The organism is Mycobacterium sp. (assembly GCF_008709575.1).
Taxonomy (GTDB): domain Bacteria; phylum Actinomycetota; class Actinomycetes; order Mycobacteriales; family Mycobacteriaceae; genus Mycobacterium.
Genome location: NZ_VYIK01000028.1, coordinates 1 through 44,765, shown reverse-complemented (window position 1 = coordinate 44,765; position 44,765 = coordinate 1). Strand labels below are relative to the sequence as shown.

At 66.4% G+C, this 44,765-nt stretch carries 41 protein-coding genes and 1 tRNA gene; 13 read left to right on the top strand and 29 right to left on the bottom strand.

Annotated elements, in window-relative coordinates; translation table 11 throughout:
- Positions 1–150 precede the first annotated feature (150 nt).
- Complete coding sequence (murA, locus tag F6Q13_RS08515; RefSeq protein ID WP_293055084.1) at positions 151–1,404, bottom strand: UDP-N-acetylglucosamine 1-carboxyvinyltransferase; 1,254 nt, start codon at positions 1,402–1,404, stop codon at positions 151–153.
- 71 nt (positions 1,405–1,475) lie between these two features.
- Between murA and F6Q13_RS08510 the strand changes: the two genes are divergently transcribed.
- Positions 1,476–2,066, top strand: a complete 591-nt coding sequence (locus F6Q13_RS08510) for a cob(I)yrinic acid a,c-diamide adenosyltransferase (RefSeq protein WP_293055082.1) — start codon at positions 1,476–1,478, stop codon at positions 2,064–2,066.
- A gap of 122 nt (positions 2,067–2,188) precedes the next feature.
- Here F6Q13_RS08510 and F6Q13_RS08505 read toward each other — a convergent pair whose 3' ends face one another.
- From F6Q13_RS08505 to argS, 21 genes are all read right to left on the bottom strand, one after another.
- A complete protein-coding gene (locus F6Q13_RS08505; RefSeq protein WP_293055080.1) occupies positions 2,189–2,632 on the bottom strand; it encodes a DUF2550 domain-containing protein in 444 nt (147 codons plus the stop codon).
- Between the two features lie 14 nt (positions 2,633–2,646).
- A complete protein-coding gene (locus F6Q13_RS08500) occupies positions 2,647–3,012 on the bottom strand; it encodes a F0F1 ATP synthase subunit epsilon (RefSeq protein WP_293055092.1) in 366 nt (121 codons plus the stop codon).
- A 35-nt stretch (positions 3,013–3,047) separates the two neighbouring features.
- Entirely contained in the window at positions 3,048–4,499 is a 1,452-nt protein-coding gene (gene atpD / locus F6Q13_RS08495) for a F0F1 ATP synthase subunit beta (protein ID WP_293055078.1), read from the bottom strand.
- A gap of 23 nt (positions 4,500–4,522) precedes the next feature.
- Entirely contained in the window at positions 4,523–5,443 is a 921-nt protein-coding gene (locus tag F6Q13_RS08490; protein WP_293055076.1) for a F0F1 ATP synthase subunit gamma, read from the bottom strand.
- Positions 5,444–5,449: 6 nt separating this feature from the next.
- The gene (atpA, locus tag F6Q13_RS08485; RefSeq protein WP_293055074.1) at positions 5,450–7,099 is read right to left on the bottom strand and encodes a F0F1 ATP synthase subunit alpha; all 1,650 of its coding nucleotides are present in this window, start codon (positions 7,097–7,099) and stop codon (positions 5,450–5,452) included.
- Positions 7,100–7,146: 47 nt separating this feature from the next.
- Positions 7,147–8,499 (bottom strand): F0F1 ATP synthase subunit B/delta, encoded by a 1,353-nt coding sequence (locus F6Q13_RS08480; protein ID WP_293055072.1) that lies wholly within the window; start codon positions 8,497–8,499, stop codon positions 7,147–7,149.
- Between the two features lie 5 nt (positions 8,500–8,504).
- Positions 8,505–9,008, bottom strand: a complete 504-nt coding sequence (locus tag F6Q13_RS08475) for a F0F1 ATP synthase subunit B (protein ID WP_293055070.1) — start codon at positions 9,006–9,008, stop codon at positions 8,505–8,507.
- Positions 9,009–9,016: 8 nt separating this feature from the next.
- Positions 9,017–9,262, bottom strand: coding sequence for a F0F1 ATP synthase subunit C (locus F6Q13_RS08470; RefSeq protein ID WP_293055068.1), 246 nt, complete (start codon positions 9,260–9,262; stop codon positions 9,017–9,019).
- A gap of 55 nt (positions 9,263–9,317) precedes the next feature.
- A complete protein-coding gene (atpB, locus tag F6Q13_RS08465; protein ID WP_293055066.1) occupies positions 9,318–10,073 on the bottom strand; it encodes a F0F1 ATP synthase subunit A in 756 nt (251 codons plus the stop codon).
- Positions 10,066–10,533, bottom strand: coding sequence for an ATP synthase subunit I (locus tag F6Q13_RS08460; protein ID WP_293055064.1), 468 nt, complete (start codon positions 10,531–10,533; stop codon positions 10,066–10,068). The genes atpB and F6Q13_RS08460 overlap by 8 nt, the downstream gene beginning before the upstream one ends.
- Positions 10,534–10,760: 227 nt before the next feature.
- The gene (locus F6Q13_RS08455) at positions 10,761–11,963 is read right to left on the bottom strand and encodes a glycosyltransferase family 4 protein (protein ID WP_293055062.1); all 1,203 of its coding nucleotides are present in this window, start codon (positions 11,961–11,963) and stop codon (positions 10,761–10,763) included.
- Positions 11,964–11,981: 18 nt separating this feature from the next.
- Entirely contained in the window at positions 11,982–12,635 is a 654-nt protein-coding gene (locus F6Q13_RS08450) for an L-threonylcarbamoyladenylate synthase (protein WP_293055061.1), read from the bottom strand.
- Positions 12,632–13,492, bottom strand: a complete 861-nt coding sequence (locus F6Q13_RS08445; RefSeq protein WP_367141264.1) for a class I SAM-dependent methyltransferase — start codon at positions 13,490–13,492, stop codon at positions 12,632–12,634. Before F6Q13_RS08445 ends, F6Q13_RS08450 begins: the two co-directional genes overlap by 4 nt.
- 2 nt (positions 13,493–13,494) lie before the next feature.
- Positions 13,495–14,577 carry a peptide chain release factor 1 gene (gene prfA, locus F6Q13_RS08440; protein WP_293055058.1) on the bottom strand — a complete coding sequence of 361 codons (1,083 nt, stop codon included), beginning with the start codon at positions 14,575–14,577 and terminating at the stop codon, positions 13,495–13,497.
- A gap of 81 nt (positions 14,578–14,658) precedes the next feature.
- Positions 14,659–14,925, bottom strand: a complete 267-nt coding sequence (gene rpmE, locus F6Q13_RS08435; RefSeq protein WP_293055056.1) for a 50S ribosomal protein L31 — start codon at positions 14,923–14,925, stop codon at positions 14,659–14,661.
- Positions 14,926–15,112: 187 nt separating this feature from the next.
- On the bottom strand, positions 15,113–16,936 hold the full coding sequence (rho, locus tag F6Q13_RS08430) for a transcription termination factor Rho (RefSeq protein WP_293055054.1): 1,824 nt from the start codon (positions 16,934–16,936) through the stop codon (positions 15,113–15,115).
- Positions 16,937–17,196: 260 nt separating this feature from the next.
- Positions 17,197–18,141: a homoserine kinase gene (gene thrB, locus F6Q13_RS08425; protein ID WP_293055052.1), complete on the bottom strand. Its 945-nt coding sequence runs from the start codon at positions 18,139–18,141 to the stop codon at positions 17,197–17,199.
- Between the two features lie 23 nt (positions 18,142–18,164).
- Positions 18,165–19,256 carry a threonine synthase gene (gene thrC, locus F6Q13_RS08420; protein ID WP_293055050.1) on the bottom strand — a complete coding sequence of 364 codons (1,092 nt, stop codon included), beginning with the start codon at positions 19,254–19,256 and terminating at the stop codon, positions 18,165–18,167.
- Positions 19,253–20,575 (bottom strand): homoserine dehydrogenase, encoded by a 1,323-nt coding sequence (locus F6Q13_RS08415; RefSeq protein WP_293055048.1) that lies wholly within the window; start codon positions 20,573–20,575, stop codon positions 19,253–19,255. The genes thrC and F6Q13_RS08415 overlap by 4 nt, the downstream gene beginning before the upstream one ends.
- Positions 20,572–21,972, bottom strand: a complete 1,401-nt coding sequence (lysA, locus tag F6Q13_RS08410) for a diaminopimelate decarboxylase (RefSeq protein ID WP_293055090.1) — start codon at positions 21,970–21,972, stop codon at positions 20,572–20,574. The genes F6Q13_RS08415 and lysA overlap by 4 nt, the downstream gene beginning before the upstream one ends.
- A gap of 35 nt (positions 21,973–22,007) precedes the next feature.
- The gene (gene argS, locus F6Q13_RS08405; protein ID WP_293055047.1) at positions 22,008–23,660 is read right to left on the bottom strand and encodes an arginine--tRNA ligase; all 1,653 of its coding nucleotides are present in this window, start codon (positions 23,658–23,660) and stop codon (positions 22,008–22,010) included.
- 112 nt (positions 23,661–23,772) lie between these two features.
- Between argS and F6Q13_RS08400 the strand changes: the two genes are divergently transcribed.
- Positions 23,773–23,845: transfer RNA gene (locus tag F6Q13_RS08400), tRNA-Arg, on the top strand.
- Between the two features lie 297 nt (positions 23,846–24,142).
- Here F6Q13_RS08400 and F6Q13_RS08395 read toward each other — a convergent pair.
- Positions 24,143–24,610 (bottom strand): BLUF domain-containing protein, encoded by a 468-nt coding sequence (locus F6Q13_RS08395; protein WP_293055046.1) that lies wholly within the window; start codon positions 24,608–24,610, stop codon positions 24,143–24,145.
- Between the two features lie 436 nt (positions 24,611–25,046).
- Between F6Q13_RS08395 and F6Q13_RS08390 the strand changes: the two genes are divergently transcribed.
- From F6Q13_RS08390 to F6Q13_RS08355, 8 genes are all read left to right on the top strand, one after another.
- Entirely contained in the window at positions 25,047–25,397 is a 351-nt protein-coding gene (locus F6Q13_RS08390; RefSeq protein WP_293055044.1) for a hypothetical protein, read from the top strand.
- The gene (locus tag F6Q13_RS08385; protein ID WP_293055042.1) at positions 25,384–25,986 is read left to right on the top strand and encodes a macro domain-containing protein; all 603 of its coding nucleotides are present in this window, start codon (positions 25,384–25,386) and stop codon (positions 25,984–25,986) included. The genes F6Q13_RS08390 and F6Q13_RS08385 overlap by 14 nt, the downstream gene beginning before the upstream one ends.
- Before the next feature lie 106 nt (positions 25,987–26,092).
- Positions 26,093–26,506: a VOC family protein gene (locus F6Q13_RS08380; protein WP_293055040.1), complete on the top strand. Its 414-nt coding sequence runs from the start codon at positions 26,093–26,095 to the stop codon at positions 26,504–26,506.
- Between the two features lie 4 nt (positions 26,507–26,510).
- A complete protein-coding gene (locus F6Q13_RS08375; RefSeq protein ID WP_293055039.1) occupies positions 26,511–26,900 on the top strand; it encodes a VOC family protein in 390 nt (129 codons plus the stop codon).
- Positions 26,901–26,962: 62 nt separating this feature from the next.
- The gene (locus tag F6Q13_RS08370) at positions 26,963–27,940 is read left to right on the top strand and encodes an ABC transporter permease (protein WP_293055037.1); all 978 of its coding nucleotides are present in this window, start codon (positions 26,963–26,965) and stop codon (positions 27,938–27,940) included.
- On the top strand, positions 27,937–28,872 hold the full coding sequence (locus F6Q13_RS08365; protein ID WP_293055035.1) for an ABC transporter permease: 936 nt from the start codon (positions 27,937–27,939) through the stop codon (positions 28,870–28,872). The genes F6Q13_RS08370 and F6Q13_RS08365 overlap by 4 nt, the downstream gene beginning before the upstream one ends.
- Entirely contained in the window at positions 28,869–30,719 is a 1,851-nt protein-coding gene (locus tag F6Q13_RS08360; RefSeq protein ID WP_293055033.1) for an ABC transporter ATP-binding protein, read from the top strand. Before F6Q13_RS08365 ends, F6Q13_RS08360 begins: the two co-directional genes overlap by 4 nt.
- A 64-nt stretch (positions 30,720–30,783) precedes the next feature.
- Positions 30,784–32,400 (top strand): ABC transporter family substrate-binding protein, encoded by a 1,617-nt coding sequence (locus tag F6Q13_RS08355; RefSeq protein ID WP_293055088.1) that lies wholly within the window; start codon positions 30,784–30,786, stop codon positions 32,398–32,400.
- 44 nt (positions 32,401–32,444) lie between these two features.
- Here the strand turns inward: F6Q13_RS08355 and F6Q13_RS08350 are convergent, their stop codons facing one another.
- Together F6Q13_RS08350 and F6Q13_RS08345 are read right to left on the bottom strand one after the other, a co-directional pair.
- Positions 32,445–35,021, bottom strand: coding sequence for an AAA family ATPase (locus F6Q13_RS08350; protein WP_293055031.1), 2,577 nt, complete (start codon positions 35,019–35,021; stop codon positions 32,445–32,447).
- Entirely contained in the window at positions 35,018–36,169 is a 1,152-nt protein-coding gene (locus F6Q13_RS08345) for an exonuclease SbcCD subunit D (RefSeq protein WP_293055029.1), read from the bottom strand. The genes F6Q13_RS08350 and F6Q13_RS08345 overlap by 4 nt, the downstream gene beginning before the upstream one ends.
- A 146-nt stretch (positions 36,170–36,315) precedes the next feature.
- On the opposite strand from F6Q13_RS08345, the gene F6Q13_RS08340 reads away from it, so the two are divergent.
- Positions 36,316–36,834: a histidine phosphatase family protein gene (locus tag F6Q13_RS08340; RefSeq protein WP_293055027.1), complete on the top strand. Its 519-nt coding sequence runs from the start codon at positions 36,316–36,318 to the stop codon at positions 36,832–36,834.
- Positions 36,835–36,836: 2 nt separating this feature from the next.
- On the opposite strand, the gene F6Q13_RS08335 is transcribed toward F6Q13_RS08340, so the two are convergent.
- The 3 genes from F6Q13_RS08335 to F6Q13_RS08325 all read right to left on the bottom strand — a co-directional run bounded on the left by F6Q13_RS08335 (position 36,837) and on the right by F6Q13_RS08325 (position 39,933).
- On the bottom strand, positions 36,837–38,798 hold the full coding sequence (locus F6Q13_RS08335; protein WP_293055025.1) for a sulfotransferase: 1,962 nt from the start codon (positions 38,796–38,798) through the stop codon (positions 36,837–36,839).
- 89 nt (positions 38,799–38,887) lie between these two features.
- The gene (locus tag F6Q13_RS08330; protein ID WP_293055023.1) at positions 38,888–39,442 is read right to left on the bottom strand and encodes a DUF3558 domain-containing protein; all 555 of its coding nucleotides are present in this window, start codon (positions 39,440–39,442) and stop codon (positions 38,888–38,890) included.
- Positions 39,439–39,933: a DUF3558 domain-containing protein gene (locus F6Q13_RS08325; RefSeq protein WP_293055086.1), complete on the bottom strand. Its 495-nt coding sequence runs from the start codon at positions 39,931–39,933 to the stop codon at positions 39,439–39,441. Before F6Q13_RS08325 ends, F6Q13_RS08330 begins: the two co-directional genes overlap by 4 nt.
- Positions 39,934–40,168: 235 nt before the next feature.
- Here F6Q13_RS08325 and F6Q13_RS08320 point away from each other — a divergent pair, with 235 nt between their 5' ends.
- The gene (locus F6Q13_RS08320) at positions 40,169–41,917 is read left to right on the top strand and encodes an ABC transporter ATP-binding protein (RefSeq protein ID WP_293055021.1); all 1,749 of its coding nucleotides are present in this window, start codon (positions 40,169–40,171) and stop codon (positions 41,915–41,917) included.
- Positions 41,914–43,782 (top strand): ABC transporter ATP-binding protein, encoded by a 1,869-nt coding sequence (locus F6Q13_RS08315; protein ID WP_293055020.1) that lies wholly within the window; start codon positions 41,914–41,916, stop codon positions 43,780–43,782. Before F6Q13_RS08320 ends, F6Q13_RS08315 begins: the two co-directional genes overlap by 4 nt.
- A gap of 222 nt (positions 43,783–44,004) precedes the next feature.
- Here the strand turns inward: F6Q13_RS08315 and F6Q13_RS08310 are convergent, their stop codons facing one another.
- On the bottom strand, positions 44,005–44,571 hold the full coding sequence (locus F6Q13_RS08310) for a hypothetical protein (protein ID WP_293055018.1): 567 nt from the start codon (positions 44,569–44,571) through the stop codon (positions 44,005–44,007).
- Between the last annotated feature and the right edge of the window lie 194 nt (positions 44,572–44,765).

Sequence of the window (44,765 nt, the reverse complement as noted above, 5' to 3'; positions counted from 1 at the left end):
ACAACAACAAACAAAAACCACCAAACACACTATTGAGTTCTCAAACAACACCTGCGGACAGGCAACCCTGTCACTATACTCCGGGGCTTAATCCCGGTCAACCGTCATCACCGGTCCGGTCTGGACCGGCCGGAAACCGGCGAGTGCTGCCTAGTCTACCCGTTGGATCTCCGCCCCGAGACTGACCAGGTTTTCCACGAACAACGGGTAACCGCGGTCGATGTGGAAGACATCGTGGACTTCGGTATCACCGTCGGCGACCAGTCCGGCGAGCACCAGGCCGGCCCCCGCCCGGATGTCCGAACACCACACCGGGGCGCTGGAAAGTTGCGGCAGGCCCCGCACCACGGCATGGTGCCCGTCGGTGCGGGCGTCGGCACCGAGGCGGATCATCTCTTCGACGAAGCGGAACCGTGCCTCGAACACGTTCTCGGTGATCATCGAGGTCCCGTCGGCAATCGACGCCAGGGCGATCGCCATCGGCTGCAGGTCGGTCGGGAACCCGGGGAACGGCAGTGTCGCGACGTTGACTGCCTTGGGGCGCTCGTACTGCGTGACCCGGAAACTGTCGTCGGTCTGGGTGACGGTGGCACCGGCGTCGTGCAGTTTGTGCAGCACCACCTGCAAATACGCGGGATCGACCCCGGTCACCGTGATGTCGCCGCGCGTCATTGCCGCGGCGATACCCCAGGTGGCGGCGACGATCCGGTCCCCGACCACGCGGTGCTCGGTAGGATAGAGCCGCGCAACACCGGTGATCGTCATTGTCGGCGAACCCGCACCTTCGACCCGCGCCCCCATCTGGTTCAGCATCGTGCACAGGTCAACCACCTCGGGTTCGCGCGCTGCATTGTGAATCGTGGTCACGCCCTCGGCCAACACTGCCGCCATCAGAATGTTTTCGGTCGCGCCCACCGATGGGAACTCGAGTTGAATCTCGGCACCCCGCAAGCTGTCGGCTTGCGCGACCACGCATCCGTGCTCGATATTGCACCGTGCCCCCAGCTGCCGCAGGCCGGCTTGGTGCATGTCCAGCGGCCGTGATCCGATGGCGTCTCCCCCCGGCAGGGCAACCTTGGCGCGCTTGCACCGCCCGACCAGCGGTCCCAACACGCAGACCGAGGCGCGGAACTGGCGCACGGCGGCGAAGTCGGCGTCGTACTTGGGCTCGTCCGGCGAGGTCACGCGCACGGTCGATCCGGCCAGTTCGACGGTGGCGCCCAGACCGCGCAACACCTCGGCCATCAGCGGAACGTCGAGGATGTCGGGACAGTTCGTGATCGTACTGGTGCCCTCGGCCAGCAGGGCCGCCGCCATCAGCTTGAGCACGCTGTTCTTGGCGCCCCCCACAGCAACCTCGCCCGACAACCGGTTGCCGCCGGTGACCACGAAACACTCTGGCACCCTGGCAAGTTTAGTGAAGCCTTATCGACCTGTCAGTCGACCAGGTCGTGGGCGCGGTACGGTTTTAATTCATGGCGGTACACCTGACCCGCATCTATACCCGCACCGGCGACGACGGGACCACCGGGTTGAGCGATTTCTCCCGGGTCTCGAAGACCGACGCACGTCTGACGGCCTACGCCGACTGTGATGAGGCGAATGCCGCGATCGGAGTCGCGATCGCGGTGGGTCGACCACAGCAGCGGATCGCTGAGGTGCTGCGGCAGATCCAAAACGATCTGTTCGACGCGGGCGCAGACCTGTCAACCCCGGTAGTCGAGAACCCGAAGTATCCCCCGCTGCGCATCACCCAGCCCTACATCGACCGGCTGGAGAAATGGTGCGACGATTTCAACGACAGCCTGCAACCATTGAATTCGTTTGTGCTGCCAGGAGGTTCGCCGCTGTCAGCTCTGCTGCACGTCGCCCGCACCGTGGTGCGGCGCGCCGAGCGTTCAGCGTGGGCGGCCGTCGAACAGCACGCCTCCGATGTCAGCGCGCTGCCCGCGAAGTACCTGAACCGCCTGTCGGACTTGCTGTTCATCTTGTCCCGGCTGGCCAACCCGGACGGCGACGTGCTGTGGCAGCCCGGCGGCAGTCAGCCGCAAAAGCCCGCGACTTAGCAGCGTCGGTACCACGCCGGCTGAGGCGGTCGGTTGCGGTCGCACCGGTTGAGCGGGTAGACCGGCCCGGTTCAGCCGAGCAGCTCACCCACCCGCCAGATCACGGCGCTGCGGACAGCGATTCAGGTACTGCGACGCCGGGCACGCGGCGACGGACGCGATTCCAACCACGATAGAAACGCGGTCAGCGCGCCGCGGTCCAGCGCGATTTCGTAACGGCCCCGCCGCTCCGAAGACGCGTCACACAACTCGACGACGACCACTTCATCGCTCATGATGTCGACCTCGTCACCCCGCGGAGACCGACGCGAGACGATTTCGGTACCGCGCCTACTGAGTCGGCGATCGGGCCAGAGCCGCACACTGGAGAGGCGGTAGAACGCGGCTTCTCCACCCCGATAGCGGATTACGCCGTGCCGCCACCCATGGCCCCCGGTCGCAGGGATATCGCGCATGATGGCCGCCGTACCGCCCTGACCCAGCTTCCACAGCCGATAGCTCAACGCGACAACCGCGAGCCCCAATACGGCGATCAGCGCGGCCATGCCGATCGTGGGCGAGCTCATCAGCCGCGTGCCGGTCAGTCGATCGCGCCGACAGCGCGCAACCTGGCACGACCCCTGGCGGCAATGCGGGGATCGTCGGACTCCGCATCCTGTCTGGCGGCCACCTCGTCGATCTCCGATTCAAATGCCGCGGATTCGGCCAAAATACTGACCCCTTCCTCGGTCACCGACAGGAAGCCGCCGTCCACCGCGATGCGCAGGTCCTTCTCGCCCTCGCGCTCCACACGCACCATCGCATCGTCGACCAACTGGGCCACCAACGGGATATGCCGCGGCAGGATGCCGATCTCCCCGACCGTGGTACGGGTGAACAGAAACGTCGCCTTGCCCGACCAGATCTTCCGGTCGACGGCGACGATCTCGACATTCAGCTCAGTTATGTCACACTCACCTTTCGCCTTTTACCACCGCTGGATCAGATTTTGACACCGAGGCTTTCGGCTTTCTTAGCCAGGTCATCGAGGCCGCCGATCAAGAAGAACGCCTGCTCCGGCAAGTGGTCGAACTCGCCCTTGGCCAGCTTGTCGAAGGCTTCGATCGTCTCCTTCAGCGGAACCGTCGAACCCGGTTGACCGGTGAACTGCTCGGCGGCCATCATGTTCTGCGACAGGAATCGCTCGATGCGACGTGCCCGCTGCACCAGCTGCTTGTCCTCCTCGGACAGTTCGTCGATACCAAGGATCGCAATGATGTCCTGAAGATCCTTGTAGCGCTGCAGGATCCGGATCACTTCCTGGGCCACCCGGTAGTGCTCGTCCCCGACCACACCAGGGTCGAGGATGGTCGAGCTCGACGCTAAGGGATCCACAGCCGGGAAGATGCCTTTGGAAAACACCGCGCGGGACAGCTCGGTGGTCGCATCCAAGTGCGCGAACGTCGTCGCCGGCGCCGGGTCGGTGTAGTCGTCGGCAGGTACGTAGACCGCCTGCATCGAGGTGATGGACCGGCCTCGTGTCGAGGTGATGCGCTCCTGCAATTCGCCCATTTCGTCGGCCAGTGTGGGTTGATATCCCACCGCCGACGGCATCCGGCCGAGCAGAGTCGACACCTCTGATCCGGCCTGGGTGAACCGGAAGATGTTGTCGATGAACAGCAGTACGTCTTGGCCCTGTTCGTCGCGGAACCACTCGGCCATGGTCAGTGCCGACAACCCCACCCGCATACGAGTGCCGGGCGGCTCGTCCATCTGGCCGAATACCAGCGCGGTGTCTTTGAGGACATTGGCCTCGCCCAACTCCACCCACAGGTCGTTGCCCTCTCGGGTGCGCTCGCCGACCCCGGCGAATACCGACGTGCCGCCGAAGTTGCGCGCGATGCGGTTGATCATTTCCTGGATCAACACCGTTTTACCCACTCCGGCGCCGCCGAACAGCGCGATCTTGCCACCGCGCACGTACGGCGTCAGCAGGTCGACGACCTTGAGACCCGTCTCCAGCATCTCGGTGCGCGGCTCGAGTTGGTCGAAAGCCGGCGGCTTGCGGTGAATAGGCCAGTGGTCGAAATCTTTCCCATAGCCCGGATCGTCGAGGCAGTTACCCAGCGCATCGAAGACATGACCTTTGACCCCTTCGCCCACCGGAACCGAGATCGAGGCACCGGTGTCGATCACCTCGACGCCGCGCACCAGCCCATCGGTGGGCTGCAGCGAGATACACCGCACGAGATTGTCGCCCAGGTGCTGGGCGACTTCCAGCGTCAGCGTTTTCGCGAGCGCCTCGAACGTGACGTCAACATGCAGCGCGTTGAACAGTTCAGGCACAGAGCCCCGGGGGAACTCGACGTCGACAACCGGACCGGTAACCCTTACCACGCGACCACTGGTGTCATTGCCGGTCTTGTCGTCCGATTTTTCAGCAGTAGCAGTCATGATCCTCTCCGCCTCCTAGTGGCTTACCCCGTAGTCTCGGCCAATGCATTCGCGCCACCGACGATTTCGCTAATTTCCTGAGTAATTTGAGCCTGACGCTCACGGTTTGCTTCCAGCGTCAGGGCTTTGATGAGGTCCTCGGCATTGTCAGTGGCCGACTTCATCGCGCGCTGGCGTGACGCCAATTCCGAGGCGGCCGACTCGAGGAGTGCAGCATATACCCGGGTGGTCAGATAGCGTGGCAGCAGCGACTCGAACAGGGTTGTGGCGTCAGGCTCGAACGAATAGAGCGTTCGCGGTCCGACCTCTTCTTCGACGTACTCCACCACCATCGGGGCTATCCGATGTGCCTCGACCGATTGCGACAACATCGACTTGAACACGGTGTAGACGACGTGCAGCTCATCGACCCCGGGCGCGCCTCCAGGTTCTCCGGCGCCGGACCCGTCGGCACCGGCCATGAAGGTGTCGACCAAAGTCGCAGCAATCGCGGCGGCAATTTCGTAAGCAGGCTGCTCTGAGAAACCGTTCCACGAGTGCGCGATGTCCCAATTTCGGAACCTGTAATAGCTCAACGCTTTCCGGCCCACCGCATATAGCACCGGCGTCTTGCCTTCCTGCCGCAGTAGCGAAAACAATTCTTCGGCACGCCGGAAAACATTGGAGTTGTATGCCCCGCACAGACCGCGGTCGGACGTCACCACAAGCACCCCGGCCCGCTTGGGCTCAGGCCGCTCGACGAGCAACGGATGATCCAGCGCCGCCTCGGCAGCCAAGGTGGTGAGCATGCGGGTGATCTCGAAGGCATAGGGCCGGGCCGCATCGAGGCGGGCCTGGGCTCTGCCGATGCGCGAGGTGGCGATCAACTCCTGGGCCCTGGTGATCTTTTTGATCGACCCCGCGGAACGGATTCGCCCCCGCAGTTCGCGAAGTGTCGCAGCCACCGTGAACTACTTCTTCTTCTTGGGTGCGGGCTTGCGGACCTGCACCGATTCCTTGGCCAGTTTTTCCTCGTCCAGCGCGTCGACATGCTCGTCGGGGACCACCGAGCCGCCGCCGGTCGCCGCGAAGCCCTTCTTGAATTGGTTGATCACCTCGGTCAGCTTGTCGCTGACCTCCTCGGAAAGTTTCTGGGATTCGCGGATCTGGGTGAGAAGTTCCGGCTCGGCGGCGCGAACGTGGTCGAGCAATTCGGTCTCGAACCGACGGACGTCGGCAACCGGAACGGAGTCGAGGTGCCCCTGGGTGCCCAGGAAAATCGACACCACCTGCTCCTCGACCGGCATCGGGTGATGTTGTGGCTGTTTGAGGAGTTCGACCAGTCTTTCACCGCGCTCGAGCTGCGCCTTCGACGTGGCATCCAAGTCGGACGCGAAGGCCGCGAACGCCTCCAACTCGCGGTACTGCGACAAATCGAGCCGCAGCGAACCGGCCACGTCCTTCATTGCCTTGATCTGTGCCGCACCACCAACCCGGGACACCGAGACACCGACGTTGATCGCCGGCCGCACACCCTGGTTGAAAAGATCCGTCTCCAGGAAGCACTGTCCGTCGGTGATCGAGATGACGTTGGTCGGAATATAGGCGGAGATGTCGTTGGCCTTGGTTTCGATGATCGGCAACCCGGTCAGCGAGCCCCCGCCGAGATCGTCGGACAACTTGGCGCAGCGTTCCAGCAGCCGCGAATGCAGGTAGAACACGTCACCCGGGTACGCTTCGCGACCCGGCGGGCGCCGCAGCAGCAGCGAGATGGCCCGGTAGGCCTCGGCCTGCTTGGAAAGATCGTCGAACACGATAAGCACATGCTTGCCTTGATACATCCAGTGCTGACCGATTGCCGAACCAGTATACGGCGCAAGCCATTTGAAACCCGCAGAGTCGGACGCAGGGGCCGCCACGATCGTGGTGTAATCCATCGCCCCGCCCTCTTCGAGGGTTCTCCGCACGGCCGCGATCGTGGTGCCTTTCTGCCCAATGGCGACGTAGACACACCGTACCTGCTTGGCGGGATCGCCGGATTCCCAGTTCTCCCTTTGGTTGAGGATGGTGTCGACACACACGGCGGTCTTACCGGTCTTGCGGTCACCGATGATCAACTGACGCTGACCGCGTCCGATCGGGGTCATCGAGTCGATCGCCTTGATTCCGGTCTGCAGCGGCTCTTTCACCGATTGCCGCTGAACCACCGACGGGGCCTGGATCTCCAGGGCACGCCGCTCCTGCGCATCGATGTCACCGCGGGCGTCGATGGGCTGGCCGAGCGGGTTGACCACCCGGCCGAGGAAAGCGTCTCCGACCGGGACCGAGAGCACCTGGCCGGTACGCTTGACCTGCTGCCCCTGCTCGATCTTTTCGAAATCGCCGAGAATGACCGCGCCCACGCTGTGCTCGTCCAGATTGAGCGCCACACCCAGGATCCCGCCGGGAAATTCGAGAAGTTCCTGGGTCATGACCGACGGCAGGCCCTCGACGTGGGCGATACCGTCGCCGGCATCGACAACGGTGCCGACCTCCTCGCGGGCGGTTTCGGAGGTAAACGTGCTGACGTATTCCTCGATCGCACCCTGAATGTCTTCAGCGGAGATGATCAACTCTGCCATGGCTTTTCGTCTTCCTGCTTGTTGATTCTGGTTGCTGGTTCGTGCTCTTAGTCCGGTAGCTGAGCCCGGGCCGCGGCGAGGCGTGACGCGAGCGTGCCGTCGATGACCTCGTCGCCGACGCAGACGGCGAGCCCGCCGAGCAGTGCGGGATCGATCTGCATCTGCACCGTCACCGCGCGCCCGTAAATTCGGGCGAGCACCTCGGTGAGCCGGGTTTTCTGGGCATCGCTGAGCTCGGCCGCCGCACTCACGTGCGCGACGATCTCGCCGTGCCGGGCCACCGCCACCTCGGCCAGGCGCAACACCGCCTCCTCGGCCGGTTCACCCCGCAACAGGGCGACGGTCTGGGCCAGCAGCGCTTCCGCGATCGGGTTGACGGCCTCGCCGGTGCGACCGCGGGCGCGGTGCAGCACGTTGCGCAACAACTGGACGCGATTGTCGGCCGGCACTCCGTAGTCGCCCAGTAGCAGAGCCAGCCGCGGCTCGGCGTCGAGAATTCGGCTGAATCGAAACAGCGCCTCTTCCACGTCGTCAGCCTGACCTGCTCGCTCGGCGCGCACCAGCAAAGCGTGCCGCGCGATATGTTCGACCGCATCGACCAGATCGGTGTTGGCCGACCAGTGCTGCGACACCGCGCTGCGCAGCACGTCGAGCGCAGGATCCCCCACCTTGCCGTTGACCAGTCGCTCAATCAGCCGGATCCGGGGCGCGGGATCGTCGGCCGGCGCGGTCAGATACCGCGTGACAACGCTTTCACGGCTGAGCAGTTCGGCCACCGCCGCCAGGTCGTCGGCGAGGGTGGCCAAACCGGCATCGTCGAGGTTCCCGGCGATCTCGCCGAAGCGGTTCACCAGGTTGACCACCGCACGCCGGCTGGACGAGCGCATCTGCGCAAGCCCGGGAACGGCGACCCCGGCCTCCGTTTGTGCCATCGCGTCCAGTTCGTCGAGGAACCGGTCGACGGTGGCCGACTGCCGGGCGGAGTCAGCGACATGGTCGCGCACCAGGTCGCCCGCTCGCCGGACCGATTCGGCTCCCAGGTCCTGACGTAGCCGACGGACCAGTTGCGCACGCAGCAGCTCGACCTGCTTGGCGCCTTGCTCTTTGATCCGTTCGACTTCGGCGTCGGCCTGGGCCCGCAGCGCCTCGACGATACGGTCGGCGTCTCGGTGGGCCTCGGCGATGAGCCGTTGGGCCTCGGCTCTGGCATCTTCGAGCGCCTTGCTGTGCGCCCGGCTGGCCTCTTCCAGGCGGGCGGCCGCAGCGGCGGCCTCGTTCAGTTCGTCACGCACCGTGTTCTGCCGATCGACCATGAGCTTACGCACCGGCGGCACCACGTAGCGCCAGGCCAGCACCACGATCACGACGAACCCCACCAGCTGCCCCAGAAAAGTCGACATTGCGATTACCGCCTCGACCCGGTCGTTGTCGGCGTGGATGTGGTGATCTCCACCCCAAGTATCCGGCTGGCCAGCCTCGCGGACATGCTGTCCACTTGCGCGTGAAGCTCGGCCGCGACCGCTTCGCCCGCCTGTTTGAGCTGCTCACCGGCGTCCCGCAGGGTCGAGGCCACATGCTCCTCGGCACGGGCACGCATGTCGTCGATGATCTTTCGGCCTTCGGCCCGGGCGTTGTCGCGCGCGGCCGACGCCTCGACCCGGGCTTGCGACATGGCCTTCTCGTAGTCGGCCTGGGCAGCGGCGAACTGTTCGGCCGACTTCCTGTTGTCGGCCAGGGTTTTGGTGACCATGTTGGCACGCGCCTGCAGCACCCGCATGATCGGCGGCACCACGAACGTGCCGATCACGCCGAGCACGATCAAGAAAATGACCAGCACGACGAAGAAGGTGCCGTTCGGCAGCAAGAAATTGTTGCCCTCGGCCAGGACGGTAGCGCTCATGTGGCCCATCGCGCCGGTTACGCCAGCGGGTTGGCGAAGACGAACAGCGCCATGAACGCCAAGTTGATGAAGTACATGGCCTCCACCAGGCCTACGGTGATGAAAAACGGCGTGAACAGCCGACCTTGGGCCTCGGGCTGCCGCGCGACCCCGGCGATCAGCGCGTTACCGGCGATGCCATCCCCGATGGCGGCACCGACGGCGCCGCCGCCCAAGATCAGTCCACCGCCGATAAGGGCCCCGGCAGCGATAGTGGGATTCATTGCTTATCCTCTCTGGTTTTCCGGTGTGGTCGTCCGTCGTTCGAAGCTGTCACGTCTACTCGTGGCTTTCTTCCAACTCCATTGCCTGACTGAAGTACAGGATGGTCAGCAACGCGAAGATGAACGCCTGGATCAAGCCGACGAACAGGTCGAATGCTTTCCAGATGGCGTTGGGAGCCCACAGGATGTACGGGGGAAACAGCGCGATCAGCGACACCAGGATGCCGCCGGCGAAGATGTTGCCGAAAAGTCGGAGCGACAACGAGACCGGCTTGGCGACCTCTTCGACCACATTGAACGGAGCCATGAAAGCGACATGGCCCTTGATCACGCCGAGCGGATGTCCCAGGATGCCGCGGCGCCAGAAACCGGCCGCGTGGTAGCAGATGAACACGAACACCGCCAGCGCCAGCACGTAGTTGATGTCGGCCGCCGGCGATTTGAGCAACTCGACGGTGTGCCCATGGGCGTCGGTGAACTGCAGCGGCAGCACCGACAGCCAGTTGGAGACCAGGATGAACACGAAGATCGTCACTGCGAGTGGCAAGACAAACGGCGCGATCCGCATGCCGATCGCGCTTTCGATCTGGTTGCGCATCCCGATGGTGATCGCCTCGAAGAACAACTGCACTCCGCCCGGCACGCCGGTCGAGGTCACCTTGGCCCGCAGGAAGAACGCCAGCGCGATGACGATCACCGCGGCGATCGCGGTCGACAGGATCGTGTCGACGTTGACGGTCATCCCCCACCACGTGGCGGTGGCGTGCTCACCGACTTCGATGCTGGCCTCGGCCAGCGGCGTCTCAGTCATCGCCGAGTTCTCTCCCCTCGGTACCGCTGCCGGACGAGCCGGACTCCGCGGCTCCCCTGCGCAGCTTCTTCCAGACCGGCAGAACCGTGCTCAGCACCAACAGCACCTGGAAAAGCGCAAGTCCGAACACTACGCCCAGCCCGTCGGGCCGGAACACCACCGCGATGGCCAGCCCGATCACCGAAATGACCAGCAAGCGTCCCGCCGAGTTCAGCGCCATCGTCGACTTCAGCGGCTGGGCCTGTGCGGTGATCACCGCGACGGACCGTCGCACACCGAGCGCGTTGAGCAAACCGATCAGCAGACCCGTCCCCAAGAATATGCCGAACGCGAGGTGATTGACCCAGCCGGCCGCCGGCACCGCCACGGCGGTCACTGCGAGCGAGATGACGAGCAGCCGAATCGGGCGGAACGCCACGGACGGAAACACCAACGGCGCATCCTGCGCTGGCGTTGTCACTGCTGCACCTCAGTCCTCGCTCGGAAAAGTCGCCCGGTTGATCGTTGCGTGGCCCGTAGAGCGTATCGGAGGGCAATCACCACGCTGGAATCACCCACGCAGTAACTCTTCGTGCCGGTCGTGATGCGGCGCGATCAGCGCTTCGTTCGCCGGCCAGACGACCAGCGACCCACGAGGTTTCTTCAGATTCTAGGGGCACGTTACCACATGGCAATGCGAGCCTACTACTACTCGTCGTAGAGGTCGTCGCGGCGGCTCAGCAGCGGAATCAGCGTGACGACGATCGCCACCACGGTGGCGCCCAGCATCACCGCGCCGGTGTCGCGCGGATCGAAGAAAATCGTGCTCGCAGCGCCGAATGCGACGATGCTCACCCACAGATAGATCAGCAGCACCACGCGGCGATGCGAATGACCGATCTGCAGCAGACGGTGATGCAGATGCATCTTGTCGGGGCTGAACGCGCTGCGGCCTGCCCGGGTGCGGCGCACGATGGCAAGCAACAAATCGAGCATCGGCACCAATATGACGGCCACCACGAGCAGGAACGGCGAGAGCAGAGCGAACACGTCGCGGGCACCGTAGGCGTTCTGCGAGATCGGGCCCGCGGCGGTTGTCGACGCGGCGGCCAGCATCAATCCGATCAGCATCGAGCCGGAGTCACCCATGAAAATCCGGGCCCGGTAGAAATTGTGGGGCAAAAACCCCAAGCACGCCCCGGCAAGTACCACCGAGATCACCGCGGGGGGGTAGAACAGCACGTCACCGCCATGGTCGCGGAGCAGGCCCACGGAGAACATGCAGATCGCCAGCGCGGTGATCAGGCCCAGCCCGGCGGCCAACCCGTCGAGGCCGTCGACGAGGTTCATCGCGTTGACAAACGACACGGTCAGCGCCAGCGTCAACAGGATCGAGGAGGCCTGATCCAACACGATGGTGCCGACGCCGCCGATCGGGATATACAGCACGCTCCAGGCAACTCCCATGGTGACGAGAACACTCGCCGCCGTGATCTGACCGGCAAACTTCGTCAGGGCGTCCAGACCCCACCGGTCGTCGATAAGCCCGATGACGACGATCACCACGTCGGCGACCAGCACCGCCGGCATGCCGGTGGAATAGACGAACCCGCGGGTCAGCGCGGGCAACTGGGATGCCAGGAAAATGGCGGCGACGACACCGGCGAACATGGCCAGACCGCCCATCCGCGGCGTCGGCGTCACGTGCACGTCCCGCTCGCGCGGGTAGGCCACCGCACCCAGCCGGGTGGCCAGCATGCGCACCGGTCCGGTCATGAAGTAGGTGACGATCGCGGCGGTCAACCCCACCAGGGCCAGCTCGCGCAGCGGCACGCCGGCGCCCCGATCAGCAAAGGCGAGCGGACCGCCGGCCAGGCTGTCGACGCTAAGCACTCCGCGACCGTACTGCACGCTCGGGCTGCCCGCCGATCAGCCGGTCAAACTCGCCGGTTCCATGCCGAGCACCGCGCCGATGCGTTCGGCGCTGACCGGTCCCTGGCGCAGGATGCGGGGTCTCGCGCCGGTCAGGTCAACGATCGTCGACGCCGCCTGCTGCGCAGCGGGCCCTGCGTCCAGATAGACGTCGACGCAATCCCCGAGTTGCCGCCGGGCGTCATCGACCTCGACGGCCGGCGGGCTGCCGGAGACATTGGCGCTGGACACCGCCATCGGACCGACCTCGCGAAGCAGCTCGATCGCCACCGGATGCAGCGGCATCCGCACCATCACCGTGCCGCGGGCTTCGCCGAGGTCCCACTGCAGTGACGGCGCCTGGTGCACCACCAGGCTCAGCGCGCCGGGCCAGAATGCCTGGATCAGGTCGCGGGCCGCCGGCGGGACGGTCAGCACCAGACCATCGATGGTGTGCCATGAGCCAACCAGCACCGGCACCGGCATGTCACGCCCGCGGCGCTTCGCGGCCAGCAGCGCGGCCACCGCTGCACCGTCGAAGGCGTTGGCGCCGATGCCGTAGACGGTGTCCGTCGGCACGACCACGAGGCGGCCGTTTCTGACCGCCTCGACCGCCGCCGCGATGCCGCGGGACCGCTGTTGGGGGTCGCTGCAGTCGAACACGGCACTCATGGACGTTGCTCCCGTCTGCGGGCCGTGACGAACCTGAGCCGGCCGGTCATGTCCGTGCGCGCCACGACGTCATCGAAAAGTTTTGTCCGTTCCAGCACCTGAACGGTCTGCTCCGACGCGCAGTCATCATGCTCGACAGCAAACAATCCGCCCGGGCGCAACCAGCGACCGGCGAGGCCGACGACCGCGGTAATCACCGTCATCCCGTCCGGGCCGCCGTACACCGCATGCCGCGGATCGTGTCGGTCGACTTCAGGTTCCAGCTCAAGCCCGTCGGGAACATAGGGCGGATTGGCCACCATGAGGTCGACGCGGTCGTCAAGCTCGGCCAACACGCCGGGCGCGGTGACGTCGGCGCACACCAGCTCGACCGCGCTGCCGACCGAGTTCTGCCGCGCATACCCGAGCGCGGCCTCGGAATCGTCGATGCCCACGACGCGGGCCGTCGGCCAGCGCTGCGACAGCGCCACCGCCAGCGCGCCGCAACCAGTGCAGACGTCGACGATCAGCGGCTGCCTCGAAAGACGTGAAAGGTCCTGGCCAGTAGCCCATTCGAGCATGGCCTCGGTCTCCGGGCGAGGGATGAACACACCGGGACCGACCCGCAGTTCCACCGGCCCGAACTGCACCGTGCCGATGAGGTGTTGCAACGGCACCCGGCGTGCACGCTGGCTCACCGCCGCCCGATAGCGCGCGAGGAACTCCTCGTCGGGCCGGTCAAGCAGGGCCAGTCGCCCCCGGTCGCCACCAGCCAGGTGCGTCGCGAGTGCTTCGGCATCCCAGCGAGCGGAATCGATCCCGGCCTGCGCCAGGATCGCCGCAGCCGAGTCGATCGCACGCCGGAGCTCGGAGTGCATCTTCATGCCCGCAGCCGGGATTGCCGGTCCGCTGCCACCAGCGCGTCCAACAGTGCGTCCAGATCGCCGTCGAGGACCTGCTCGAGATTGTGCGCCTTGTAGTTGATGCGGTGGTCGGTGATCCGGTTCTCCGGGAAGTTGTAGGTGCGGATGCGTTCGCTGCGGTCGACCGTGCGGATCTGGCTGGCCCGATCGGCTGACGCCTCGGCCAATGCCTGCTCCTCGGCCATCGCCTGCAGCCGGGCGGCCAGCACTTGCATGGCGCGGGCCTTGTTCTGCAGCTGGGACCGTTCGTTTTGGCACGTGACGACAACCCCGGTGGGCAGGTGGGTGAGTCGCACCGCGGAATCGGTGGTATTGACACCCTGGCCACCCTTCCCGGAAGACCGGTAGACGTCGACGCGCAGATCCGCCTCATCGATCTGCACCTCCCCGAGTTCCTCGGGTTCGGGATACACCAAAACACCCGCCGCCGAGGTGTGCACGCGCCCCTGGGACTCGGTCACCGGGACGCGTTGCACGCGGTGCACGCCGCCCTCGAACTTCATCCGCGCCCACACCCCCTCGGCCGGATCGCCGTCGCCGGCGGCCTTGCGGGAAATCGCCAAGGTCGCATCCTTGTAGCCGCCGAGGTCAGAGAACGTCTCGTCGAGCACTGTCACCGCCCAGCCGCGCCGCTCGGCGTAACGGATGTACATCCGAGCCAGGTCGGCGGCGAACAGCGCGGACTCCTCGCCGCCTTCGCCGGACTTGACTTCGAGCACGATGTCGTCGGCGTCATGCGGATCACGCGGCGCCAGCATATCGGTGAGCTGCGTGTCCAGGGCTGCCGCGCGTGCTTCGAGTTCGGACACCTCAGCGGCGAACGACGCGTCGGCGGCAGCCAGTTCGCGCGCGGTCTCCAGGTCTTCGCGCACCGACTCCAGCCTGCGGTGCGCAGCGACGATCGGCGCCAGCCGGGCGAAGCGGCGACTTACTCTGCGCGCGTTGGCGGGATCGCTATGCAGGTCCGGGTCGGCCAGTTGACGCTCGAGATCGGCGTGTTCGGCCAGTATCGCGTCGATGGCCTGCACGCTTCGCGTCACGCTGACCCCTTACGTCTCTCACAGCACCGCACAGCAAACGACGCCCGCCCCGCACGAGTTCCCGGCGCGGCCGCCGGTGTGCTACTTGCCGGCTTTCGGGGCTGCGTCAGCTGCGACGGTCTTGGCGGCCTTCGTGCCCGCCTTCCTTTGGCCGTAGCGCTTCTCGAAGCGGGCCACTCGACCGCCGCTGTCCAAGATTTTCTGCTTACCGGTGTAAAACGGGTGGCATTGCGAGCACACCTCGACCACGATGCGGCCGCCTTCTTTGGTGCTGCGGGTTTGGAAGGTGTTGCCGCAACCGCAGACAACGGTGGTCTCACCGTAGGCCGGATGAATGCCAGATTTCATGATGCCCTCTTCTATCGTCGGCCGCCGGGTCGCCCGCATCGGACTGCCGGTGGGACGTGAACCGGGACCGGAGGTGTCGGCGGTTGATTATGCCAGCTCGACCACGTCGAGCCCAAACCCGCGGATGCCCGCGCAGGGCCCACGACGCGGCGCCGTCGGGCACTGCCGGGTCGGGCTTGCGCCCCGGTTAGTCGGTGTCGATGCCCGGGGTCGTCTTGGACACCTGAACCAAGAACTCGTAGTTGTTCTTGGTCTTGCGCAGCTGCGAGATCAGCAGGTCAATGGCTTGATGAGAATCCAGCCCGGACAGCACCCGACGCAGCTTGTGCACGATCGCGAACTCGTCGGGCGACAACAGCAGTTCGTCTTTGCGGGTGCCGGAGGGATTCACGTCGACCGCGGGGAAGACCCGGCGTTCCGCGATCTTGCGGTCCAGCTTGAGCTCGGCGTTGCCGGTGCCCTTGAACTCCTCGAAAATCACCGTGTCCCCGGTAGAGCCGGTCTCGACCATCGCGGTGGCGATGATGGTCAGCGATCCGCCTTCCTCGATGTTGCGCGCCGCGCCCAGGAAGCGTTTCGGTGGGTATAACGCCGTCGAGTCGACACCGCCGGACAGGATGCGCCCGGACGCCGGCGAGGCGTTGTTGTAGGCACGCCCCAGCCGGGTGATCGAGTCGAGCAGCACCACGACGTCTTTGCCCTGTTCGACAAGCCGCTTGGCGCGTTCGATCGCCAGTTCGGCGACCGACGTGTGGTCCGACGGCGGCCGGTCGAACGTGGAGGCGATGACCTCGCCCTTGACCGAGCGCTGCATGTCGGTGACCTCTTCGGGACGCTCGTCGACGAGCACAACCATCAGGTGGCATTCCGGGTTGTTCTTGGTGATCGCGTTGGCGATGTCCTGCAAGATGGTGGTCTTGCCGGCTTTGGGCGGCGAGACGATCAATGCGCGCTGCCCCTTGCCGATCGGCATGATCAGGTCGATGACGCGGGTGGTCAGCCGCTCGGTGGTGGTTTCCAGGCGCAGCCGCTGGTTTGGGTACAGCGGGGTGAGTTTGCCGAACTCCGGGCGCTTCTTGGCGTCCTCGACCGGGCCACCGTTGACGCTGTCGAGCCGAACCAGCGGGTTGAACTTCTGCCGCTGATTGGGCTGCTCACCCTCCTTGGGCACCCGCACGGCGCCGGTCACCGCATCGCCGCGGCGCAGACCATGCTTGCGGACCATGTTCATCGAGACGTAGACGTCGTGCGGGCCCGCCAGATACCCGGATGTGCGCACGAATGCGTAGTTGTCCAGCACGTCGAGAATGCCGGCCACCGGCTGGACGACGTCGTCCTCGCGCAGTTCGGCTTCCCCGCCCTCGCTGGACCGCTCCCCGCGGCGCCTGCGTTCCCGGAACCGCCGACCCCGGCGGCCCTGCCGTCCTTCACCGTCGTCGTCGCCACCCCGGTTCTGTTGCCCGGACCCGTCTTGGCCCTGTTGGTCGGCGCTTTGGTCGGCGCTTTGGTCGCCGCCGGTGTCCGACGCCTTATCCGGCCCGCGCTCCTCTGGCGCGGTGTGCCGAGGGGCGGTGTCGGACTCCCCGGCCGTTACCTCCTGCTCACCGCGGTCGGGCGCAGCGGCATCCGCGCTCGCAGCCTCCGGTGTGCCGACGCGCCGTTCCTGTCGGGGAGCCCCGGCCACCTCGGCCGGGGCGGCGGGGGCGCTGTTGCAGGTCGTGGGCTCGCCGCTGTTGTCGGCCGACGCGCCGTTGGCGTGCCCCTGGGTTTGCCGGATCGCGGCGATGAGTTCGTTCTTACGCATTCCCGAAGCCCCCTTGACACCGACCCGATTGGCCAGTGCCCGCAGTTCAGGCAAGACCATGGTGGACAGCGAGCCGTCCGACCCGGAGTTGATCTCCACCGCTGACGCCGACACATCCGGGGCGCTGGCGGTGCTTGTGGTCACGGAATTCGACAACGTGTTGTCGTCGGTGTTGTCGCCAGCCGTGATGAGGTCCGTTTCAGTCACGGATTTCCTTTCTTCCCCTCGCTGATCGGCTCATGCGAGGGGTTCGTTGCATTCAGCCAAATCGCCGAGTGCTGCCAACCATCGACTCTGCAACGGTGATCGCCGGGATTAGCGGCATAGACGGCGAACCATCGTCCAGGAGAAGAATTGGTGGTAGTCCTGGTGTAAACGCAGGAACAGATGCTGCGATTGCTGGACGGCTCCGAGGATAACGCGCTTCGTTGCCGGAAGCAAGAAACCTCGTTCCGGGCTGTGCACCATCAACTGGTAACCGCTACGCCGGAGGTCCAGCGAACTCCGTCGCCAACCGTCATCTCGCTGACGGTAAATCCCAGTGCGGCGCCGAACTCGATGACCTCACCGGGCAGCACCGGATCGGTGCTCAAAGCGATCACCGCAGGTCCGGCCCCGGACAGTACCGCTGCGACACCATAACGCCGCAACAGTCGAAGGTATTCCGCCGAGGCCGGCATCGCCGCAGCCCGCTGGGGTTGGTGCAGCACATCCTCGGTGGCCGCCATCAGCAGATCTGGCCGCTCGGTCAGCGCGACCACCAACAGCGCGGTGCGGCTGATATTGAACCGCGCGTCGACATGACTGACCTGCGCGGGCAACAGCACGCGCGTCTCGGCCGTCAGGGAGCGCTGCTCGGGTATGGCCGGAAACAGGTGGATGTCCGGATGCAGCCGCAGGGGCACCGCGGCGTAACGGGGCGAAGCGCAGCTGCTGTCGGTCCACGACACGACCGCGCCGCCCAGGACAGCCGCGGCGGCGTTGTCGGGGTGCCCTTCGAACTCCGAGGACAGCTGGATGAGTTCGCTCTCGCTGATGGGCTTTGAATCGGCTTGGGCCAGAATTCCGTTGACGGCCGCCAGGCCGCCGACGACCGCTGCGGCCGAAGAGCCCAAACCACGGCAATGCGGAATCGCGTTGCGGCAGCGGACTGCCAGTCCCGCCACGCTGACCCCGGCTGCCCGCAGACCCGCCGTTACGGCTTGCACGACCAGGTGGTCGGCGTCCAGGCGGAGTTGGCCTGCGCCTTCACCCTCGACTTGCACGGAGCAGCCGGATTGGGTTGTCTCGATAACGATTTCGTCGTAGAGACTCAACGCCAGGCCGATGCTGTCGAAGCCCGGACCGAGGTTGGCGCTGGACGCTGCGACCACAGCGCTTGCCACGAGCCCGGGAGGCAACAGCCTGGTCACCGAGAGCCTTTCGCGAGTCCCATTCACACCAGTCCCAACGTCGCGACGACGGCGGCCGGGTCGACGGGCACGGGCGACACGCTCGGCATGTCCTTCAACGCGGTGTCGGGATCCTTGAGACCGTTGCCGGTCACGGTACACACTACGGTCGCTCCGCGCGGCACCCAACCGTCGTCGATCGACTTGAGCAGCCCGGCGATGGAGGCCGCCGACGCGGGTTCGACGAAGACCCCCTCCGTGCGCGCGACGAGGTGGTATGCCGCGAGGATCTCCTCGTCGGTGGCGGCCAGGAACCGACCACCGGACCGCTGCTGAGCCTCCACGGCGGACTCCCACGACGCCGGCGAACCGATGCGGATCGCGGTAGCGATGGTCTCGGGCCGGCTCACCGGCTTGCCCAGTACCAGCGGCGCTGCACCGGCGGCCTGGGTGCCCAGCATGCGCGGCAGCGTGTCGATGATGCCCGCGGCGTGGTATTCGGTATAGCCCTTCCAGTACGCGGTGATGTTGCCGGCGTTGCCGACCGGCAGTGCATGCACGTCCGGTGCGGCGCCCAGCACGTCGACGATCTCGAAAGCAGCGGTTTTCTGTCCCTCGATGCGCACCGGGTTGACCGAGTTGACCAAGGCAATCGTCGGGAAGTCGGCCGCCATCTTGCGGGCGAGTTCCAGGCAGTCGTCGAAGTTGCCGGCGACCTGGACGATCTTGGCGCCATGCATCACGGCCTGCGCCAACTTGCCCATCGCGATCTTGCCCTGCGGGATCAACACCGCACAGGTGATCCCCGCACGGGCCGCGTAGGCCGCCGCCGACGCCGAGGTGTTGCCGGTCGAGGCGCACAGCACGGCCCGCTGCCCGCGCGCCACCGCATCGGTGACCGCCATCGTCATCCCGCGGTCCTTGAACGAGCCGGTCGGGTTGAGGCCTTCGACTTTCAGATGCACCGTGCAGCCGATCTGCTCGGAGAGCCTGGCCGCGTGGATCAACGGGGTGCCGCCTTCGAGCAACGTGACCGGCGCCCAGTCCGAACCGACCGGCAACCGGTCGCGGTAGGCCGCTATCACCCCCGGCCAGGGCTGATGGGTGCTCGTCCGCGCAGCACTCGTCGGCGTCATGGGCCGGTTCCTTCCAGTCGCAGCACGCTGGCTACAGCCTGCACCACGCCCAGATCGCCCAGTGCGCCGACAGTCTCCGACAGCGCGGCGTCGGTGGCCCGGTGGGTGACGACCACCACGCGAGCGCCGGCCCGCCGGCCCTCCTCGTCGGCCATCCCTTCCTGGCGGACTTCAGCGATGCTGACTTCCCGCTTTGCGAATTCGGCTGCTACCGTCGACAACACCCCTGCCTCGTCGGCCACCTGCATGCTGACGTAGTAACGGGTCGGGATCAGCCCGATGGGGGCGATGGCCAGCTGCGCGTACTTCGACTCCCGCGGCCCGCGACTGCCGAGTACCCGGTTGCGGGCGGCCATGACCAAATCACCGGTCACCGCCGACGCGGTCGGCGCACCGCCGGCGCCCTGCCCGTAGAACATCAGCCGGCCGGCGGCCTCGGCCTCCACGACCACGGCGTTGTATGCCCCGTTGACGGCGGCCAGCGGGTGTGTCAACGGCACCAGCGCCGGGTAGACCCGCGCCGACACCAGCTGCTGTCCGCCATCGGTCCTGATGCGTTCGCAAATCGCCAGCAGCTTGATGGTGCAGCCCAGCGTGTGCGCGGACGCGAAATCGTCCGGCGTCACCGTGGTGATGCCCTCGCGGTAGACGTCGTCGGCGCTGACCCGGGTGTGGAAGGCGATCGAGGCCAGAATCGCCGCTTTGGCCGCGGCGTCATAGCCCTCGACGTCGGCCGTGGGGTCGGCCTCGGCGTACCCGAGCGCGCTGGCCTCGGCCAACGCGGCTGCGTAATCGGCACCGGTGCTGTCCATCGCGGAGAGGATGTAGTTCGTGGTGCCGTTGACGATGCCGGCCACCCGCTGCACGCTGTCGCCGGCCAGCGATTGGGTCAGTGGGCGGATGACCGGAATGGCGCCTGCCACCGCCGCCTCGAAATACAGGTCGACGTTGGCGCTTTCGGCGGCCTGGGCGAGTTCGCCGGCAGACGTCGACAGCAGAGCCTTGTTCGCGGTGACGACGGACTTGCCGTGCTTGAGCGCCGACAGGATCGCCTTGCGGGCCGGTTCGACCGGTCCCATCAGTTCCACGACGATGTCGACGTCGCTGCGGGCCACCAGCTCCTCGATGTCGTCGGTCAGCAGCTCGGCAGGCACACCCCGGTCGGCGCTGACCCGGCGTACACCAATACCGCGCAGCACCAGAGGCGCGCCGATCCGGGCGGCGAGGTCGTCGGCACTGTGCTCGATGATGCGGACCACCTGGCTGCCGACGTTGCCCAATCCCAGGACCGCGACACCGACCGGCGTGTGACGGCTCATGGGCGCCGTTCCTCTCGTCCCGCCACTTCCAGACTCAGCAGGTCTTCGACCGTTTCCCTGCGCAGGACCAGGCGGGCCCGCCCGTCGCGCACCGCCACCACCGCGGGCCGACCGACCAGGTTGTAGCGGCTCGACAGCGCATAGCAATAGGCACCCGTTGCAGCCACCCCGACGAGATCCCCGGGTGCTATGTCGTCGGGAAGCCAGGTATCGCGCACGACGATGTCACCGCTTTCGCAGTGCTTTCCCACGAGACGGGCGAGCGCCGGGACCGCGTCCCCGGCCCTGGAGACCAACCGCACGTCGTATGCGGCGCCGTAGAGCGCGGTGCGGATGTTGTCACTCATGCCGCCGTCGACGCTGACGTAACGACGCTGCGCGGTGGCGCTGACCGCGACGTCCTTGACGGTGCCGACCTCATAGAGGGTGATGGTCCCCGGCCCCGCGATCGCCCGGCCGGGCTCGACGACCAGCCTGGGAGCGGGCAGGCCCACCGCCGCCGATTCGGTGCGCACGATCGCGCCGAGTTTAGCCGCCAGCTCGCCCACCGGCGGTGGGTCGTCGGTCGGCAGATAGGAGATCCCCAGGCCGCCCCCGAGGTCGACGGTGCGGATCTGGGTGGTCTTGTCCACGCCGAACTCGGCCACGATGTCGCGCAGCAGACCGATGACACGGTGGGCGGCGAGTTCGAATCCGCCGACCTCGAAGATCTGCGAACCGATATGACTGTGCAGGCCCACCAGTCTGAGGTGGTCGGCGGCGAAGACCCGTCGCACCGCCGCCATCGCCGCCCCGGTGGCCAGTGAGAGCCCGAATTTCTGGTCTTCGTGTGCGGTGGCGATGAACTCGTGGGTGTGCGCTTCCACACCGACTGTGACACGGACCAGCACGTCCTGGACGATGCCGGCCTCGGCGGCGACGGCGTCGAGGCGCTCGATCTCGGTCATCGAGTCCACGACGACATGGCCGACGCCGGCTTTGACCGCCATCGTCAGCTCTGCGACCGATTTGTTGTTGCCGTGCAGAGCGATCCGCTCCGCGGGGAAATGTGCGTGCAGCGCCACGGCGAGCTCCCCGCCGCTGGACACGTCCAACGACAGGCCTTCCTCGTCGACCCAGCGTGCGATCTCGCCGGACAGGAATGCTTTGGCGGCGTAGTACACGTTGTGTCCGCCACCGAAGGCGGTCGCGATTTCCCGGCAGCGCGAGCGGAAATCGTCTTCGTCGATGACGAACAGCGGTGTGCCGTACTGTTGCGCCAACTCGGTCACTGCCACGCCGGCAATCTTCACGACTCCATCGTCATCACGAAATGCGTTGTGCGGCCAGATATTCGGAGCAAGCTGCAGCAGCTCGTGCGCCGTCTGCGGCCGCGGCGGAACGTCCGAGTGGTGGATTTCTTCGGCATGCCGGGGGCCGGCCGGGTGGGCGTTCACATTCGCTCCGGAGCGCTGACTCCCAGAATGGCCAACCCGTTGGCGATAACCTGGCGAGTGGCCTGGCACAGCGCCAAACGCGCTGTGTGCAACTGGTTGGGCTGCTCGTCGCCCTGCGGCAACACCCGGCACGAATCATAGAACCGGTGGTAATCACCGGCGAGATCTTCCAGGTAGCGGCACACCCGGTGCGGTTCGCGCAGGGACGCCGCGGTCTCGAGCACCCGGGGGAACTCGCCGAGAGCGCGGATCAGCGTGCCCTCCTTGTCGTGGGTGAGCAGTTCGAGATGGTCGGTCGCGGCGGTCAGTCCCAGCTCGGCAGCGTTGCGGGCCAGCGCGCAGAGCCGGGCATGCGCGTACTGCACGTAATAGACCGGGTTTTCGTTGGACGCCGACGACCACAGGGCCAGGTCGATGTCGATCGGGGTGTCGACCGAGGAGCGGATCAGGCTGTAGCGCGCGGCGTCGACGCCGATCGCCTCGACCAGGTCGTCGAGGGTGATCACGGTGCCGGCCCGCTTGCTCATCTTCACCGGCTGGCCGTCGCGGACCAGGTTCACCATCTGGCCGATGAGCACCTCGACGGTGGCCGGGTCGTCGCCGAAAGCCGCCGCGGCCGCCTTGAGCCGCGAGATGTAGCCGTGGTGGTCGGCCCCGAGCATGTAGATGCACAGGTCGAAGCCGCGTTTACGCTTGTCGAGGTAGTAGGCCAGATCACCGGCGATGTAGGCCGGGCGCCCGTCGCTCTTGATCACGACACGGTCCTTGTCATCACCGAACGCGCTGGTGCGAAGCCATACAGCGCCGTCTTTTTCGTAGATGTTCCCCCGTTCGCGCAGCTGCGCGATCGCCTCGTCGACGCGCCCGCTGGTGTGCATCGACTCTTCGTGGGTGTAGACGTCGAAGTCGGTGCCGAACTCGTGCAGCGACTGCTTGATGTGCGCGAACATCAACTCGACGCCGACTCGGCGGAATGTTTCGTGCTGCTCGGTCTCGGGCAGCGTCAGGGCATCGGGCACCTGCTGCAGAACCTGGGCGGCGATGTCGGCGATGTAGCTGCCGGCATAGCCGTCCTCGGGCGTCGGCTGTCCTTTGGCGGCGGCGATCAGCGAATTCGTGAACCGGTCGATCTGCGCGCCGTGGTCGTTGAAGTAGTACTCGCGCACCACCTGCGCGCCCTGCGTCGACAGCAACCGGCCCAGCGCGTCGCCCACGGCGGCCCAGCGGGTACCACCGATATGAATGGGGCCGGTCGGGTTGGCCGAGACGAATTCCAGGTTGATCTTGTGACCGGCCTGGGTAGTGGAGTGACCGAAGGTGACGCCCGCCTCGATGATGTTGTCGACGATGGCGCCCTGCGCCGACGGCTTCAGTCGCAGGTTGATAAAGCCCGGACCGGCCATTTCGGCCGAGGCGATTCCGTCAGCCTTGGTCAGCGCCTCGGCGAGCCAGCCGGCCAGTTCGCGCGGGTTGGCGCCGACCTTTCCGGCGACCTGCAGCGCCAGGTTGCTGGCGTAGTCGCCGTGCGCGGGGTTGCGCGGGCGCTCGACGGCGACCATCGGTGGCAGCGCGGCGGCGTCGAGGCCGTGCTCGGCCAACACCGCGGCCGCGGTGGTCTTGAGCAGCTCGGCCAGATCGGCGGGTGTCACCCCGATATCCTATTGGCTGGGGCGATCATGGCCCGAGCCTGCTCCGCTGCCCGGCAGCCTGCCGTTATGCGCTAGTCTGTCGGGGCCCGCTGGCGCAGCATCTTGCGCGTGCGCCCCCGTAGCTCAGGGGATAGAGCGTCTGCCTCCGGAGCAGAAGGCCGCAGGTTCGAATCCTGCCGGGGGCACTATCTGACCAGCACAAACACGATGCACTGTAGGACACGTGCAACTGGCGGCGGCGCGTTCCGCGAACAATGCCCGTCGATCCGGTGCACGCACTGCGCGGCGAGGCCTTGGTTGAGCGCCCTGCTCCTTCGACGCTGACGGCTGCCGCGTCGGCGAAATGTTCGTCCCGGAGCACAATCGGCCGGTCGAAGACACCTCGCGCAGGCGAGGGCCATTAACTGCTCCACCCGATGCGTTACCGCCGGATTCAGGCCGGATTCAGGCCGGATTCAGGCCGGATTCAGGCCGGATTCAGGCTAGGTCGCGGGAGCCGTGCCACGGGCGGCTGCGCGCATGACCTCCAAGACCGAATCCTGCTCTGAGGTGGTGCCCCGGCCGGCGGCAGGCGCGATGCCGTCGCTCTTCGCGATCAGCGGGATGTCGGGCTCACCGTCCTCCGACACCCGAGCCATCGCCCAGCGGGAGAAGACCCGTTCGGGAACCGTGCCCTCTTCCAGGACCGTGACGTGCTCGTGTCGTTCGTCGCGCTCGATTGTCGCGAACAGCGTCCGGACAGCGTTTTCCTGGCCTTCGAGCGTCTGCACGAATGAGTCGCCCCAGATCAGCAGGGCACCCGTGATGTTCAATTCCTTATTTTTGCGGCGGGCCACACTGAAAAGGTTGCCCAGCGCGGTCTTACGGTTCTCCGGCGAGATACGGCTGTGGCTGCGATACATCAGCCGGAAAACACCAGCGGGATCGCCGTTGGGACGGACTGGCTCCATTGGGCCAGTATCAGCGGGCATCTGACCCGGAAAAGTCTCAGTCTGCGACTCGGGCGTTGCCCAAGCTGCTGTCGCCTGCGCCGCCGGGCCGGCTGCCCGCGCGTTTTTTGCTCAGTTCGTGGTGGGCAGCGCTGTAAACCTGCTGCCCAACATGATGACGCAAATGCGCCTTCAGCCCGGGCGGATGTGCGGCGGCATCGCCACATCGCGAACACCGGTGGCGGTTTTCGACCAACCTCTTGCGCAATTCTGCTGTCTGCCGCCACCGGCTACTCCGTCGCGGAGGGCCCTCGATTCGTTAGCCGCGGCGGTGCGTAACTCGTCAAACTTCGATCATTTCGTCACCTCGGCCGGCGCTACGGAGTAGCTTTGAACTGCTAAGACGCGGCATGTGCTGCAGCCGCAGCAAACCTACGGAGCGTAGAGGAGGCGGTCGATGAAGCGTTTGCTCTACTGGGCGGTGGCCGGCGCGGTAGGTGCCGCGCTGACCGCCGCTGCACCACTGACGCGCGCCGACCCCGCCCCGGACCCGCACATCCCGAACCCGCTCACCGGCTACTGCCCGGGCGGCGGCATGGGCAACATGTTCGAGGGATACTGCGACGGCGTGAAATACCCCGACGGATCGTACTGGCATCAGATCCTTTACGGCGGCTACACCTTCCCGTGGTTTAACCAGTCGGGCGGCGAGCCGACCCAGCTGGGGCTGTCGTGCGTGATCGACCCCGACAATTCGCCCATCCCCCAACCTGCGCCGCCGGGAGGATGCGGAGGTGCGGTCAAATGAGGCGAAAAACGAGCACGACCCGGCCCGGCGTACGGTCCAGGCGGTGATGGAAGACAGCGTCACGTTCGACGGTCGCACGGTCGCGCTCGTCGTCGGCAACATCGTCGCGCAGCCCGACATCGACGCGGTGGTCAACGCGGCCAACGCGAACCTGTTGCCCGGTGGTGGCGTGGCCGGGGCGATCCATCGCGCGGCCGGCCCCGGGCTGGCCCGGGAGTGCCGTCCACTGGCTCCCATTTCGCCGGGTCAGGCGGTCATCACCAGCGGCCATCAGCTGCCCAACCGATACGTGATCCACTGCCTGGGACCGGTGTACGGACAGGACCGACCCGAAGACGAACTTCTGGCAGCCTGTTACCGCAACGCCCTGGAGCTTGCCGACCGCCACGGCCTGACGTCGGTGGCGTTCCCGGCCATCTCCACCGGCGCGTTCGGCTACCCCATGGAAGCGGCTGCCGAGGTCGCGCTGGGCACGGTGCTCGCAACGATCACGCGATTCGAGTCAGTCGGCACCGTGCGGTTCGTGCTGGCCGACCAGAAAAGCTTCCAGCTTCACAGCGAGGTATTGAGGCGCATCGCGGGCCGCTGATCGCCCGCAGACAGACCGAACGGGTGCTCGCCATAAACGGCCGGGCCGCGCCCAAGAATTCAGTCATCGCTATTCGCACGCCCGCGATTCTGGCACCATGGCTACTATGGTCACGCCACCTGTCTCGATCGACCACGTCAGGCTTACCGTCACAGACATCGATCGGTCCCGAAAATTCTACGACAGTGTGTTCGGCTGGCCGGTCTGGGCCGAGATGCCCAGCAATCCCGACGAGGCGACCCGTAATCAGTTTGCCTGGCTCTTCGGCGGCGTCGTCTATGACCTCGGCGGCGCACTGATCGGGCTGCGGCCCGTCGCCGCCGATCGCTTCGACGAGAACCGCGTCGGCTTGGACCACATTGCATTCCGGGCCGCCGCCAAGGCCGACTTGGAGGCGATGGCCGAACAGCTCGATGATTTGAACGTTCCCCACGAACCCATCAAGGACATCGGTCCGCTATACATCCTGGAGTTCCGCGACCCCGACAATATCGCCTTGGAACTTAGCGCACCGAAGTAGCACCATGACGATCGCTTTCAACCACACCATCGTCGCCGCACGCGACAAGCGGGAGTCCGCAGAATTTCTGAGCGAACTGTTCGGCCTGCCGGCTCCGACACCGTTCGGCCACTTCCTGGTCGTCACGCTGGAGCACGGCGCCAGCCTGGACTTCGCCGACGCGACCGCCGGCGAGGAGATCCATCCGCAGCATTACGCGTTCCTGGTTTCCGACGACGACTTCGACGCGATCTACGGCAAGATCCGCTCCCGCGGCCTCGAACACTGGGCCGACCCCGGGCGGCAACGGGCCGGTGAGATCAACCATCGGCATGGCGGCCGCGGCGTGTACTTTCGCGATCCCAGCGGTCACTTCCTGGAGATCATCACCCGGCCCTACGGCTCGGACGGCTGACGTAGACCTCGCCCGCCTGCTCGCTACCCTGGGCCCATGCGACACCGGCGGGGCGGGCAGCCATGATCCGATTCCTCGCGCGCCGGCTGCTCAACTACGTCGTCCTGTTGGTGCTGGCGTCGTTCTTGACGTTCTGCCTGACGTCGGTGACGTTTCACCCGCTGGACAGTTTCATCCAGCGTCACCCCGCACCGCCGCCGGAGGCCATCCACGCCAAAGCCGTTGAGCTGGGCTTAGACAAACCGATACCCATCCGCTACGCGCGCTGGATTTCCGGCGCAGTCCACGGTGACTTCGGGGCCACGGTGACCGGTCACCGCGTTTCCCAGGAGCTGTGGCGCCGGATCGGAGTCAGCCTGCGGCTGGTGGTGATCGGTTCGGTGCTGGGCACGCTGATCGGTGTCGTCGTGGGGGCTTGGGGAGCGGTGCGGCAATATCGGCTGAGCGACCGCGTGATCACCGTGGCTTCGCTGGTCATTTTGAGCATCCCGTCGTTCGTGCTGGCGGGCCTGCTCATCCTGGGAGCGCTGCGGGTGAACATGGTCACCGGGGTGCAGATCTTTTCCTACACCGGCGAGACCTCACCCATTCCGCCCCGCGGGGGGTGGGCGCAGCTCCTCGACCGCGCGCAGCACATCGTGTTGCCGACGCTCACGCTGGCGCTGGGCGCGATCGCGAGCTTCAGCCGCTACCAGCGCAACGCGATGCTGGATGTACTGAGTGAGGATTTCATCCGGACCGCGCGCGCCAAGGGCCTGACCCGCCGGCGTGCGCTGTTCAAGCACGGCCTGCGCACCGCCCTGATTCCGATGGCCACGCTGTTCGCCTACGGGGTCAGCGGCCTGGTTGTCGGTGCGGTGTTCGTCGAGAAGATCTTCGGCTGGCACGGTATGGGCGAGTGGGTGGTGCAAGGCATCTCGACGCAAGACACCAACGTGGTCGCGGCGATCACCATGTTCACCGGGGCAGCGATTCTGCTCGCCGGACTGTTATCCGACGTCATCTACGCCGCGCTCGACCCCAGAGTGCGGGTGTCATGACTCAACAGGCAACCGCTGAAACCACTCCGACCCGCTCCGGTATCCATCCGGCCGCCTTCACGTCGCGCCGAACCCTGTTGGCACGCCGATTCGTCCGCAACGTTCCTGCGGTGGTGGCGTTGACGCTGCTGGTGCTGCTGTTCGTCGGATGCTATACCCTGCCGCCGCTACTGCCCTACGACTACACCGAACTGGACTACCACGCGCTGCTGCAGCCACCGTCATCGCGGCACTGGTTCGGCACCAACGCGCTCGGGCAGGATCTGCTGGCCCGAACCCTGCGCGGCATGCAGAAGTCGATGCTGATCGGGTTTTGCGTCGCGGTGATCTCGACCAGTATCGCCGCCACGGTAGGGTCGGTGGCCGGCTACTTCGGCGGCTGGCGCGACCGGGCGCTGATGTGGCTGGTGGACCTGCTGCTGGTAGTGCCGAGCTTCATCCTGATCGCCATCATCACTCCGCGCACCAAACACTCGAGCAGCATCGCATGGCTCATTGTGCTTCTCGCGGGGTTCGGCTGGATGGTCAGCTCGCGGATGGTCCGCGGCTTGACGATGAGCCTGCGGGAACGCGAATTCATCCTTGCCGCAAGGTATATGGGTGTGTCAAGCCGTCGTGTCATCGTCAGCCACATCGTGCCCAACGTCGCCTCGATTCTCATCATCGACGCGACGCTGAACGTCGGATTCGCGATTCTGGCCGAAACCGGTTTGAGCTTTCTGGGTTTCGGTGTTCAACCTCCCGACGTGTCACTGGGCACGCTGATCGCCGACGGCACCCCTTCGGCCACCACGTTCCCGTGGGTCTTTCTGTTTCCGGCGGGGGTGCTCGTGTTGATCGTGTTGTGCGCCAACCTCACCGGCGACGGCCTGCGGGACGCGCTGGATCCCGGAAGCACGGCCGCGCGGCCCAAGAAGCGGCAGGCTCGGTGAGCGGCCTGCTCGAGGTGGCGGACCTGACCGTCACGTTCGAAACCGGCGACGTGCGCGTGCCCGCGGTGCGCAACGTCAGCTACCACATCAACGCGGGCGAAGTCGTCGCCATCGTCGGGGAATCCGGTTCGGGCAAAACCACTGCCGCGATGGCGATCGTCGGATTGCTGCCCGACTACGCCCAGGTGTCGGGGTCGGTGCGGTTGCGCGGCGAGGAGCTACTCGGGTTGCCCGATCGGGCGATGTCGGCGATCCGCGGGAAGGCGATCGGCACCGTGTTCCAGGACCCGATGTCGGCGCTGACGCCGGTTTACACCGTCGGTGACCAGATCGCCGAGGCTATCGAGGTCCACCACCGCGGCATCGGCCGTGCTGCCGCCCGCGACCGTGCCCTGGAGCTGCTCGAGCTGGTCGGCATCGCGCAGCCGCGGCGCCGGGCGAAGGCCTTCCCGCACGAGTTGTCCGGTGGCGAGCGCCAGCGGGTGGTGATCGCGATCGCGATCGCCAACGACCCGGAGCTGCTGATCTGCGACGAACCGACCACCGCGCTGGATGTCACCGTTCAGGCGCAGATCCTCGACGTGCTTCGGACCGCGCGCGACGTCACCGGCGCCGGGGTGCTGATCATCACCCATGACTTGGGGGTGGTGTCACAGTTCGCCGATCGGGCGCTGGTCATGTACGCCGGTCGCGTGGTCGAGACAGCCACCGTCGAGGAGCTCTATCGTGACCGCCGGATGCCCTACACGGTCGGGCTATTGGGTTCGGTGCCGCGGCTGGACGCCCGGCAGGGCACCCGGCTCGTCCCGATCCCGGGCGCCCCGCCGACGATGACGTCGCTGTCCCCCGGCGCCTGCACGTTCGCCCCGCGCTGTCCGCTGGTGATCGGCGCATGCCAGTCGTCCGAACCCGGCCTCGTCCCGATCCGGGAGAATCATCGGGCGGCGTGCATTCGCACCGACTACGTCGCAGGACGCAGCGCAGCCGAAATTTTCGGGGTATCAACACAACCGCCACCGACCGACGAGGCAGCCGAGGAGCCGCCGTCGGTGCTGCGGGTCAGCGGGCTGGTCAAGACCTTCCCGCTCACCAAGGGGGTGGTTTTGCGCAGACGGGTCGGTGAGGTGCGGGCAGTCGACGGGGTCAGCTTCAGCTTGGAACAGGGCCGCACGCTGGGCATCGTCGGCGAGTCCGGGTCGGGCAAGTCGACGACGCTGCGCCAGATTCTCGAGCTCGCCGCACCCCAAGCAGGTGCTATCGAGATCCTCGGCACCGACGTCGCAGCACTCGACCCGGCCACCCGCCGCATGCTGCGGACCCAGTTGCAGGTGGTGTTTCAAGATCCGGTGGCGTCGCTGGACCCCCGGTTCCCGGTATTCGACGTCGTCGCTGAACCTCTGGTCGCCAACGGGTTCGACCGACGGCGGGTTGAACAGCGCGTCGGCGAGCTGCTTTCGCTCGTCGGGCTCGACCACGTCGACGCCGGCCGCTACCCCGGCGAGTTCTCCGGAGGTCAGAAGCAGCGAATCGGGATCGCACGAGCACTGGCGCTGAACCCGAAGATTCTTGCGCTCGACGAGCCGGTGTCGGCGCTCGACGTGTCGATCCAGGCCGGCATCATCAACCTGCTGTTGGACTTGCAACAGCAACTCGGTTTGGCGTATCTGTTCGTATCGCACGATCTTTCGGTGGTGAAACACCTCGCCCACCGGGTGGCGGTGATGTACCGGGGAAAAATTGTGGAGCAGGGCGACAGCGAGCAGGTGTTCACCGATCCGCAGCACGAGTACACCCGGCAACTGCTGGCCGCGATCCCGCGGGCGCACCGCGACATGCGTGCCGGTTAGCATCATGCGCGTGATCCGCCTGCGTCTCTTTTCCCGGCTTGCCCTTGCGGCGGTGGCGGTTTGGCTGGTCGCCACCGGCTGCTCAAGCGGGTATCAGGACCTTCCGCTGGCGCGGGCCGCTCGGGTCGGGACCACCAGCGACATCAACCCCCAGAACCCGGCGACGCTGCGCGACGGCGGCAATCTGCGGCTCGCGCTGACCTCATTTCCGGCGAACTTCAACGAATTGTCCATCGACGGCAACACGGCCGACGTGGCGTCGGTGGTGATGCCGACGCTGCCCGGGGCGTTCCTCACCCAATCCGACGGGTCGCTGAAACTCAATACCGACTACTTCATCCGTGCCGAACTGACCGGTAGCGCCCCGCAAGTAGTCACCTACACCATCAATCCCAAAGCAGTGTGGAGCGACGGCACCCCGATCACCTGGGAAGACCTCAAAGCAGAAGTCGAGGCGTGCAGCGGCCGCGACAAGCGCTACCTGATCGCCAGCAGAGCCGGATTCGACCGGGTGAAGTCGGTGACCCGGGGCGCCGACGACCGGCAGGCGGTGATCACGTTCGCCGAGCCGTACGCGGAGTGGCGCGCGATGTTCGCCGGCGGCATGCAACCACGCAGCATGACCGCGAACCCGGAGGTCTTCAACAAAGGGCAGCTCGATGCCCCGGGCCCGTCAGCCGGACCCTTCATCGTGTCCACGATCGACCGGGCCGCGCAGCGCATCGTGCTGGCCCGAAATCCGCGCTGGTGGGGTGCCAAACCTCGGCTGGACTTCATCACGTTTCTGGTGCTCGACCCCGCCGCAGTGATCCCCGCCCTGCAGAACCACGCCATCGACGCCGCCGGCCTGGCCACACTCGACGACATGGTCACCGCCGAGCGCACCCCCGGAGTCGTGATCCGAAGCGCGCCGGCACCCACCTGGTATCAGTTCACCTTCAACGGTGCGCCCGGATCCATCCTGGCCGACGAGAAACTTCGGCTGGCGATCTGCAAAGGCATCGACCGCCAGGCGATCGTCGATGTCGTCCAGCACGGCATGACCGACCACCCGGTGCCCCTGGACAACCATATTTTCGTCGCCGGGCAGCTGGGCTATCGAAACAACAGCGCTCCCGCCGCCTACGACCCCGCCGAGGCCCGACAGGACTTGGATGCGCTGGGCTGGAAGCTCAACGGAGCGGTGCGCGAGAAGGACGGCAAACAGCTGGTTGTCCGCGACGTGTTCTTCGATGCGCAATCGACGCGGCAGATCGCCCTGGTCGCCCAGAACAACCTGGCGCAGATCGGAGTCAAACTGGTCCTCGACCCGAAGCCGGGCACCGGATTCTTCAGCCAGTACGTCAGCGTCGGCGACTTCGACATCACCCAATTCGGTTGGGTGGGTAACGCGTTCCCGCTGTCTGCGCTGCCTCAGATCTACGCCTCCTACGGAGAGAGCAACTTCGGCAGGATCGGCAACCCGGGCATCGACACCGCAATCGAGCACACACTGTCGGAGCTGAACCCGGACACCGCACGGGCACTGGCCAACCGGGTCGACGCGATGATCTGGGACGAAGGTTTTTCCCTGCCCCTTTTTCAGTCGCCCGGTGACATCGCCGTGCGCGCCAACCTGGCCAACTTCGGCGCGTTCGGCCTGGCCGACGTGGTCTACACCGCGATCGGGTTCATGCGCTGACCCTGCCGCGACAGTGCATCGGGCAACGCGTTTCCCGACGCGGCTCAGGCGCTCAATGCGATCCAGCGCGCACCTTCGACAGCGCGGTAACGGGCCGGGGTGCAGGTCAACACGATGACCTGCCCGGCAGTGCCGAGCTCGCTGAACACCGCACCCATTTTGGCGAGGCGGTCGGGGTCGGTGAAGCCCAGTGCGTCGTCGATCAGCACCGGGACGGTGTCCTCCTTGGCCACCAGCGCGGCGCCGGCCAGCCGGGTCAATATGCCGAGCTGCTCCTTGGCTCCACCCGAGAGTGACTCGTAGGGCACCGTGCAGCCGTCCAGCGTTCGACTGCGGATGCGCAGGTCGGGGTCGACGTCGACCTCGAAGCTGGGCCCGAACACCGGACGCCCGAGCCGCTGCAACTCCGCCCGAAACGGCTCGGCGTAGCGCAGCCGGGTGGTGTCGCGGTGGCGGGCCATCACCGACCTCAGCAGTTGTGCCGCGCGGGCCCGGCGCTGCACCCGGGTGTACTGGCTGCGCGCGTGCTCGCGGGCCACTTCGGCCGCGTCGAGCTTGCTCTGTCGTCCCTCGGTACCGAAGACCGCGAGCTCGACGGTGATCTCGTGTAACGCCCGGTCGGCCTGCGCGCGGCGGATGCGCAATGCTTCGGCGGCGCGACTGGCCTCGGCGAGTTCGGTGGTCACCGCGTCGGGAGCGGCGGCGGTTAAGCGGGCGCTGAGTTCGGCGACCCGCTGCTCGGCGCTTTGGGCGGCGAGCAGGGCGGCGTTGGCGGTGACCGCTAACTCTTCGTCGGCGCAGGCCGCCCGCTGCCGGGCCAGCCGGTCCACGGCCGTGGCGAGCTCGGCCTGTTGGCCGGCCAACGTGTCGTTCAGAAGCGCTGCGCGAGTTGCTGCCTCGGCGAGATCGGCGGCGGCGGCCGCAGCGTCCCGGCGGCCGGCCTCGTAGTCGTGGGCGGCTTGGGCACGGGCCGCCTCAGCCTGGCCGAGGTCGGCGTTGTCCATGGTTTCGGCGCCCAGACCGGTACGCAGCGCTGACAACTGCGCCCGCAGCTCGGCGACCGGATCGTCGCCGCACAGCCCGGCCATGGTCGCGACGAGCCGGTCACGGCGACTTTCCAGGTCACGGCGCCGCTGATCGGCAACCCGCGCCGCCGCCACGTCCCCGACGTGTCCGGCCCGCAACGCGGCGGCCAGCTGCTGCTGCGCGGCGGCCCGTTGGCGTGCGATGTCCAGCGCGGTCGCTCCTGGTCGCAGCCGTGCGATCACAACGCCGGGAACAGCGATCTCGGTGGCATCGTTGACCGGCGCCGACCAGCTCTGGCCGGCGGACAGCGACACCCGCTGGTCACCGGCCGCCAACTCCAGGTCGCTGACAGCGGTGAATTCCACCGTCGCCGAGACGGACGCGAGCTGACTTTCCGTCAGGTCCACGGCATGCGCGGCCTGCTCGATCCGCTGCAGCACCTCCTCGGTGACGGCGATCATGGACAGCTCACCGGTGATCCGGTCGCAGTCACGCTGCGCGGCGTCGATTTTCTGCAGCCGGGCCGCCAACCGCTCGGCCTTGTCGCGGCGGGCCAGCTCGTCGACCCGTTGCTGGGCTGCCGCCAACGTCTTCTCGGCTTTCTGGACGACGGCGTCGGCAGCCGCAGCGCGTTCTCGCGCCGTTGACTCCGCTGCGGCGGCTTCGCGAACTCGGGTCTGCAGCGCGGCGAGTGCTGCTGTGCGGGTCTCGGTTTCGGTGCGAAGCCGAGTCCGCTCGGTGTAGGCGGCGGTCGACTTGTCGCTGGTTGCCCGCGCGGTGGCGGCGATCAGCTTGGCCTCGCGCAGTTGCTCGGTGAGTTCAGCGAGCCGGTCGACGGCGGCCCGGGCCTCGCGGTGCCGCGCGTCGGCGGCCTGTTGCTGCTGTGACAGCTCGGCCAGCTGGGCGGTCAGCTCGGCGTGCCGCCGGACGCGGTCGTCGACCTCGGCGACCGCGGCCGCGCAGCGCGCCACCTCCTCGTCGGCGTCGCGCAGTGCGGCGATCGCATCGGCCCACTCGCCGGTGGGACGTCCGGTCGGGGTGAAGTAACGGGCATACTCGGCATCGATACGCCCGATCAGCACCGACTCGGTGCCGCTGAGCGCGGTCGCGTCGCCGGCGGCCATGTCCAGTGCCCGCGACAACGCGTCACAGCCGGACAACTCCACCGCCGCCGTCGACGCCGCTTGCAGAACGCGTTGGGCACGCCAGAGTTCGGTGTCGAGGGTTTCGGCCAGCATGGCCCGCACCCGATCGTGGGCTTCGTCACCGGTCAGCTGCTCGCGGTGCGGCGCCAACACGGTCAACTCCGTCTCGCATTTCTTGTGGAAACGCTTGCGATAGACGAAACGGTACGGACCGGAGCTCATCTCGGCGACGACTTCCGCACCGACGTCGGCGTTGGTCGGCTTGACTTGCTTGACGTCTTTCTTCGTCGAACGGTCTTTGGATTCCAGCAGCAGATCGATCGCCTCGATCATCGACGACTTGCCGATTTCGTTGGCGCCGTAGACGATCACGACACCGCGGTCCGGAAAGCTGATCTCGCGGTGGACGATCCCGCGGTAGTTGTCCAAAACGATGCGGTGCAACTTCATGCCGCACCCCGGCCGGCGAGCCGCAGCAGCAACGCCAGCGCCGCCTGGGCGTCGCCGGCGGCCTCGGTATCCCCGCTGCGCGCCGTCGCAACCAGCTCCTCGACGGCCGCGGCGGCAAAACCACCGATTCCGAGGTCGTCGAACTCGCCGTCGCCGGGGATCACCGCCAATTCGGTGTGCCGCTCCCAGCAACCGAGCCAGGCAAACAACCGGGAGTAGCGGTCCAGGCACGCGTCCAGGGCCGCCCGGTCGGTCACCGTCAGCGAGCCGACCAGCGCCAGGCGTACCACCGTGCGGTCTTTGTCGGCGATCAGGTCCAGATTCCGGTCCAGCTCGGCGATGTCCCGGCCGGTGTCCACCTGGTGACGCACGGTGCGGAACCGCCAGCGGCCCACCCGGCGGGCCTCCACGGTGACGGGGTGGCGCGGATCGGTCTCGTCGATCTCGACGACCAGCACATGACCGGGGTCGGGTTCGATGTCGTCGAAGTTGGTGACTTCCGGTGAGCCGGAATACCAGATCCGGCCGCTGTCGCCGACTTCGGTGACCGAATGCTTGTCCCCCAGCGCCGCGTAGTGGATTGCGCCGCGGGCCAGCGCGTCGTCGAGCACGGCGAGCCGGATCAGCGACGGCCGGGCGGGGTCCGGGTCGAGGACGTCGACGCCGCCGTGCGCGACGAGCACCCGGGTGACACCGTCGCACGGCAGGCCGTCGAGCGCCTCGGCGGCCAGGTCGGCCGCCGGCGATTTGCAGCGCCACGGTGCGGCGACGACCTGCAGCCCCGGGCGCACCTCGTGCGCCCCGGACTGGTCCAGGACGACGACGTTGTCCGGGCACTCGGCTGTGAACAGCGCGCTGGTGTATACCGACGCGGCGTCGAGCGGGTCGTGGTTGCCCGGCAGCAGATAGACCGGAACACCGATGGCACGCATCGCTTCCAGCGACTGGCTGATCACCTGCGGGGCCAGCTGATTGTGCTCGAACACGTCACCGGCGACCACGACGAATTCCGCGCCGACCTCGGCGGCCAGCGCGCCGAGCCCGGCCACCGCGTCGCGACGCGCGGCCGAATACCGCGGCTGGGCGTCTCCGGCGAGGAAATGACGGGTCATGCCCAGCTGCCAGTCGGCGGTGTGCAGAAACCGCATGACATGCCGTCCTCTCGTGGCCGTTTCTTTCGCTGCCGTTGTTGTGGCCCGGCACGGCAGAGTGTAGGACCGGGCACCGACACGTCGGCGGACTTCGACCGGCGGGTCTGAAGCTTGCCGGGCGGGTAGCGCTTAGCGTGGGTGACGTGAGTGAGCGAGCCCGCCATCTGGTGCTGCTACGGCACGCGAAGTCCGCCTATCCCGCCGGCGTCGCCGACCACGACCGCCCGCTGGCCCCCCGGGGTATTCGGGAGGCCGGGCTGGCCGGCGCGTGGCTGCGCGCCAACCTGCCCGCTGTCGACGCGGTGCTGTGCTCGACGGCGGCCCGTGCCCGGCAGACTCTGCGGTGCACCGGCCTGGACGCTCCCGTGCGCTATGTCGAGCGGCTCTACGACGCCGGCCCCGGGCAGATGATCGACGAGATAGCCGGGGTTGGCGACGACCCGCGCGACGACGTCGCCACCTTGTTGGTCGTCGGACACGAGCCGACGATCTCCGCGGTAGCCATGAGCCTGGCCGGTGCGGACGGAACCGATCATGCTGCCGTCGAGCGGATGTCGGCCAAATTCCCGACCTCGGGCATCGCTGTGCTGCAGTTCGCCGGCCGTTGGCGAGACGTGAAACCCGGCGGCGCCGCGCTGACCGACTTCCACGTGCCGCGGTGACGTCACCAGTGGGTATCGGCGTATCCGAGTTCGGTCAGCAGGTCACCGGCCTGGGCTTTGAACGCGGCCTTGTCGGCTTCGGTCATGTCGTGTTGCCATCGGTGCACGGCGGTGTGATACAGCGGCTTGGTGACTTGGGCCGTACTGGGCTCCACCACCTCGCCGGGCCGGTGCTTGGTGTGATGGGAGAGCACCGCGTCGTCCCAGTCTTCGCCGACAAACGCCAGCACCTGGCGCATCGTCGCGGCCGGCTCGGTCACCAATGCCTCGTAGCGGACTTCCAGAACACGCCCGGCCAGGCTGGGGTGGGCCGCCTGCTGCCGGCCCCGCGTCACCATGTCGCGCCAGTATCGGGCCGCTCCGGTGATCGACTCCACGAACTCGAACTTGCGCCCGGTCGTCTTGTCGATCCAATCCATCGTCACCAGCGAGCAGGCCACGTCGCGGCCGTCACGCAGCATGTGGATAAACTTGGCGTCGGGGAAGATTTCACCGAGCAGCACCATGTACAGGATGTTTTGCGGTGTTTTCTCCGCCCAGCGGGGTTTGCCTGCACGCCGGCGGAACGTCTCCACGAGGTCTTCGACGAAGGCGCGGCAGTAGCGTTGCACGTCACTTCGGGTGTTGCCGTAGCTGTGCATCACCTCGAGGTTGCGGCCGGTCAAGAATTTGTAGTGCTCGGCGACGACGGGAAGAACCATCAGCTCGACCCCGCAGCAGATGCGGGGATGGCAATCGAGCATGACCCGCATGAGGGTGGTGCCGGAACGCTGCGCACCGCCGATGAAGATGGGGCCGTCGTTGCCCGGGGAGCCTGACGCCGAGTGCGGCGAGCCTGCGGGGCGCGCGCCCACGATCACCGGGGAGTGAGGCGGCCGGTTCATCGACGCTAATTTTTTGCGGGCCAGTTCATAATTGGCGCGCACGTGCGGCCTGAATTCACTGGGGAGGTTGGGGTTGGCCAGCAGCTTGTCGCAGGCGTCGAGTCCCTCGTCGAACTTTTCCAGCAGCAGCGCGCAGTTGGCGAACTCAATGAGCAGAGTGTGGTCGTAAACCACGTATTCAACGCACAAATCCCCTGTTGGATAAGGAAGGGATAAGGCATGCTTGGACAATAGGTATCCGAGTAGAACGTTGTTCTCCTGCCGGTAGATTTTCGCCAGTTGAAGAAGGGGCTCGGCGCGCGCCGGACGCAGGCTGTTCGCCCGATAGAAAGCGCGCCGCGCCGCATCGGCGTTGTTTAATTCCAGCTCGACGACACCGAGATTATATGCGGCGGAATAATTTTCCTCCAGATCGGTGCTGGCCATCGCGATTCTTTTTTCGAAACTTTTTTTAGCCAGCTCCGGTTCACCGGCCGCGGCGTAACTAATCCCGAGATAATACGCGTAGCGGCTGTTGTCCGGTTCGTCCTGTAATGCCTGTTCGAGGATCTTCGCGTCGCGCAGGTATTTGACTTTCTCTGATTCGCGGGACCGCCCGGAAACCCCCTTCCTGCGTGGGTTGCAGATATTGATGATCCCGGGCAGCACTTCTGCGGTCTTCGCGTCCGGGCAGGTAATGAATTCATGGATGACTCCGCGCCAAGTCCACTGGAGATGGTTGTTGATCAGCCCGTTCCGCTTAATGTGTGCTGCGCCTACTTGGCGAACGATGATGTAGTAGAGATCTTTTTCCAGGGGAGGAAGGACGAAATCCTTGGAATACTGAAGCACCTCGTCGGCATCGATCAGCAGGACGTAGTCGCCTTTATTCTTGGCGAGTTCCAGAGCTTCATTGCGGTTGTGGGCGAAATTCACCCAGGGCCGTTGGTGCAACTCGCCCGGTATCTCGGCCAGCGTTTTTTCGATAACGTCTCTGGTGTCGTCGGAAGAGCCGGTGTCCACGATGACCCAATAGTCGATGAGCGGTTTCACCGAAGCCAAGCATTCACCGATCACCTCGGCCTCATCTTTGACAATCATGTTCAAGCAGATTGTCTTTCGGGCATGACGCCCAACCGTGGGGCGCTGCCCCGAGTTCGGGGGGTGAAACTCTGGGTCTTTCATCCGACTCACGAATTCGTCGAGAGCGTCAACTCCATGAGCTTGATCGCCTGAGCACAGGCGTCGATACCCGGTGTTTGTGGATTGATCCACCACCCGACCACCCCGGCCGCGTCGCTGACCACCCCGCACGAGCCGTTGGGATCGTTGGGCCGCATCACAATCGACTCCACACCGGAAATGGACCGGGGCTCGATCTGATACTTCAGGAATTCGGCAACTTTGCGCTCGTGCTCGAGACTGTCCTCCTCGAACCAGAACCGGGTGATGTCGATCAGACCGGCCGGGTTGGCGGCCTGCCAGCGGCAGATCGCGCCGACAAAGGTGCTCTGGATATCGAGCGGATCGGCACCGACCGTTTTGGCCAGCAGGTCGGTCGTCAACACCTCGCACTCCTTGAGCAGGTTCGGGTACTGCTGTTCGGAGGTGTTATTGCGCTGGGTGTCGCCCGACCCCGCCTTGACCGCCGTCCCACCCACCGATCTCGTGCACCCGGTCAGCACGCCCAGCGCGGCAAGCGCCGCCGCCACACCGCCGACAACCCGGTGACGCACCGACGTCATTTCGAGTTCGCAATCGATTGGCGGGTCAGTTCCTTGGCGACGTCGCAGGGGTCGGGAAACGGCTTCTGGCTGAAATCGACCGACCATTCGATGAAATCGTCGGAGAACTGGATACCGATCTCGCACAGCGAGTCACCCAGTGTCGGCTCGTTGCCGATGGCGATGAAACCGCTGTGCCCGTCGATGGTGATGTCATTGACGCTGGCGCGTGAGAGCTCCTCGGTCTTGCGTTCCCGCCCGATCGGGCTGCCCCGGTACCACGAGAAGGAGAAGTGGGGGCCGAGAATGCCACCACCGGCCAGCCACTGGCACCCCACCGAATTCTGAGCGGTGTTGACCAGCCCGGTCACCCGGGTCAGCTCTATCACCGTCTGGTCGCTGATGCCGCCGCATTGGGGAAAGAACGGCCCGTGGTGTCCCTTTGCGGCTGCCGGTGTCGTCGACTGGGTCGGCTGGGACTGATCGGAACCGGAATCAGAGCACGCCGTCATGGGGACAAGGGTTACTACCGCCAGGGCCAGCACCGCCGCTTTGCGCACCGCTACCCGCACCTTCTGCTCGTCACAGGAAGCACTGTAGTGGCAGCGGCCGTGGACAACCACCGGCATGCTGCCTGAGCAGGAGCGTTGTCGCATAGCGGAGTCACGGTTCGCCGGCCTGGCCACCGCACCCAGACATCGCGCGGTCGTCCGGACCCGGCACGTACAGGTGTGCGACAGTAACCAGATGCTCCTGGCACTGTTGCGCCAGTACATCCGGCCGTACCGATGGCCGGTCGCGGGAGTGATGACGCTGCAGCTTCTCAGCACGCTGGCGTCGCTGTACCTCCCGACGCTCAACGCCTCGATCGTCGACAACGGGATCGCCAACGGGGACGCCGCCACCATCGTCAGGCTGGGCGCGGTGATGCTCGCGGTCACCGGATTACAGGTGGTGTGCGCGGTCGGCGCGGTCTATTTGGGCGCCCGGGCCGGGATGGGGTTCGGCCGCGACCTGCGCTCGGCGATATTCCACCACGTCCTGACCTTCTCCGGGCTCGAGACCGCCCGGTTCGGCGCCCCGTCGCTGCTGACCCGCACCACCAACGACGTGCGCCAGATCCAATTCCTCGTGCAGCTGGCGTCCACCGTGCTGATCACCGCGCCGATCATGTGCGTCGGGGGGATCGTGATGGCCATCCACCAGGACGCCGGACTGTCCTGGTTGCTGGTGGTCAGTGTTCCGGTGCTGGCCGTGGCCAACTACTGGATCGTGTCGCGCATGCTGCCGCTTTTCCGCCGCATGCAGCAGCTGATCGACGCAGTCAACCGGGTGCTGCGCGACCAGCTGTCCGGCGTCCGGGTGGTCAGGGCGTTCGCGCGGGAACCCGTCGAGCGGGACAGGTTCGCCGGCGCCAACCGCACGCTGTCGCAGACCGCGCTGGCGGCCGGCAATTGGCAGGCGCTGATGGTGCCGGCTACGACGTTGACGATCAACGTCTCCAGTGTCGCCGTGATGTGGTTCGGCGGCCTGCGCATCGACAGCGGACATATGCAGGTGGGCTCACTGATCGCCTTCCTGGCCTACTTCACCCAGATCCTGATGGCCGTCTTGATGGCGACGACGACGCTGATGGTGCTGCCCCGGGCCGCGGTGTGCGCCGAACGCGTCGGTGCGGTCTTGTCGACCCGCCCGGCGGTCACCAGCCCCCGGGACCCGTCGCGCCGGCCGCGCGGTATCGGCGGCCTGGTGGAGCTCGACGGGGTGAGTTTTCGTTATCCCGGCGCGGACCAACCGGTGCTGCAGGACATCTCCCTGGTTGCCGCACCGGGGACCACCACGGCCCTGGTCGGCGGCACCGGATCGGGTAAGTCCACGCTGGTGTCGCTGATCTGCCGGCTCTACGACGTGACCGGCGGCGCTGTCCTGCTCGACGGGGTCGACGTGCGCGACTACGACATCGAGCACCTGTGGTCGGCGATCGCGCTGGTGCCGCAACGCGGGTACCTGTTCTCCGGCACCGTCGCGGACAACCTGCGCTACGGCGCGGCCCCGGGACAGCGGGTGACCGAGGACCAGATGTGGCAGGCACTGCGGATCGCGGACGCCGAAGAGTTCGTACGGGCCCACGGCCTGCAGATGCGGGTGGCGCAGGGCGGCGTCAACTTCTCCGGCGGACAGCGGCAGCGACTGGCGATCGCGCGGGCGATGATCCGGCGCCCGGCCGTGTATCTGTTCGACGACGCCTTCTCGGCGCTCGACGTGCACACCGACGCCAAGATCCGGGACTCGCTGCGAGACATCACCGCGGATGCGACGGTGATCATTGTCGCGCAGCGTCTTTCGACCGTTGCCGATGCCGACCACGTGATCGTCGTCGACGACGGGCGAGTGGTGGGAGCCGGAACCCACGAATCGCTGCTGGCCAGTTGCCCGGCCTACATCGAGTTCGCCGATTCGCAGTCGGTGAGCGCCGGGGTCGGAGGCCAACCGTGACCGCCGCGCGCCGGTCTCGCGACCTGGGCACAGCGATCCGCATGGTGAAACGCCTGGCGCCGCAACGGGGGCCGGCCGCCGCGGTGATCGCGTTGGGAGTCTGCGGCACCGCGATCGGCGTCGTCGTGCCGCGGATCCTCGGCCACGCCACCGATTTGCTGTTCAACGGCGTGATCGGGCGGCGGTTCCCCGCCGGGATGACCAAGGCGCAGGCTGTCGCGGCGGCCCGGGCGCGCGGCGAGGACAGCTTCGCCGACCTGTTGTCCCGGATGAACCTGGTACCCGGCAAGGGTGTGGACTTCGCCGCGGTCGGGAGAACGCTGGCCGTGGCACTGCTGCTGTATCTGATTTCGGCACTGTTGATTTGGGCGCAGATACGGCTGCTCAACGTGACGGTGCAGCGCACGGTCATGGCGCTGCGCTGCGAGGTCGAAGAGAAGATCCACCGGCTGCCGCTGGCCTACTTCGACGGTCGGCAGCGCGGTGAGCTGCTCAGCCGGGTCACCAACGACATCGACAACGTCCAAACCTCGATCTCGATGACGATCAGCCAGTTGCTGAGCGCGATCCTGACGGTCGCGACGGTGCTGGTGATGATGCTGACGATCTCGCTGCTGTTGGCGGTGATCACCCTGGTGACGGTGCCGCTGTCACTGCTGGTGACGCGCGCGATCGCCCGGCGCTCGCAGCGGTTGTTCGCCGCACAATGGACCAGCACCGGGCGGCTCAACGCCCACATCGAGGAAACTTACAGCGGGTTCACGCTGGTCAAGACGTTCGGCCACCGCGACCAGGCGCAGCGGCAGTTCCGCGACCTCAACGACGAGGTGTACCGGTCAAGTTTCGGCGCGCAGTTCGTCTCCGGCCTGGTGTCGCCGGTCACCTCGCTCATCGGCAATCTCAGCTACGTCGCCGTCGCAGTGGTGGGCGGCTTGCAGGTGGCGACCGGACAGATCACGGTGGGCGGCATCCAGGCGTTCATCCAGTACGTTCGCCAATTCAACTCGCCGCTGGGTCAGCTCGCCTCGATGTACAACGTGCTGCAGTCCGGAGTGGTCAGTGCCGCGAGGGTTTTCGAGCTGCTCGACGAACCCGAGGAGTGCCCGGACCCTCAGTCGCCGGTACCGACGGCCAACGGGCGGGGCCCAGCTGGGCAGGTCGAGTTTCGCCACGTGACCTTCGCCTACCATCCGGGCGCCCCGGTGATCGAAGACCTGTCGTTGGTGGCCGAGCCCGGACAGACAGTGGCCATCGTCGGGCCCACCGGAGCAGGCAAAACCACGCTGGTGAACCTGCTCATGCGGTTCTACGAGGTCGACTCCGGCCAAATCCTGATCGACGGCGTCGACATCGCATCGGTGAGCCGCGCTGCGCTGCGGTCGCGCATCGGCCTGGTGCTGCAGGACACCTGGCTGTTCGACGGCACGATCGCCGAGAACATCGCCTACGGGCGCCCCGGAGCCGGTGCGGACGAGATCGTCGACGCCGCACGGGCGGCCCACGTGGACCGGTTCGTCCACACGCTGCCCGACGGGTATGCGACCCGGATCGCCGACGGCGGCGACAACATCAGCGCGGGCGAGAAGCAGTTGATCACGATCGCCCGCGCTTTCCTGTCCCGGCCCCAGTTGCTGATCCTCGACGAGGCGACCAGTTCGGTGGACACCCGCACCGAGCTGTTGGTCCAGCACGCGATGCGTGAGCTTCGCCGTGGCAGAACCAGTTTCGTTATCGCCCATCGTCTTTCCACTATCCGGGATGCCGACCACATTCTGGTGATGCAAGCCGGCCGGATCGTCGAACAGGGCAGCCACGACGAGCTGCTGACACGGCGGGGCGCCTACTACGCCATGACGCGGGTGTGATGCGACCGCGACAACTTTTCGAGCCGGTCACAGATCCGCGATCAGCGCGTTTGGGCGAAAACCCGCAGCCCTGTTTCATAGGCCGGCCGTGTCCTCGACGACGACTCATCCGGGGCGTGGCCTAACTTAGCGCGGCCACCGCCGGGCTCGGCGCCGACGCGGGAGCCGGCCTCGACCCCCTGGGTGGGCTAGAATCCGCGCTGGTCTACGGGGATCGCAGGTTCACAGGTCGGGGCCCTGCGCGCGCACGTCCTCAACGGCCGCCATCGCCTCGCGCAGTTTGGCCAACCACTCCTGGATGTGCTCGCCGACCAGTTTGACCGACCAGGCCAGGGCATCCGAGCGTGACCGGGCCACCCCGGCGTCGACCAGGGTGTCGAGCACCTGGCGCTCGGGCTGCTTGAGCCGCGTCATGACCGGAACCGCGAGGTGGGTGAACAGGATTTGTTCGCCACCGACCTCCACGCCCCAGGACACCGTGCGGCCGTAGCGCTCCCGGGCCTCGTCGGCGATATTCATCCGCTCCGGGCGGGTTTCTTCGCGGAACCGCGCGACGCGGCCCGACGCGTGAGCGGCGCTTTCGGGCTCGTCGCGATGGTCGGGTTCGGGCAGCGTGCCGATGACCGTGATCTCCTCGCGGTCGACGATGACCGTCGGATCGCCGTCGAACCAATGCTCGGGCAGCCGTCCGGCGAACCAGTCCGCGGCGTCGCCGGCGTCGGGTTGCCGGGCTTGCTGCCAGCCGCCGGGGCGGCCGTATCGCCGCCCGCGGCCGTGGTGGGAATGCATGATTACATCATTACCCAGCAATGCTGACGACTCAAGATGGTTCACCGACAGCGAACCCCGGCGCTGGGGTCCGAGGCTTTGGCGACAGTCGACCCGTCGCCAGAAAACCCCAGAAAACCCCAGAAAACCCCAGGAAACCACGAGGTGCCTCAGCTAAAAGTGAGCGCGAAGCGGTGGTTGGTGCCTCACGCATG

Excerpts from the sequence above, each read along its gene's own strand:
- F6Q13_RS08510 (WP_293055082.1), top strand. The coding sequence starts at position 1,476 with ATGGCGGTACACCTGACCCGCATCTATACCCGCACCGGCGACGACGGG.
- F6Q13_RS08505 (WP_293055080.1), bottom strand. The coding sequence starts at position 2,632 with ATGAGCTCGCCCACGATCGGCATGGCCGCGCTGATCGCCGTATTGGGG.
- atpD (WP_293055078.1), bottom strand. The coding sequence starts at position 4,499 with ATGACTGCTACTGCTGAAAAATCGGACGACAAGACCGGCAATGACACC.
- atpA (WP_293055074.1), bottom strand. The coding sequence starts at position 7,099 with ATGGCAGAGTTGATCATCTCCGCTGAAGACATTCAGGGTGCGATCGAG.
- F6Q13_RS08480 (WP_293055072.1), bottom strand. The coding sequence starts at position 8,499 with ATGTCGACTTTTCTGGGGCAGCTGGTGGGGTTCGTCGTGATCGTGGTG.
- F6Q13_RS08475 (WP_293055070.1), bottom strand. The coding sequence starts at position 9,008 with ATGGGCCACATGAGCGCTACCGTCCTGGCCGAGGGCAACAATTTCTTG.
- F6Q13_RS08470 (WP_293055068.1), bottom strand. The coding sequence starts at position 9,262 with ATGAATCCCACTATCGCTGCCGGGGCCCTTATCGGCGGTGGACTGATC.
- atpB (WP_293055066.1), bottom strand. The coding sequence starts at position 10,073 with ATGACTGAGACGCCGCTGGCCGAGGCCAGCATCGAAGTCGGTGAGCAC.
- F6Q13_RS08450 (WP_293055061.1), bottom strand. The coding sequence starts at position 12,635 with ATGAGTGCCGTGTTCGACTGCAGCGACCCCCAACAGCGGTCCCGCGGC.
- F6Q13_RS08445 (WP_367141264.1), bottom strand. The coding sequence starts at position 13,492 with ATGCACTCCGAGCTCCGGCGTGCGATCGACTCGGCTGCGGCGATCCTG.
- rpmE (WP_293055056.1), bottom strand. The coding sequence starts at position 14,925 with ATGAAATCTGGCATTCATCCGGCCTACGGTGAGACCACCGTTGTCTGC.
- thrC (WP_293055050.1), bottom strand. The coding sequence starts at position 19,256 with ATGACGCCGACGAGTGCTGCGCGGACGAGCACCCATCAGCCCTGGCCG.
- F6Q13_RS08415 (WP_293055048.1), bottom strand. The coding sequence starts at position 20,575 with ATGAGCCGTCACACGCCGGTCGGTGTCGCGGTCCTGGGATTGGGCAAC.
- F6Q13_RS08395 (WP_293055046.1), bottom strand. The coding sequence starts at position 24,610 with ATGGAGCCAGTCCGTCCCAACGGCGATCCCGCTGGTGTTTTCCGGCTG.
- F6Q13_RS08390 (WP_293055044.1), top strand. The coding sequence starts at position 25,047 with ATGAAGCGTTTGCTCTACTGGGCGGTGGCCGGCGCGGTAGGTGCCGCG.
- F6Q13_RS08380 (WP_293055040.1), top strand. The coding sequence starts at position 26,093 with ATGGTCACGCCACCTGTCTCGATCGACCACGTCAGGCTTACCGTCACA.
- F6Q13_RS08375 (WP_293055039.1), top strand. The coding sequence starts at position 26,511 with ATGACGATCGCTTTCAACCACACCATCGTCGCCGCACGCGACAAGCGG.
- F6Q13_RS08370 (WP_293055037.1), top strand. The coding sequence starts at position 26,963 with ATGATCCGATTCCTCGCGCGCCGGCTGCTCAACTACGTCGTCCTGTTG.
- F6Q13_RS08365 (WP_293055035.1), top strand. The coding sequence starts at position 27,937 with ATGACTCAACAGGCAACCGCTGAAACCACTCCGACCCGCTCCGGTATC.
- F6Q13_RS08350 (WP_293055031.1), bottom strand. The coding sequence starts at position 35,021 with ATGAAGTTGCACCGCATCGTTTTGGACAACTACCGCGGGATCGTCCAC.
- F6Q13_RS08345 (WP_293055029.1), bottom strand. The coding sequence starts at position 36,169 with ATGCGGTTTCTGCACACCGCCGACTGGCAGCTGGGCATGACCCGTCAT.
- F6Q13_RS08335 (WP_293055025.1), bottom strand. The coding sequence starts at position 38,798 with ATGATTGTCAAAGATGAGGCCGAGGTGATCGGTGAATGCTTGGCTTCG.
- F6Q13_RS08330 (WP_293055023.1), bottom strand. The coding sequence starts at position 39,442 with ATGACGTCGGTGCGTCACCGGGTTGTCGGCGGTGTGGCGGCGGCGCTT.
- F6Q13_RS08325 (WP_293055086.1), bottom strand. The coding sequence starts at position 39,933 with ATGACGGCGTGCTCTGATTCCGGTTCCGATCAGTCCCAGCCGACCCAG.
- F6Q13_RS08320 (WP_293055021.1), top strand. The coding sequence starts at position 40,169 with ATGCTCCTGGCACTGTTGCGCCAGTACATCCGGCCGTACCGATGGCCG.
- F6Q13_RS08310 (WP_293055018.1), bottom strand. The coding sequence starts at position 44,571 with ATGCATTCCCACCACGGCCGCGGGCGGCGATACGGCCGCCCCGGCGGC.